Consider the following 55,477-nt stretch of genomic DNA (forward strand, 5'->3'; position numbering starts at 1 on the left):
GCTGCGGCGGACACGACAGGGGGAAAACTGTAACCCATGTATCCGGTTCAAAGTGTTACCCATCTATCAACTGGACAGATTGCCGCAACCTCGCCGCCCTTTTTGCACCGCCGACAATTGGCGAAATCATCGGTGATAGCGTCTTTCTCCCCGTCACTATACGGGGAGAAATGCCCGGCAGGGCAATGAGGGGCAGCGCAACCCTTTGAAAAGGAACCGTAGGCCCGGATATTCCTATTGCGGATAAAAATTATCCACGATAAGATATATCCATGAATTGGAATTCAGAAAAATGAAGCTGGGCGAGGGCGTTGAAGCGGCCATCCACTGCGCCGCCATGCTTGCCGGCGTGGAAGGCGCGTCGACCATGCCGGGTGCTGCCATGGCGGAAGCGTTCGGCCTGTCGCCAAGCTATCTGCTCAAGCATCTCAACGCGCTCACGGCGTCGGGCATCCTGGAATCGGTGCCCGGGCCATCGGGCGGTTTCCGGCTGGCGCGGCCGGCGGAGCGCATAACGCTGCTCGACATCGTGCTCGCCGTCGAAGGACGCGAACCGGCCTTCCGTTGCGGCGAAATCCGTCAGCGCGGGCCGGCCAGGCTCGATGCCTCGGCCTATGTCAAACCCTGCGGCATCAGCGTCGCGATGCTGAAGGCCGAGCGCGCCTATCGCGCCGCTCTTGCCGAGTCCCGGCTGTCCGACATCGTTGCGGAATACGTGAGCGATGCCGATCCCCGTTCAGTCGCCGCCAACTGCGCCTTTGTCGAGCGTCATCAACGACCGCAGAAATCCAGTTCAACCAAGCAAGCGTGAAGGGAAAGAGAATGAAGCAGAGGCTGCAATTCTTCGGCGCGGCGCCGGAAATCATGAAAGCGGTATCGGCGCTCAACAAGGCGGTCGACGAGTGCGGGCTCGAGGAAGGCCTGCTGCATCTGATCAAGCTGCGGGCGTCGCAGATCAATGGCTGTTCGTACTGCGTCGAGATGCACAGCCGCGAGGCGCGCCGAGATGGCGAGACCGAGCAGCGGCTCTATCTCGTCTCCGCCTGGAAGGAATCGCCGCTGTTTTCCGAGCGCGAACGTGCTGCCTTCGCCTGGACCGACGTGATGACGAAGATCGCCGACAGCGGCGTGCCGGACGATCTCTATGCTCGCACGCTTGAACACTTCTCGGAAGAGGAATTGGTCAAGCTGTCCGTCGCGATCGGCATGATCAACACCTGGAACCGGCTCTGCGTTCCCTTCCACGCCATTCATCCGGTAGCGGCGGCCAAGGCCGCCTGAGCAGACGAAACTGGATGCGCGGCCTTAACGCCCCGCGCGTCTCTTTTTGCTTTGGGATCAAGACCATGTTGTCGAATTTTGAGAATGAGATTCTGGTTGCCGCACGCCTGCTGCTTGGCGGCGCCTTTGTCTTTGCCGGCCTGCGCAACATCCAGAATGCAGGCTTCCTGACCCAGCTGATGACGACGCGAGGCGTGCCGCAGGCGCGGCTGATGCTGTGGTTGGGGATCGTCCTGCAAATCGTTTCCGGAGCGCTGGTGATATCAGGTGTCTGGACCGCTGCCGCGGCTCTGTGCCTGGTGCTGTTCCTGATGGTGGCCACGCCGATGTTCCACAATTTCTGGGATCATCAGGGCCCCGAGCGCGCGTCGCGCATCAACGGCTTTGTCGGCAACGTGGCGCTTACTGGAGGTTTCCTGGCGCTGGCGGCGCAGCCGCTTTGAAGGTTCGGTGGCCGCCTCGCGGAGGCAGCCGCCGCAGCCTCTGGCAAACGGTCTCAATCTGTCAAACCAATTGCTGAAGCTTCAGCTCTTCGGCTTCAGCCCGTCGATGAACAATTGTTCGAGAAAACTTGCAGCATCCTCGAAGCGGCCGTCGCCGCCGCGGTCGGGGCCGAGCACGGCGCGGACCTGAACGTCGAAATCGGCATAGTGCTGCGTCGTCGCCCAGATCGAGAAGATCAGGTGCCAGGGGTCGGTGGGCGCGATCTTGCCGGCGCGCATCCAGCCCTTGATGACGGCGGCCTTCTCGTCGACCAGCGTCTTCAGCTCGCCTTCCAGCATCGGCATGATGCGCGGCGCGCCCTGCAGGATCTCGTTGGCGAACAGGCGGCTTTCCTTGGGGAAATCGCGCGCCATTTCGAGCTTGCGCCTGATATAGCTGCGCAATTCGGTCAAGGGATCGCCGATGTCGTCGAGTTCGCGCAGCGGCGCCAGCCAGGTGTCGAGAAGCCGCTGCATCAGCGTCTCGTGGATGTCCTCCTTGCGGCGGAAATAGTAGAGCAGGTTCGGCTTCGACATGCCGGCGGCTTCGGCGATCTGGTCGATGGTCGAGCCGCGAAAGCCGCTGGTCGAGAACACCTCGAGCGCCGCCTCCAGGATCAGCTCGCGCTTTTCCTGCTGGATGCGGGTACGGCGAGGGGCCGGAATTTCCATGTCGGCCGTCACCGCGGCATACCATGGCTTGGAGAGCCATCTGGACCAATTCTCTGGACCAGTTTTTCTCCGGCCTGTGGAGCGCGCCTCAGCTGCCGCATTTCCGCTAGTAATCCCTTGACCGCCGACAGGGCGGTGCTAACGTTTGTCCAATCGGTCAAAATTTGCGTAGCACGAAAACGCAGCAGAGACCAAGTGTCGGGAAGACCAAGCGTTAGCCGCACCGAAACAGGTTACAAGGGGAAGTCTTGGTCATGTCCAACCGGCTGAAAGTCACGCCGAACGATCTCAGCGCATTCTGGATGCCGTTCACGGCAAACCGGCAGTTCAAGCAGGCGCCGCGCATGATGGTGTCCGCCAAGGACATGCATTACACGACGAGCGACGGCCGCACGGTTTTAGACGGCACCGCCGGCCTGTGGTGCGTCAATGCCGGCCACTGCCGGCCGAAGATCACCGAGGCGATCCAGAGCCAGGCCGCAGAGCTCGACTATGCGCCGGCGTTCCAGATGGGTCACCCGATCGTCTTCGAACTGGCGAACCGTTTGGTCGACCTGGCGCCGGAGGGCATGGACCACGTGTTCTTCACCAATTCCGGATCGGAATCGGTCGAGACCGCGCTGAAGATGGCGATCGCCTATCACCGCGCCAGAGGCGAGGGCTCGCGCACCCGCCTGATCGGCCGCGAGCGCGGCTATCACGGCGTCAATTTCGGCGGCATCTCGGTCGGCGGCATCGTCACCAACCGCAAGATGTTCGGCACGCTGCTCGGCGGCGTCGACCACATGCCGCACACCCACCTGCCGGAGAAGAATTCGTTCACCAAGGGCGTGCCCGAGCATGGCGCGGAACTGGCCAACGAGTTGGAGCGCATCGTCGCGCTGCACGACGCCTCGACCATCGCGGCCGTCATCGTCGAGCCGGTGGCGGGTTCCACCGGCGTCATCCTGCCGCCGAAGGGCTATCTCGAGAGGCTGCGCGAGATTTGCACCAAGCACGGAATCCTTTTGATCTTCGACGAGGTCATCACCGGCTTCGGCCGTCTCGGCACGCCGTTTGCCGCCGACTATTTCGGCGTCACGCCCGACATCATGACCACCGCCAAGGGCGTCTCCAACGGCGTCATCCCGATGGGCGCGGTGTTCGTCAAGAAGGAAATCCACGACGCCTTCATGACCGGCCCCGAGCATATGATCGAGTTCTTCCACGGCTACACCTATTCGGGCAATCCGATCGCCTGTGCGGCGGCGCTGGGCACGCTCGATACCTATAAGGAAGAGGGCCTGCTCACCCGCGGCCAGGAACTGGCGCCGTATTGGGAAGACGCGCTGCATTCGCTGAAGGGCGAGCCGAACGTCATCGACATCAGAAACATCGGCCTGATCGGTGCGATCGAGCTGGCGCCGATTCCCGGCAGTCCGACCAAGCGTGCCTTCTCGGCTTTTGTGAAAGCGTTCGAGCGCGGCGCGCTGATCCGCACCACCGGCGACATCATCGCGCTGTCGCCGCCGCTGATCATCACCAAGGGCCAGATCAACGAATTGATCGACCATGTGCGTGAAGTGCTGAGGGCGGTGGATTGAGAAACGCGGCGCAGCTTTCCCTCCCCCTTGAGGGGAGGGTGGCCGCGAAGCGGCCGGGTGGGGTCGGTGCGGCAGTGCGCCGACCTGATCTCTTGCTGTGAGGACGCTTCTGATGCCCCGTACCCGCGTGAGCTTCGAAATGCGTCAAAAGGCGCGCGCGCTTCGAGTTCATGCAACCAAGGGCGAATCTTTGCTTTGGAATGAACTGCGCGAGCTGAAATCGGCCGGCATCAAGTTCCGCCGTCAGTGCCCAATCGGGCCTTACATCGTCGACTTCGCTTGCCTCGCGGTAAAGCTGGTCGTGGAAGTCGATGGCGATCTGCACGAGCAGGAACGAGGCAAGCGGCACGATGCTGTCCGTGATGCCTATTTGCGATCGCTCGGGTTCGATGTCTTTCGCGTTGATGAGCCTGATGTCATAAACAGCGCATGGCATGTCGCGCAGGTGGTCAAGGAGAAGGTCGCGCGCATGTTCGGTGACCCCACCCGACCGCTTCGCGGCCACCCTCCCCTCAAGGGGGAGGGGACGCCGGCGTGCCGCAATCGATGAGGTTTTAGAAATGGCCGCTCCGGGCGAGAATCTGCGAATCAATTCAGACCGTTTGTGGGATTCGATAATGGAGATGGCGAAGATCGGCCCCGGCGTTGCCGGCGGCAACAATCGCCAGACGTTGACCGACGCGGACGGCGAGGGGCGGCAGCTGTTCAAGCGCTGGTGCGAGGCGACTGGACTTGAAATGGGCCTCGACGAGATGGGCACGATGTTTGCCCGCCGCGAGGGCACCGACCCCGATCTGCCGCCGGTCTATGTCGGCAGCCATCTCGACACCCAGCCGACCGGCGGCAAGTATGACGGCGTGCTCGGCGTTCTTGGCGGCCTTGAGATCGTACGCTCGCTCAACGAGCTCGGCATCAAGACAAAACATCCGATCGTCGTCACCAACTGGACCAACGAGGAAGGCGCGCGCTTTGCGCCGGCGATGATGGCATCCGGCGTGTTCGCCGGCGTCCTCGACCAAGCCGACGTCTACGAACATGTCGACAAGGACGGCAAGAAGTTCGGCGAGGAGCTCGAACGCATCGGCTGGAAAGGCAGCGAGAAAGTCGGTGAGCGCAAGATCCACGCCTTCTTCGAGCTGCATATCGAGCAGGGCCCGATCCTCGAGGACGAGGGCATCGACATCGGCGTAGTCACCCATGGCCAGGGATTGAAATGGCTGCAGGTGACGCTGACCGGCAAGGAGGCGCATACCGGCTCGACGCCGATGCCGAAGCGCCGCAATGCTGGGCTCGGCATGGCGCGGGTGATCGAACTGGTGCACGAGATCGCCATGGACTACCAGCCCGACGCCGTCGGCGCGGTCGGCCACATGGAGGTCTATCCGAACTCGCGCAACATCATCGCCGGCCGCACCATGTTCACCATCGACATCCGCTCACCGGAAAAGGAAGTGCTCGACGCCATGGACGGGCGCATCCGCGAAGGCATCGACACGATCTGCGAAGCGCTCGACATCAAATATCAAATCGACCAGGTCGGCCATTTCGATCCGGTGACTTTCGATCCGGGCTGCGTCAAGGCAGTGCGGGATGCGGCCGAGCGCTTGGGTTATACGCATCGCAGCATCGTCTCCGGCGCCGGCCACGACGCCTGCTGGATCAACCGCGTCGCGCCGACGGCAATGGTGATGTGCCCCTGCGTCGACGGGCTCAGCCACAACGAGGCCGAGGAAATCACCAAGGAATGGGCGGCGGCCGGCGCCGATGTGCTGTTCCACGCGGTGGTGGAGACAGCTGTCATCGTGGGGTGAGCTAGAAACCAAGATTCCGAACGTCGCTCACCAAGAAGCGCGAAGAGAACAAGGGAACAAAAAAATGTCCAAAGTCATCAAGAACGGCACCATCGTCACCGCCGATCGAAGCTGGAAGGCCGACGTGCTGTTCAAGCACGGCAAGATCATCGCCATCGGGCCGGACCTGCATGGCGATCACGAGTTCGACGCCACCGGCTGCTACGTGATGCCGGGCGGCATCGATCCGCACACCCATCTCGAAATGCCGTTCATGGGCACCTATTCGGCCGACGATTTCGAGAGCGGCACCCGCGCCGCGCTTGCCGGCGGCACCACCATGGTTGTCGATTTCTGTCTGCCGGCGCCGCAGCAGTCGCTGCTCGAGGCCTTGCAGATGTGGGACAACAAGACCTCGAAAGCCTCCTGCGACTATTCCTTCCACATGGCGATCACCTGGTGGGGCAAGCAGGTGTTCGACGAGATGGCCACCGTCGTCGACAAGGGCATCACCTCGTTCAAGCACTTCATGGCCTACAAGGGCGCGCTGATGGTCGACGACGACGAGATGTATTCGTCGTTCCAGCGCTGCGCCGACCTTGGCGCGCTGCCGCTGGTCCATGCCGAGAATGGCGACGTGGTGGCGGCGCTGTCGCAGAAGCTGCTGGCCGCCGGCAATAACGGCCCCGAAGGGCACGCTTATTCGCGGCCGCCGGAAGTGGAAGGCGAGGCGACCAACCGCGCCATCATGATCGCCGACATGGCCGGCGTGCCGCTCTATGTCGTGCATGTCTCCTGCGAGCAGGCGCACGAAGCCATTCGCCGGGCGCGGCAGAAGGGCATGCGGGTGTTCGGCGAGCCGCTGATCCAGCATCTGACGCTCGACGAGAGCGAATATTTCAACAAGGACTGGGACCATGCGGCGCGCCGCGTGATGAGCCCGCCGTTCCGCAACAAACTGCACCAGGATTCGCTGTGGGCCGGCCTGCAGGCCGGATCGCTGCAAGTGGTGGCGACCGACCATTGCGCCTTCACCACCAGCCAGAAGCGCAACGGTGTCGGCGATTTCACCAAGATCCCGAACGGCACCGGCGGGCTTGAGGACCGCTTGCCGGTGCTGTGGACGACGGGCGTCAACACCGGCCGGCTCACGATGAACGAATTCGTCGCGGTGACCTCGACCAACATCGCCAAAATCCTCAACATGTATCCGAAGAAGGGCGCCATCGTCGAAGGCGCCGACGCCGACATCCTCGTCTGGGACCCGAAGCGCAAGAAGCCGATCACCTCCAAGAAGCAGCAGTCGGTGATCGACTACAACGTCTTCGAAGGTTTCGAGGTGACCGGCCTGCCGCGCTTCGTCTTTTCGCGCGGCGAATTGTCGATCCAGGAGAACGAGGTCAAGGCGAAGCCCGGCCATGGCGAGTTCGTCGCTCGCGAGCCGAATGCCGCGGTCAACCGGGCGCTGTCGACCTGGAAGGAAATTTCCGCGCCGCGCAAGGTGGAACGATCAGGCATTCCGGCGACCGGGGTGTGAGCTTGCGCGGGTTTGTCGAAGTCGGCGCCGCCCCTCAGGGGCAGCGCAAACCTGAAGCGATTGCACTGAAGCCGGCCTCAGGCGACCAGCCCATCCAGTTGCGGCAGCAGCACGACGCTTTCCTGTTCGTTGGGATCGGTGCGGGCGATGACCGCCGAGGCCGGGCTGTCGCTCAGATTGGCCGGCAGATGCGGCACGCCGGCGGGAATGTAGAAGAGGTCGCCGGCCTTGGCCACGGTCTGCTGCTCGAGCCGATCGCCATACCAGGTATGGACCTCGCCGGAGAGCACATAGATCGCCGTCTCATGGCTTTCGTGCATATGCGCCTTGGCGCGGGCACCGGGCGGCATGGTGAGCAGGTGCATGCAGATGCCGGTAGAGCCGACCGTCTCGGCGGCGATGCCGGTGAAATAACTCAATCCCTGCTTGCCTTCATAAGAGCCTTCGGGGCGGATAAGATGGCAGGTGGGTTTGGACGACATCGGGCAAACTCTCGATCGAGTGGGACAAGATAAGTGGAAAGCAGCATTTTGGCAAAAGCAACGGGAGTGCGGCCGGCGCGGCGGCGGTGCGAAAAGCCAGGCTGCGGCCTATGACCGGACAGTCGCCAGCCGTCGTTTCGGCAAGCAAGCTCGGCCTGACCTTCCAGACCAGCGACGGTCCGGTGCAGGCGCTGTCGGATGTCGACCTGACCATCGGCAAGGGCGAATTCGTCTCCTTCATCGGGCCGTCCGGTTGCGGCAAGACGACCTTGCTGCGGGTCATCGCCGATCTCGAGAAACCGACATCGGGAAGCATCTCCGTCAATGGCGTGACGCCGGAGCAGGCGCGCGAAAACCGCGCCTATGGCTATGTCTTCCAGGCGGCCGCACTTTATCCGTGGCGCACGATCGAGCGCAATGTGGCGCTGCCGCTGGAGATCATGGGCCTGTCGAAGGCAGAGCAGGCGGCGCGCATCAAGCGCACGCTCGATCTCGTCAACCTGGCCGGCTTCGAGCAGAAATACCCGTGGCAGCTTTCCGGCGGCATGCAGCAGCGTGCCTCGATCGCGCGGGCGCTGGCGTTCGATGCCGATCTTCTGTTGATGGACGAGCCGTTCGGCGCGCTGGACGAGATCGTGCGCGACCACCTCAACGAACAGCTGCTGGAGCTTTGGGATCGGACCAACAAGACCATCTGCTTCGTCACCCATTCCATTCCCGAGGCGGTCTACCTGTCGACGCGGATCATAGTCATGTCGCCGCGCCCGGGCCGCGTCAGCGATGTCATCGAATCGACGCTGCCGAAAAAGCGGCCGCTCGACATTCGCGAGACGCCGGAGTTTTTGGCGATCGCGGCGCGGGTGCGTGACGGGCTCAGGGCAGGGCACAGCTATGAGGATTGAGCGGGATGGGCTCTCTCCTCTCCCCGACGGTGCCAGCGGGCCCACCCATGCCTTCGTCATCCTAGGGCGGAGCAAGGAGCGAAGCGACGCGGCGCAGGGCAGGGCACAGCTATGAGGATTGGGCGGGATGGGCTCCCTCCTCTCCCCGACGGGGAGAGGGTGGCCGGAGCGAAGCGGAGGTCGGGTGAGGGGGCGGCGCCGACAGATCCGACCAAAAGAAGTGCCGGGGCAACCGCTCGCGCTCGAAAGCTGCGGGTCGACGAAACCGAGGCTGAGTACCGACTTCGGGGGGATCTGAGAGGACGTCATCTCAACGGCTACAAATTTGTGAGGCAAGTGCCGCTTGGACCTTTCATCGCGGATTTCGTTTGTCGCGAGAAGGGTCTGATTGTCGAACTCGATGGCAGCCAGCATGCGGATTCACCAACCGACCCCGCCAGGACGGCCTGGCTGAATGGGCATGGTTATTCCGTTCTCCGGTTCTGGAACCATGAAGTTTTGGCCGAGCGCCGAGCGGTCCTTGATACGATCCTGGCTTGCCTCGACGGAAAGATTTCTACCCCCTCACCCGGCCTCCGCTTCGCTCCGGCCACCCTCTCCCCGTTGGGGAGAGGAGGGGAGCTTCGCTGATGGACTCCTTTCGCGACAAGATCGTTCCGGTGACCTCGATCCTCGCAGGCGTGGTGGTCGTCTGGTATGTTTTCGCCGTCATCCTCAACGCGCCGTTCCAGCGCGATCTCGACCGCCGTGCCGGCGAGACGCCGGGGATCGTGGAGTTCATCGGCAAGACGATGGCGCAGCCGAAGCCGACACTGCCGGCGCCGCATCAGGTGGCGGTGAATTTCTTCGAGAACACGTTTCTGCGCAAGGTCACCAGCAATCGCAGCCTTGTCTACAATGCCTGGGTGACGCTGTCCTCGACGCTGCTCGGCTTCGCTTTCGGCACGGCGCTCGGCATCCTGATTGCCGTCGGCATCGTCCATGTGGCGACGCTCGACCGCAGCCTGATGCCGTGGATCATCGCCTCGCAGACCATTCCGATCCTGGCGGTGGCGCCGATGATCATCGTCGTGCTGGCGGCGATCGGCGTTACCGGCCTGATCCCGAAGGCGCTGATCTCGACCTATCTGTCGTTCTTCCCGGTGGCGGTCGGCATGGTCAAGGGGCTGCGTTCGCCCGAACTCACCCATCTCGACCTGATGCACACCTACAATGCCAGCCCCTCGCAGACCTTCTGGAAGTTGCGGGTGCCGGCATCGGTGCCGTTCCTGTTCACCTCGATGAAGGTGGCGGTGGCCGCCAGCCTGGTCGGCGCCATCGTCGGTGAACTGCCGACCGGTGCCGTCGCCGGCATCGGCGCCAAGCTGCTCGCCGGCGCCTATTACAGCCAGACCATCGATATCTGGTCGGCGCTGGTGGCGGGCTCGGTGGTGGCGGCCCTTTTGGTGATGGTGGTCGGCATAGCCGGGCGCCTCGTCGACCGCGCCATGGGCGGGAGGCCGGCATGAGCGATCTCCTGAGCCTTTCGTCGATCACCCCCCGCTCGTGGCAAGGGTATGCCTCGCTTGTCCTTCTTGCCGGCGCGCTGCTTCTTTGGCCGCTTGTCGATGCGGCGCCCGGCTACGGTGTCGGTACTGCGGCTTTGATTTTCTTGTTGCTGCTCCTGGCAATTGGGGCCGATAATTTCCCGCCGGCAATTGGGGTGGTGTTGCTCTTCCTTGGCGCGCATGGCGCAGCGTGGCTGCTGCTCGCCGGCATAACCGGCAATGAGGGCACCGCCCCCGCGTCGTTCTATCTGCTGCTTGCCGCGGCATGGCTCCTGGCCTGGCGCTGCGTGACGGTGCTGTCCGCGCTTCGCCCGGCCTCGCGCTGGGCGGCGACCGCTTTGAGGCTGATCATTCCGGCGATCTTCGGCGCCTGGATCCTGATCATCTGGGAGGCGGTGACGCGCGGCGCCGGCATTCCCTTCATCCTGCTGCCGCCGCCAAGCGCCATCGGCGTGCGCATCGCCAATTCGCTGCCGGTGCTGGCGGCCGACGTGCGGCAGACCATCTTCAAGGCGGTGATCTTCGGCTACATCGTTGGCAGCGGTGCCGGCTTCCTTGCCGCCATCGCGGCCGACCGCGTGCCGTTCCTGCGCCGCGGGCTTTTGCCGATCGGCAATATGGTGTCGGCGCTGCCGATCATCGGCGTAGCGCCGATCATGGTCATGTGGTTCGGCTTCGACTGGCAGTCGAAGGCCGCCGTCGTCATCATCATGACCTTCTTCCCGATGCTGGTGAACACGGTCGCCGGGCTTGCTGCCTCCGGCCATATGGAACGCGACCTGATGCGCACCTATGCGTCGAGCTACTGGCAGACGCTGTTCAAGCTGCGGTTGCCGGCGGCAGCGCCCTTCATCTTCAACGCGCTGAAGATCAATTCGACGCTGGCGCTGATCGGCGCCATCGTCGCGGAGTTCTTCGGCACGCCGGTGGTCGGCATGGGATTCCGGATTTCGACCGAAGTCGGACGGATGAATATCGACATGGTCTGGGCCGAAATCGCAGTTGCAGCACTTGCGGGTTCGGTCTTTTATGGCGTGGTCGCTCTTTTCGAGAGAGCAGTCACGTTTTGGCATCCCTCCGTCCGTGGTGGATAGGGCGGTGGCGGGTTTGGAATCAGGGTTGGATTGAAGGTCCTGGTCCTAAAAGGGTGAACACTTAACTCCAGAGGGTAAAAGCATGAAAAGACTTGTTGTTTCGATGCTGGCCGGCGCGATGTCGCTTGCCGCGTTCCAGGCGATGGCCGCAGACAAGGTGACGCTGCAGCTGAAATGGGTCACACAGGCCCAGTTCGCCGGCTACTACGTCGCCAAGGACAAGGGTTTTTATGAGGCCGAGGGCCTCGACGTCGAGATCAAGCCGGGCGGTCCCGATATCGCGCCCGAGCAGGTGATCGCCGGTGGCGGCGCCGACGTCATCGTCGACTGGATGGGCGGCGCGCTGGCCGCACGCGAAAAGGGCGTGCCGCTGGTCAATATCGCCCAGCCGTTCAAGAAGGCCGGCATGCAGCTGGTCTGCCCGAAGGACGGCCCGGTCAAGACCGAGGCCGACTTCAAGGGCCATACGCTCGGCGTCTGGTTCTTCGGCAACGAGTATCCGTTCTACGCCTGGATGAACAAGCTCGGCCTGAAGACCGACGGCGGCCCGGATGGCGTCACCGTGCTGAAGCAGAGTTTCGACGTGCAGCCGCTGATCCAGAAGCAGGCGGATTGCATTTCGGTCATGACCTACAACGAATACTGGCAGCTCATCGATGCCGGCTACAAGCCGGAAGAGCTGATCGTGTTCAACTACTCGGCCATGGGCAACGACCTGCTTGAGGACGGGCTCTATGCCCTGGAGGACAAGCTCAAGGATCCGGCCTTCGAGGACAAGATGGTGCGTTTCGTGCGCGCCTCGATGAAGGGCTGGAAATACGCCGTCGACAATTCCGACGAGGCGGCCGGCATCGTCATGGACAATGGCGGCCAGGACGAGAACCACCAGAAGCGAATGATGGGCGAAGTCGCCAAGCTGATCGACAATGCCGACGGCAAGCTCGACCCGGCGACCTACGCGCGCACCGCCAAGGCGTTGCTCGACCAGAAGATCATCACCAAGGAGCCGACCGGCGCCTACACGACCGCTATCACCGACAAGGCCATCAAGTAAGGGCCATCAACCGGGGCCTCTGGGGCCCGCAATTCGAAAAAAAGGGGACGGGCGACCGCCCCTTTTTTTGGCATGTAAAATAGCCGTTACCGGTGGAAACATCCGCTCGCCACAACCGTTGTTCCAGTGCATCCTGCTTCAGCGGATGTCATCGCCACAACGGAGAATTCCATGCGCATGCAATCCTTCTCGCCGATGCTTTCGGCGCTGGCCGTTTCGGCTGCCTTCCTGTGCGGTTCACCGGCCTTGGCCGACATGATGAAGATGAAGGCGACGCTCGATGGCGCTCAGCAGAATCCACCTGTCACCACGGAGGGCAAAGGCGAGGCCACTCTCGGCTTCAACACCGACACGAAACAGCTAACCTGGAACGTGATGTATTCAGGTCTCAGTGGACCGGCGACGGCCGGACATATTCACGGTCCGGCAGCAAAGGGTGAAAATGCCGACGTCGTCGTCCCGTTCAAGGGCGCTGCGAAAAGCCCGTTCAAGGGGGCCGCGATCCTGACCGACGCGCAGGCTGCCGACCTGATGGCCGGCAAATACTACATCAACATCCATACGGCGGCCCACAAGGACGGCGAGATTCGCGGGCAGATCGAGAAGGCGGCGACGATGTAGCGCAGCGGCGCCCCGGCGGAGTGCTGCATTAGCCTGTCGAAGTTTGCGGGAAAGCGCTGCGAAGGAACTCGGCCTATGCCTCTGCGCTCACGACCTGTCCCGTATCTGGGTCATCGTCCGGGTCGGCGTGATCGCCTCGGGGTCGAGCCTGATCTCGACGATCGACGGCTTGCCGCTGGCGCGGGCGCGTTCGAAGGCCGGCGCGAAGTCGGCCGTCTTCTCGACGATTTCGCCATGGCCGCCATAGGCGCGGGCGAGCGCCGCGAAGTCGGGATTTTTCAGGTCGGTGGCGACGACGCGGCCGGGATATTCGCGCTCCTGGTGCATGCGGATGGTCCCGTAGATGCCATTGTTGACGACGACGACGATGATCGGCAGATCGTACTGCACGGCGGTGGCGAATTCCTGGCCGTTCATCAGGAAGCAGCCGTCGCCGGCAAAGGCGATCACATCGCGCTCGGGGAACAGTTCCTTGGCAGCGACCGCTGCCGGCGTGCCGTAGCCCATCGAGCCGGAGGTCGGTGCTGCCTGCGTGGCAAAGCGGCGGGAACGGTGGAAGCGGTGCACCCAGGTGGCGTAGTTGCCGGCGCCGTTGGTGAGGATGGCGTCGTCGGGCAGCATTTTTTCGAGATAGTTCATGATCGGCCCCATCTGGACGGCGCCGGGGCCGCTTTCGGGCGGTGTCGACCAGTCGAGATAGGCGGCGTGCAGCTTCGGTGTTTCATCCGCCCAGACTGGTGTGGCGGCCGGCTTGCGCCCAGCAAAGGCTTCGACGAAGGCGGACGGCGAGGCGTTGATCGCCAGCGTCGGCCGGTAGACACGGCCGAGCTCGCCGGCGTCGGCATGGACATGGACCAGCAACTGGTCGGGATAGGGGCTCTTGAGCAGCGTGTAGTCGGAGGACGGCATCTCGCCCATGCGGCCGCCGATCAGCAGCACGATGTCGGCCTGGTTGATGGCGGTCGCCAGCTTCGGGTTGATGCCGATGCCGACATCGCCGGCATAGTTCGGGTGGAGATGATCGAACAGCATCTGGCGGCGGAAGGAACAGCCGACCGGCAGGGACCAGGTTTCGGCGATCGTCCGCATCCGCGCGACGGCCTCCGCATCCCAGCGCGTGCCGCCGAGGATGACGAAGGGGCGCTTTGCCTTGTTGAGAAGCTTTTCCAGAGCATCGAGCTCGGCCTCGCCCGGCCGCGTTTCGACAGGCGTGTGGGGCAGGGCGGCCGGCGCTTCGGCCAGGCTGGTCAGCATGTCTTCCGGCAGCGAGATGACGACCGGGCCGGGACGGCCGGATGTCGCCACCGCGAAGGCGCGGGTGACGAATTCGGGAATGCGCGCGGCGTCGTCGATCTCGACGACCCATTTGGCGATGTCGCCGAAGAACCTGACGTAGTCGACCTCTTGAAAAGCCTCGCGCTGCTTGGCGTGGCTGGCGACCTGTCCGATGAACAGGATGACGGGCACCGAATCCTGCATGGCGATGTGGATGCCGGCCGAGGCGTTGGTGGCGCCGGGGCCGCGGGTGACGAAGCAGATGCCTGGCTTGCCGGTCAGGCGGCCATGGCAGTCGGCCATCATCGCAGCACCGCCCTCCTGGCGGCAGACGATGGTGCGGATCGGCGAGTCGTGCAGCGCGTCGAGCACCGCAAGGTAGGATTCGCCGGGCACGCAATAGATACGGTCCGTTCCGTTGGCTTCGAGCGCATCGACAATCAGTTGTCCGCCGGTCTTCATTTTCCTGACCTCTCCAGTTCGGCAAGCATTTCTTCGGTGTGTTCGCCGAGACGCGGCGAGGGCCGTTCATAGACCAGCGGCGTGCCCGACATGACCATCGGCGCGCGCACCGAGGGCAACAGATTGCCATGGCCGTCGTCGAGGTCGAGCCGCATGCCGCGCGCGATGGTCTGCGGGTCGGCGAACATCTCGCCGATCGTGTTGATCGGGCTGGCAGGCACGCCTGCCGCCTCCAGCCTGGCCAGCAGCGGATCGCGATCGAAGGTTTTCAGCGCCTCGATCATATGCTCGCGCAGCGCCGCCCGGTTGGAGACCCGGGCGGGATTGGTGGCGAAATTGGCGTTCGATGGCAGGTTGTCCAACCCGACGGCGGCGCAGAATTTGGCGAACTGGCCGTCATTGCCGATGGCCAGGATGATGTGGCCGTCCTTCACCGGCACCACTTCGTAGGGCGCGATATTCATATGCGCGTTGCCCATCTGCACCGGCGATTTTCCCGAGACCAGATAGTTGAGGTTCTGGTTGCCGAGCGCCGAGATCTGGCTGTCGTAGAGCGCCATGTCGATATGCTGGCCTTCGCCGGTCTTCTCGGCATGGCGAAGTGCGGCCTGGATGGCGATCACCGAATAGAGGCCGGTGAAAATGTCCGAAATGGCGACACCCGCCTTTTGCGGCTCGCGGCCAGCCTCGCCGGTGATCGACATCATGCCGGCCATGCCCTGGATGATGAAGTCATAGCCGGCGCGTGGCGCATAGGGTCCGTCCTGGCCGAAGCCGGTGATCGAGCAATAGATCAGCCGGGGGTTGATATTGCGCAAGCTGTCATGATCGAGCCCGTATTTCTTCAGCCCGCCGAGCTTGAAGTTCTCGATCAGCACGTCCGATGTCGCGGCCAGTCGGCGCACTGTCTCGGCGCCCTCGGGCGTCGAGAAATCGATGGCGATGGAGCGCTTGCCGCGATTGCAGGAATGGTAGTAGGCGGCCGAAAGGTTTTCGCCGTCATGGCTCATGACGAAGGGCGGACCCCATTTGCGGGTATCGTCGCCGCCATCAGGGCTCTCGACCTTGATCACGTCGGCGCCGAGATCGGCAAGCAATTGCCCTGCCCACGGCCCGGCCAGGATGCGGGCGAGTTCGATTACGCGGATGCCTTTCAGCGGAGGCTCGGTCATGGATCACCGTGATTGATCGAAAGCGCAGGCTCTGGTTTTCTTTTTATGCATGTCCTTATCCCAAAACCGCTGCGCACTTTTGGGCAACATGCACTATCAATCCCGCGTGCCGAAGTCACGGCTCTTGCAATGGGCCAACCGGACCGTGCCAATCTCGATCAGGCTTGTTTCAGCACGCTGTCGGCCCATGCGGCGAAATCGTCCATGATGATATTTCGATTCACCTCGTTCAGGCTTTCGTGGCGGGTCTCGGCGTAAACCTTTGAAACGAGATTCGAAAAGCCCATCCTGTGCAGGCGCCCAGCGAGATGGCTGACCGCCTTGCCACGGTCGGTAGCAGGATCCTTTTCGCCGCCGACCAGGCAGATCGGCAGGGTCTTGCGGATGCCGGAAAAATTAGCGTCGTCGGCGCCGTCGAAGACAAAGCCGAACAGGTCGCGCCACATCGACACCGACGCATCCCAGCCGCACAGCGGATCGGCGATGTATTTGTCGACTTCCGCCGCGTCGTGCGACAGCCAGTCGAACGGAGTGCGGTGACCGGGGACGGCCTTGCCCCAGGCCTGGAAGGTCAGTCTCGGCAGCATGCGCGACGGCACGTCGGAGCCGAGCCGGAATTTTTCCCAGGCCAGGATGACTTGCGCTGCACGGCCGGCGAGCCCGGCGGATAAATTGGCGTTCCAGATGGCGGCGGCGTGCAGCCGGTTCGAATGATGAAGCATGAAATTCAGCGCGACGAGGCCGCCCATGGAATGGCCGAAGATGATGACGGGCAGGCCGGGATGGTCGCCGGCGATCAGGTCGTGCACGGCAGCGACATCGGCGATGACCTTGGCGCCGCCATCCACTTTGGCGAATGTGCCGAGCGGAGCGTCTGGCGCCTTGGTGGCGCCATGGCCGCGATGGTCATGGGCATAGACGTGGAAGCCGCACTCGCCCAGAAAGGTAGCGAAGCGGACATAGCGCGCGGCATGTTCGGCCAGTCCGTGATTGATCTGGACGACCGCACGCGGGCGGCCCTCGGCGCGTTTCACGTAAAGGTTGAGCTCGGCGCCGGTCGGCGATCGCAGCACGCGCTGCTGGCTGAATGACATTGTCGCTTCGTCTCCAACGCGTCTTTAGCGCCTGCGAACGTTTGTGTGCGCCGACGCCGGTTTTGCGTCAATCCGTTCGCGGTGTTTTGCAGCGCTGTTCTTGCGTCGCAACGCGGGTATCGCAATTCTGACATGGAGAATTTGCTACCCAGAGAGGGCGGCAGTCTGTTGCCCAGCATTATTCAACCGGAGAGTACCCATGCGTACGCTGACAGGTCTTGTTTTCGGATTGGCGCTTGTCGCCGCGTCGCTGACGGGTGCTGCGCGGGCCGAGGTCAAGATGAGCGGCTCTTTCGTCGCCGACGCCACCTGTCCGGCGACGCAGGCCATCAGGAGCGGCAAGAATGCCGGTGATGTTTCGACCGATGCGGGACAGAGCTACGAGCTGCTGGCTGGCAACAAGGATGTTCCCACGCACTATCTGATCCGCGTGCCCGGGGCTGATCCGGAGCGTCGCTGGGTGAAGGTCGATTGCGGCCATGTTTCGGGTGGCAGCGCGTCTACGGAACCGGCAGCACCTGTGCCGGCCGATCGGAAGAAGCCTGCTGCGCCGGCTTCGCGAAAGCCCGAATATGTCCTCGCGCTGAGCTGGCAGCCGGCGTTTTGCGAGACCAAGCCCGGCAAGACCGAATGCAAGGCGCAGACCGCGGCCGGTTTTGAGGCGACGCATTTCACCTTGCACGGGCTGTGGCCGCAGCCTAACGGGAATTTCTATTGCCAGGTGGCAGCGGCCGACAAGGCGAACGACAATTCGGCGCACTGGCAGGACCTGCCGCCGGTCGAGCTCGAGCCGAACACCCGGTCGGAGCTCGATCAGGTGATGCCAGGGACCGCATCCGCTCTCGACAGGCATGAGTGGATCAAGCATGGCACCTGTTACGGCAAGAGCCAGCAGGCGTATTTTTCCGATGCGCTGAACCTGACGCGCGCGGCGAATGCTTCACCGGTGCGTGATCTTTTCAAGCAAAACATTGGCCGGGATCTGACCTCCGACCAGATCCGCGCCGCCTTCGACAGTGCCTTTGGTCCCGGTGCCGGCGAGCGGGTTCGCGTCTCCTGCGTGAACGATCCTTCGAGCGGCAGGCGGCTGATCGGCGAACTGACGCTCGGCCTGACCGGCCCGATCGGTCCGAACTCTTCGCTCAGTGAGCTGTTGCTGGCATCAGTGCCGACGAACAATGCTGGTTGTCCGAAAGGCACTGTCGATCCGATCGAGTTCCAGTGACACGCCGAGCCCGTCTTAGCCCGAAGGCCGGTTCGAAATGCCAAAACAGTTTGCCGTTCGGCGCGGCATCGCCTACATAGCGCGCAACTTCCATTCAATCCGACATCCAGTCGACTTTTCAGGGAAAGCGCGCGTGGCACGCCAGTTCATCTATCACATGGCCGGCCTCAACAAGGCCTATGGCACCAAGAAGGTGCTCGAGAATATCCACCTCTCCTTCTACCCGGACGCCAAGATCGGCATCCTCGGGCCGAACGGCGCCGGCAAGTCGACCATCCTCAAGATCATGGCCGGCATCGACAAGGAGTGGAGCGGCGAGGCGTGGCTGGCCGAAGGCGCCACCGTCGGTTACCTGGCGCAGGAGCCGGCGCTCGATGCGAGCAAGACCGTGTTCGAGAACGTCATGGAAGGCGTCGCCGCCAAGACCGCGATCATCGAACGCTACAACGAATTGATGATGAACTATTCCGACGAGACGGCCGACGAGTCGGCCAAGCTCCAGGACGAGATGGACCGGCTCAACCTGTGGGATCTCGAACAGCAGGTCGAGATGGCGATGGAAGCGCTGGGCTGCCCGCCCAAGGAAGCCGACGTCACCAAGCTGTCGGGCGGCGAGCGCCGCCGCGTGGCACTGTGCCAACTGCTGCTGCGTCAGCCCGACCTTCTGCTGCTCGACGAGCCGACCAACCATCTCGACGCCGAGACGACGGCGTGGCTGGAAAAGCATCTGCGCGCCTATCCCGGCGCGGTGATGATCATCACCCACGATCGCTACTTCCTCGACAATGTCACCGGCTGGATCCTCGAGCTCGACCGCGGCCGCGGCATTCCCTATGAGGGCAACTACACCAAATATCTCGAAGCCAAGGCCAAGCGGCTCAAGCAGGAGGGCCGCGAGGACGATGCGCGCCAGCGGGCGATCGGCCGCGAGCGCGAGTGGATCCAGTCCAGCCCGAAGGCACGGCAGACCAAGTCGAAAGCGCGCATCCAGGCCTTCCAGGATCTGCTGGATGCGGCCGACAAGCGGCGTCCGAGCGACACCCAGATCGTCATTCCGCATGGCGAGCGGCTCGGCAATGTGGTAATCGAGGTCGAGGACCTGTCGAAGGGCTTTGGCGACACGCTGCTGATCGACGACCTCGAATTCAAGCTGCCGCCCGGCGGCATCGTCGGCGTCATCGGCCCGAACGGCGCCGGCAAGACGACGCTGTTCCGCATGATCACCGGCCAGGAAAAGCCGGATGCCGGCACGATCCGCGTCGGCGAGACGGTCAAGCTCGGTTACGTCGACCAGAGCCGCGATGCGCTCGACCCGACCAAGACCGTCTGGGAAGAAATCTCGGGCGGCGCCGAAGTGGTCAAGCTCGGCAAATTCGAGGCCAACACCCGAGCCTATTGCGCCTCGTTCAATTTCCGCGGCGGCGATCAGCAGCAGAAGGTCGGCAATCTGTCCGGCGGCCAGCGCAACCGCGTCCATCTGGCCAAGATGCTGAAGACCGGCGGCAATGTGCTGCTGCTCGACGAACCGACCAACGATCTCGATACCGAAACGCTGGCGGCGCTCGAAGACGCGCTGGAAAACTTCGCCGGCTGCGCCGTTATCATCTCGCACGACCGCATGTTCCTCGACCGGCTGGCGACGCACATCCTTGCGTTCGAAGGCGACAGCCATGTCGAGTGGTTCGAGGGCAATTTCGAGGATTACGAGCAGGACAAGATCCGCCGGCTCGGCCCCGACGCCGTCAACCCGCACCGCATGACGTACAAGCGGCTGACAAGGTAGCAACGGATTGGTTGCAAGCCTCCCAGGCTGCTCGTAGAATCACCGGAAGGAGACAACATGCTTAATGTGGAGCTTCCTACCGCGCTGCAAAAACGCCTTGAGATCGTGGCAAGGAAAACTGGCCGGACAAAACACGACGTGGTCGTTGCCGCCATTGTCGAGCAAATTCAGGATTTGGAGGACGGACTGATCGCCCTCGAACGCCTTAACGACGATCAGGTGACTGGCTTTCTCTGGCCGAAGTCAAGGAACGACTGGGATTGGACGATGCAAGCAACCGCAGTGACGGTTGAACGTGTGAATAATTCGAGAAGCGTGCGCTGAAGGATATCTCCAGATTGCAAAGGTCCGATCAGCGTCGGAATGTAGACTTCCTGGAAAACAGGCTCGCGCGGCGCGATAATCCACGTGAACTTGGCGAAGCGCTAACAGGACCGCTTGCAGGTCTCTGGAAATGCCGTGTGGGTTCATTCCGAATTCTGACAAGGATCGACGATAGCGCGCTCGCAATTTGGGTGGTTCAAGTCGGCGACCGTCGCGAGGTCTATCGGTGAATACAGTCGCAAAAGCAAAACCCGACTGGTCCGCCGCCCAATATCTCAAATTCGAGGACGAGCGCACGCGGCCGGCGCGCGATCTCGTCGCGCGGGTGCCGGTGGCGGCGCCGCGCCGGGTGGTCGACATCGGCTGCGGGCCGGGCAATTCCACCGAATTGCTGGTCGAACGCTGGCCGAGCGCGCAGGTCAGCGGTTTGGACAGCTCGCCCGACATGATCGAGAAGGCGAGGGCACGTCTGCCGGAAGTGGCCTTCGAACTGACGGATGCGGCGGCGTGGCAGCCCGAAGAGCCGGTCGACGTGATCTTCGCCAATGCGGTATTCCAGTGGCTGCCCGAGCATCCGGCGATCTTCCAGCGGCTGATGGGATTTTTGGCGCCCGGCGGCGCGCTTGCCGTGCAGATGCCCGACAATATGGGCGAGCCGTCGCACCGGCTGATGCGCGAGACGGCGGCCGAAATGCCGTTTGCCGAAAAGCTTGAGGGTGCTGCGCGCGGACCGCTGCCGCCGGTGTCGTTCTATTACGATCTTTTGTCGCCGTTCTCCGACCGGCTCGACATCTGGCACACCGCCTACAATCATCCGCTGGCCGATGCCGGGGCAATCGTCGAGTGGCTGAAGTCGACGGGGCTGAAGCCGTTCCTCGATCCGCTCGACGCGGACGAGCGACGGTTTTTTCTCACGCGCTACACCGCTGGGATAACCGAAGCCTATCCGAAGACGGCGAACGGCAAGGTGCTGCTGCGTTTCCCGCGCCTTTTCATCGTCGCGCGGCGCGCTGCATAGAAACGATTGGCCACACCGAGACGCACTGCCTGGCTGCGCTTGATTCGCCACAACGCGTATTTCAGCCACGCAAGGTTGTGGTCTTGTGCCTCAGGCCCTTGATTTAAGCCGGCTTAAACTAGCTTGATGCGAATAATGTTGCGCCGAACTCTCGCGGCGCCCACATCAAGCCGTAGCGCCTGCGCATGGGGACGAACTGAAAATGCATCGCGTCATCATCAGCGGCATCGGCGTTGAAATCCCCGAGCCTTCGATCACCAATGAGGAATTGGTCGACAGCTTCAATGCCTGGGTCGAGATGGAGAATGTCCGCCGCCAGGCTTCGGGCGAGACGCTGCTGCAGAAGTCGGACAGCGCCTTCATCGTCCATGCTTCGGGCGTGCAGACGCGCCATGTGATCGAGCGGGAAGGCATTCTCGACCCGAGCCGCATGGCGCCGCGCATTCCGGCGCGGCCAGACGATGCGCTGTCGCTGGAAGCCGAGTTCGGCATCGCATCGGCCAGGAAAGCGCTCGACCATGCCGGGCTGGAGCCATCAGATATCGACCTGGTGATCTGCTCGGCCTCGCATCACCAGCGGCCCTATCCGGCGATCGCTATCGAGATGCAGCAGGCGATGGGCACGAAGGGCGCCGGCTTCGACATGGGCCTTGGCTGCTCGTCGGCGGCGGCGGCGTTGCATATCGCGGTCAATCTGGTGCGGGCGGGCGCACACAGGCGCGTGCTGGTGACGACTCCCGAGATCATCACCGGCCATCTCAATTTCCGCGACAGGCAGACGCATTTCATCTTCGGCGATGCTTCGGTCTCGATGGTCGTCGAGGGGCTTGCCCAGGGCGACAAGCGGCCGGGACGCTTCGAGGTGCTCGACACCCGGACCTGGACGCAGATGTCCAACAACATCCGCACCAATCTCGGCTACTACACGCGCACCGCCCAGGACGATCCGTATATGATCAACCTGGAAGGCAACCTGATCAAGCAGGTCGGCAACAAGGTGTTCAAGGAAGTCACCGTCGCCGGACATAAATTCATCGTCGAGTTCCTGGCCGAGCATGGGCTGACGCCGCAAGCGATCCGGCGCTTCTGGCTGCATCAGGCCAATGCACGTATGAACGCCATGATCCTGAAGCTGTCGTTCGGCCACGAGGTCGACCATGACCGCGCGCCGATGGTGCTGGAGCGCCTCGGCAACACCGCCGGCGCCGGTGCGGTCGTCGCCTTGTCGGAAAACCACGCCGACATGAACGCCGGCGACTATGGCCTGCTCTGCGCCTTCGGCGCCGGCTATTCGATCGGCGGGGCGCTGTTGCGCATGCTCTGATTGGCGCGAACGGCACCGGCATTGGAAGGCGCCGGTGTAATCGCATCAGCCTGCTTGACTGGAGCATCAGTGCTTTAGGCTGGACCTGATGAACTCACTGCGGCTAATTGCTTGGCATCACGCACGGAGCGAAGCCTATGCTGGACCTCTTCCCCGAGACGGTAAACCCGGTCGAAATCATCCCGGCGCGGAAACTTGTCGCGCGGGTGGCCGCGCTTTACGTCGCGCCATCGGATCATTTCGAGACACGCGCGGTGGATGAATTGCGGCTTGGCTTCGACGGCATCGACGGCGATTTCCACGCCGGCGCGACGCGGCGCTCCGGCGGGCGCGAGCCCTGGTATCCGCGCGGCACCGAGATGCGCAACGAGCGGCAGCTGTCGATCGTGGCCGCGGACGAGCTGGCGATCGTGGCAGGGCGGATGGCCATCGCCGAGATCAAGCCGGAGTGGATCGGCGCCAATCTGTTGATCGAAGGCCTGCCGCATCTCTCGATGCTGCCGTCCGGCACGCTGCTGTTCTTTAAAGGAGGCGTCACCGTCAAGGTCGACGCGCAGAACGGACCTTGCCGCATCGCCGGGCGATCGGTCGCCGAAAATGCCGGAATGGCCGACCGTGAAGCCGGCGCGCTGTTGTTCCCGAAGGCGGCAAAGCGGTTGCGCGGCCTTGTCGCCTGGGTGGAAAAACCAGGCCGCATCACGGCCGGCGAGGAGATTTCGGTGCGTGTGCCCGAGCAGTGGATTTACCGGGCCTGAGGCCAGGGATGGTCAGGGATAGTGCACCGGGCTGCACCAGGCCGGATCTCCGTGCTTTTGCCAATAGATCGCCATGAGGCGCCTGGTAATCGCACCGACCTTGCGGTCCGCGACCGGAACACCGTCGATCATCGTTACCGGCATGATGCCGCCGGCGGTCGAGGTGATGAAGACCTCATCGGACTGACGCAGCGCAGCGACGCTGACATCGGCCGCGGCAACGGCAAGCCCTGCCTCCGCGCAGAGATCGAAGACGGTGCGGCGGGTGATACCTGGCAGCACGCCGACAGCCGGCGTCGACAGTTTGCCGTCATCCACGCAAAAGACGTTGAAGCCGGGGCCTTCCGCGACATTGCCGTTGAAATCGAGGAGCAGTGCGGTCTCGGCGCCGCGGTCATAGGCGTCGTAGAGGCCTCGCACCAGGTCGAGCCAGTGGTAGTTCTTGATTGTCGGGTCGATCGAGGCTGGTGGGATGCGCACCTTGTCGCTGATCGCCACATGCAGGCCGCGCTGCAATTGCTCGGCGTTGGCGACCGAGCCGAAGGGAACGGCGAACGCCATGAAGCGGTTGACGGCGTCGCGCGGGTCGCGGCTGAAGGTCGGCGAGGCGCCGCGCGTGCACAGCATCTCGACATAAGCGTCGCGATGACCCGACAGCGCCACGCAATTGTGGAGGATTTCGGCGACTCCATCGCGGTCGAACGGGATCGTCATGCGCAGCTTTTCCAGCCCGCCGAAGAAGCGATCGAGATGCAGGTCGAGGCGGAAGAAACGACCGTCCCAGACATGCACCGTGTCGTAGGTGGCGTCGGAATGCAGGAAGCCCCAATCCAGCACCGAGATCTTGGCTTGCGACATCGGCAGATACTGCCCGTCCAGGAAGGCAACACCATCGGGGTAGGAGTGCGGGTCTATGTGACGGTCGGAGAGCGAGGGCAGTGGTTTGGCGTGCGGATCGATCAAGTTGCTCATCACGTCCTCCGTCAGGTCGTCTTCGTCCAGACGCGATAGAGCGCTGCGGCGGGTGGTACAAGACACAGGCCGGGGTTGCGGATGAGCCATCGGGGTATCTGGCTATTCCTCACCGTCGTCCTCGAGCAGACGTGTCGCGCGCCAGCGGGTCAGCACCATGTTGGTCTGTTCCATGACGAAGAAACGCGCCGAGTCGCGGTCATAGCCTTCGGCCAGCAGTTTCTCGTAGTCGGTGTGCGCATGACGGATGTGGGCTATTGTCGCCAGCCATACGGCAATGCTCGGCGGCAAGCTCTTCATATGCACCGCGCCGGCGTCGGCGCGGATCTTTTCCATGTCGGCATAGGGCGCCAGCGGCAAAAGCGCTGTCAGCGCCTTGGCGATGGCGCGGCGGCGACCGGTCGGCGCGCTCATCGCATGACCTGTCCGGGTATGACCTGTCCGGGCTCGTCCCGTCCGGCAATGGTCGCGTCGGCAAAGGCATCGGTCGAAGCGAAATAAGGCTTGATGTCGATCACCGGCGTGCCGTCGAGCAGGTCGATGGCATCGACATCGATACGACCCGTTTCGATGTCGAGGGCGACGAGCCTGGCGATATGCAACCCGACCGGGTTCGGCCGGGCCGGGGAGCGCAGCGAAAAAACGCCCGTCGGTTCAGCCGCATGGCGGGGTTTCTGAACAATCAGGGTCCGCGGGGCGTGGTGCAGCCAGGACAGGATGATGACGTGACTGGCGCGTGCAAGCCCAATCAGACCCTCGCGATAGGGCAGGTCGATCGTGAGAACCGCCGGCTGTCCGGTTTCGCGCGCGGCTCTCATGTTCTTGGGGCAAGTGTCCCGCGTGGTCCAGGGCGAGGCGATGCGGCCGATGAAGACGACATGGCCGTCCGGCGGCATATCGGCGGGATCAGTTTCCAGAAGCTTTTCGCCGCTGCGCGTTTCGAACATGGTTTTCGCCCCGATCCTGCTTCCGGCTGTGCGCGATCCGCCACGCATGCGTCATTTTCTTGTCCGGGAGCGACATAGCGCTTGCAAGGCTATCAACATCGACATAAACATATGTTTATATCTTTTCAAAGAGAATGCTCGCATGCACGTCGCGCTCGACACCATGGTAGATACATTGAAGGCGGCGGCCGAATCCAGCCGGTTGCGAATCCTGGCGTTGCTGTCGCGCGGCGATCTCACCGTTTCCGATCTCACCGAAATCCTCGGCCAGTCGCAGCCGCGCGTCTCGCGCCACCTGAAGCTGTTGCTGGAGGCGGGGCTGATCGGCCGCTATCAGGAGGGCTCATGGGCCTTCTTCCGGCTGTCGGATTCGGATGCGGCGCGGGACTTCGTGCTCAGGCTGGTCTCCGGCATCCGGGGCGCCGATCCGCAGGTCGAACGTGACCTCGAGCGCTTGGCGGCGGTCAAGCGCAAGCGGCAGGATCGCGCCGCCGAATATTTCTCCGTGAATGCCGCAAGCTGGGACCACATCCGCTCGCTGCATGTGCCGGACCGCGCCGTGGAGGCGGCGCTGCTCAAGCTCGTCGGCAAGCGGCCGTTCCAGTCGATGCTCGACCTTGGCACCGGCACCGGGCGGCTGCTCGAGATCTTTTCGCCGCTCTACCGGCGCGGCATCGGCATCGACATGTCGCGCGAGATGCTGACGGTGGCGCGCGCCAATCTCGACAAGGCCGGCATCTCGAATGCGCAGGTGCGCCAGGGCGACATTTTTGCGCCGCCGGTCGAGCGCGACGCCTTCGATCTCGTCACCATCCACCAGGTGCTGCACTATCTTGACGATCCTGCCCGCGCCATCCGCGAGGCAGCAAGGCTGCTGCGTCCGGCAGGCCGGCTGGTGATCGTGGATTTCGCTCCGCATTCGCTGGAATTCCTGCGCGACGCCCACGCGCATGTGCGGCTCGGCTTTGCCGACCGGCAGATCACCGAGTGGTTTTCCGAGGCTGGGCTCGACCTCGAGGAGAGCCAGGAATTCGAGCCGCGCGCCGGCAACGAGCCCAGGCTCACCGTAAAACTGTGGCTCGGCCGTGACCAGCGCATGCTGATCGCCGATCCTTCCAACCACGCACAACCGGCCAATGCCTTTCCGATAGGGGAAACCGCTTGATGAACCAGTTCCGCTTTTCCCGCCGCCCTGACATTGGCGACAAGATCAGGGTTTCGTTCGAGTTCTTCCCGCCGAAGAGCGACGAGATGGAAGCAAGGCTGTGGGACACCGTCACCCGGCTGCAGCCGCTCAAGCCGAAATTCGTCTCCGTCACCTATGGCGCCGGCGGCTCGACCCGCGAGCGCACGGCGCGCACGGTCAAGCGCATCCTCAACGAAACGACGCTGACGCCGGCGGCGCACATGACGTGCGTCGATGCGGCGCGTCACGAGGTCGATGAAGTCATCCAGGAATTCGCCGACATGGGTGTCACCCGCTTCGTCGCCCTGCGCGGCGATCCGGCCGAGGGCGTCGGCGCCGCCTACCGTCCGCATCCGGACGGCTATGCCAACGGCGCCGAACTGGTGGGGGCGCTGAAAGGTGTCGGCGATTTCGACATCTCGGTCTCCGCCTATCCGGAAAAGCATCCGGAGAGCCCGGATTTCGCCACCGATATCGATATGCTGAAGCGCAAGGTCGACAATGGCGCGACGCGGGCGATCACCCAGTTCTTCTTCGACAACGACCTCTACGAGCGCTATGTCGAGCGGGCGCGGCGGGCGGGCATCTACATACCGATCGTGCCGGGCATATTGCCAGTCCACAATTTTACCCAGGTCGCCAATTTCTCGGCGCGCTGCGGCGCGCTGGTGCCGGCGTGGATGGCCGAGCGCTTCGACGGGCTGCAGACGGACCCGCAGACACATGCGCTGGTGGCGGCCGCGGTGGCGGCCGAGCAGGTGCTGGACCTTGTCGAGCGCGGCGTCGGCGATTTTCATTTCTACACCATGAACCGCGCCGATCTGGTCTTCGCCATCTGCCACATGATCGGCATCCGCTCGCACGAGGCTGAAGCCGCGGGATCCGCCGCGGCGTAACTCCCCCGTCAAATCCGGGAATGCAAAAAGGCCGGGTAAAAAACCCGGCCTTTTCAATGACTTGGACTATTTTGTGCTGCTTCCGTTGCTTGGCGGGTCTACGGAAGAAAGCCCATAATCAGCGCCCCGATGAATGCAAATGCAGCACAAATCATCAATGCGTTGATTGGCCTGGTAAGCCCCATGTCATAGCCTCCTCTTAAAGAGCTATGGCCAGAGTCTAGGGGCATTTCTGCCACAGGCAAGCGGAAACTATGCTGCAATGCGACGACAATGTGGAATTTGGGACAGGCCATTTGCCGTTAGGCATTGAAACTCTTCGGCAAAATCCCGCTTCGGCCCTGTGTACAAAATGTGACGGAGCTGGGGCAAGAATGGGTATGGCAGCGCTACCGCCGCTGAAAGTCGGAATCGATTTTCGCGTCGGTACGAAGATTCGACAAGTTGAGTTGGAGCGTCGTTTGGGCGTCCGATTGGACCCTCAAGCGTGTCAGGCCTGGGAAGCGACCCGCTTCAGCTTGTTGGTCATGCATGTCGTTATCGCAAACCGCTACGTACCCTCGGTTCAAGCCCGAGGGCGTGCTTTTGGGCGACATGCATCAGCGTCGGCCGAACAGGCGGCCGTCGATGGTGACGAGGCCGATCGCGATCAGCGCCATGCCGCCGAGCTCGAACAATTCGAGCCGTTCGCCCAGGAACAGAAAGCCGAGCAGGATCGCGCTGGCCGGCACGATGAGCGTGACCAGCGAGGCGTTGGTGGCGCCGGCCGAGGCGACGAGGTTGAAATAGAGGATGTAGGCGAAGGCGGTGGACAGCAGGGCCAGCGCCAACACCGCCGCCCAGACCGGCGGCGAGGCCGAAAACAGGTTGGCAGTGCCGTGGCCAAGCAGCACGATCGGGATCATGATGATGGTCGAAGCGGTCAATTGTCCAGTGGCGATGACCGGTGACGGCACACCCTTGAAGCGGCGGGCGATCATCAGGGCCACCGCATAGGACAGCGAGGCGCCGACCAGCGCAAATTTCGCCCAGACCGGACCGCCCAGCCCGGCAAGCAGGCCGGGACCGATCATCACCGCCGTGCCGACGATGCCGAGCGCGATCCCGGCAAGCTTGTTCCAGGAGAGCTTTTCGTCTGATGTCAGCGCGTTGGCGAGGATCAACGTCCAGAACGGCGTCGTCGAATTGAGCACCGAGGCGACACCGGCGCCAAGCTCGGTCTGGCCGGCGAAGATCAGCGAGAACGGTATGACGTTGTTGACGAGCGCCAGCAGAAAGAACAGGGCGGCATGCGGCAAGGCGATGCGGAAGGACGGACCGCGCAGGCCGAGATAGAGATGCAGCGCAAGCGCCGCGATGGCGACGCGAAACAGCACCAGCACCAGCGGCGGAATCTCGGCAACCGCAATGCGGGCAAAGAAGAACGAGCCACCCCAGATCGCACCGAGCAGCAGAAGCTGCGCCCAGTCTTTCAAGACCATGGGGCCGCGCATTGCCGTCGTGGTTGTGATCGCCATGGAGAATCCTCCCGGATGGTTCTGAATGCCAAGTCAATCAGGCGTCTGTTCAGGCCATATCCTGTTTGATGGCAAGGGCCACCCGAAACCAGATCAGTGGACTAGCATTGCATCATCTGCCGTAGCGCCGCAGCGTCAGGGGTGCGAGACACAGAATTGTTTTCATTCCCGCATAGGTTGGATTAATTGTGCGCAGTCCAAGCCAAAGGGATTCGTCCATGCAGCAATTCGAAAATGCGCGCGAAGCGGCGCTGGCGCTTCGCCCGGACGATCCGATCTATTGCTTCCGCCCGCAGGTGCTGAAGGCGGACGCCAGGCAGTTCATGGGCATGTTTCCCGGCAAGACCGCCTATGCGGTCAAGACCAACGGCGAGCAGATCGTGCTGAAGGCGCTGGTCGAGGCCGGCGTCGGCGCTTTCGACGTGGCCTCGCCCGGCGAATTCGCCGCCGTGCGCGCGGTCTCGCCCGACGCCGAGATGCTCTACATGCATCCGGTCAAGGCACAGTCGGACATCAAGCTGGCGCTGGAGAAATATGGCATCCGGGTCATCTCGCTCGACCACGAGGACGAGATCACCAAGCTGACCCGCGTGGTGCGGGCGCTCGACATCGATCCGGGTGCGATCACCGTGTTCGTGCGCATCCAGACGAAAGGATCGGCCGCCTACGAACTGTCGAAGAAGTTCGGCGCCGGACCGGCCAATGCGGTCGAACTGGCCGAACGGCTGAACCGGACCGGCTACAAGGTCGGCTTGTGCTTTCATGTCGGCAGCCAGATCGAGGATCCCGACACTTATGAGCGCGCGCTGGCCTCGGCCGACTGGGTGCGCAACCGCGTCAGCTTCGACATTGCCGGGCTCGACGTCGGCGGCGGTTTTCCCGCCGAATACGGCCATGATCCCAACCGCAAGCAGGTCGAGATGCCGTCGCTCGGCCAGATCATGTCGCGGCTGTCGGGCGACCTCAAGGAATACCAGTTCGACCAGATGCCGCTGGTGGCGGAGCCGGGCCGGGTGATCGTGGCGCGCTGCCTGTCGCTGATCGTGCGCGTGCTGCTGCGCAAGGGCAAGCGGCTCTACATCAATGACGGCATCTGGGCGTCGCTGTCGGATTCATGGACCGGCAAGATCACGCTGCCGGCGCGCTTCATTCCAGACCCGGCGATCCGCTCGCGCAACGGCGAGGAGAAGACCATCGTGCCGTTCAAAGTGTGCGGCGCGACCTGCGATTCCGTCGACATCCTGTCGCGGCCGTTCTGGCTGCCGGAAACGGTCGATACCGGCGACTGGATCGAGATCGGCCATATCGGCGCCTATTCGCTGTCGCTGAGGACACGGTTCAACGGCTTTTATCCCGACACCTTCGTCGAGGTGACGACGCCGTTCGACGAAGGCGATGCGCCGCAAGGGTTCGCCAGCCTCGAGACGATGGCGGATTAGTGAATAGTGAATAGTGAATAGTGAATAGTGAATAGTCAGTAGTCAGTAATCAGCGGTGACTGCCTAATTCCACTGCCACTACCATTCACTATTCACTACCCACTAAGCAACGCCGCCGCCGGCCTGGATGTTCTCGCCTGTCAGCCAGCGGGCCTCGTCGGAGGCGAGGAAAACCGCGACATCGGCAACGTCGCGCGGCGCTCCGATCCTGCCGAAGGGCGACATCCCGGCGGCGATCGCGCGATCCCGCTGCGGAAGCAGGTCGGTGTCGGTAAAGCCCGGCGAAAGCGCATTCACGGTGACGGAGCGCGGTCCGAGTTCGCGAGAGAGGACGCGGACGAACTGCTCGACGGCTCCTTTGCTGCCGAGATAAAGGGCGGTCTGGGTGAAGAACATCTTGGTTCCACCGGTGGAAACCGCGATGATGCGGCCACCGTCGCGCACGCGGCGCGCCGCTTCCTGAAGCGTGAAGAAGGTGCCTTTGGCATTGGCGCCGAAGACTTGGTCGAAGTCGGCTTCGGTGGCCTCGACGAACGGCTTTATGACGGCGACGCCGACATTGGCGACGACGATGTCAATCGCGCCCATCTGCTTCTCGGTTTCATCGAACAGCCGGCGAATGTCGGAAGCGCTGAAGATATCGGCCTGAATGGCGACGGCTTTGCCGCCATTGTCGCGTATGGCAGCAACGGCTTCCTGAGCGGCTTTCTCGTTGCCGACATAATTGACGACCACGGCCGCGCCGTTTGCCGCGAGCCCCTCGGCGATGGCGCGGCCGATGCCGCGCGAACTGCCGGTCACGAGCGCGATTTTGCCTTCAAGCGAATGATACATAGCTGTCCCTTTCTCGTCTGGCTACGGCCGTTCCAAATCGAGCGGCGGCGTTCCATGTGGAAGTTAGGGGCATGCTATTGATCAGATAATAGCCTATGATCGAACAGGTGTGTTAAGTCTGGGGTACATAATGCGAGGGACCGAGTTTTCCGAGCTGAGGGCGTTCGCGACGATCGTCGAGGAAGGCAGCTTTGTCCGCGCCGCGGCCAGGCTCAGGATTTCGCCGCCGGCGCTTAGCCAGACGATACGCGGGCTGGAGGAGCGTGTCGGTGTCCGGCTGCTCAACCGCACGACCCGCAGCGTGTCGCCGACCGCTGCAGGCGAAACGCTGTTTGCCCGCCTCGCTCCGGCATTCAGCGAACCCGACGCGCATGCATCACGCGATCGACCGGCAGGGTCGCTGCGTATCAATGTTCCACGCATCGCCGCCATGCGTTTCATCGTGCCCATCCTCGGCGATTTCCGCCGCGCCTATCCCGATATTGCCCTCACCATCATCGTCGACGACATGCTGACCGATATTGTCGAGGGACGATTCGATGCCGGAATCAGGCTTGGTGAGCGGCTGCATAAGGACATGGTGGCGGTGAAACTCAGCGGGGAGCTGGAGATGGCCGCAGTGGCGGCGCCCAGCTATCTCGAGGATCACCCCATGCCCCATCATCCCGCCGACCTGCACCATCACCAATGCATCAATTTCCAGTGGCCCGGTGGCGGCAACGTCTATCGATGGGAGTTCGCGCGAGGCCAACACGCTTTGGAAATAGCCGTGAACGGCGGTCTGACGGTCAACGACACGGAACTGATGATCAGGGCGGCCCTGGATGGGATCGGCGTGGCTTACATGCTGGATTACCAGGTTCGACCGTGGATCGAAACCGGCAAGCTCATCCGTTTTCTCAAAGCCTGGTCGCCGAGATTTCCGGGCTTTTACCTATATCATACAAGCTCCCGGCAGGTTCCGCCGGCCTTGCGAGTCTTCATCGACTTCCTGCTTGCCAGGCGATGATGGATTAGTGAATAGTGAAGTCAGTAGTCAGTAGTCAGTAGTCAGTAGTGAATATCTAATTCCATTCACCATTCACCATTCATCATTCACTAGTTACTACTCCCTACCCACTACTCACTGAGCTTCCCCAACAGTTCCGGCGTCGGCCAGCCGTCGACCGGCAGGCCTAGCCGCATCTGCTCCTTGCGGATCGCCTCGCGGGTGTTGGTGCCCAGGATGCCGTCGACTGTTCCCACGTCATGGCCTCTGGCCTCGAGCTTTGTCTGCAATGCCCTCATCTGGTCGCCGTTGAGGCCGGGTTCGGGATTGCGCGGGTCGAATTGCGGCGCACCCGCCAGCCGCGCGGCGAGATTTGCCGCGGTCAGCGCATAGGTGAAGGACTGGTTCCATTCGAGATAGACGTCGAAATTGTCGTAGACCAGGAAGGCTGGCCCGTTGCGGCCCATAGGCAGCACGAGGCCTGCCTTCAGGCCGTTGTCGGCAAGCGGCGTGCCGTTCGGGTTGGTGACGCCCCACTGAGCCCATTGCGTCAGCGGCAGCTTGTTGGTGCGGCCGGTCTGGTCCCATGGCAAGTCGTCCGGCACGCGGACTTCCTCGATCCAGGGCTGGTCTCGTTTCCAGCCGCGCGACGTGATCTTGTTGGCCGTGGTCATGATCACATCAGGCGCGCTGCCGCGCAGGTCGATCACTTCGTCGCCGTCGCCGTCGACGCCTCGGCCGAGATAGTCGGAAGGCAGCATCTGCGTCTGGCCGATTTCGCCCGCCCAGGCGCCGGTGACGTCGGCCGGGACCACGCCGCGATCGATCAGCGTCAACAATGGCACGATCTGGGGCCGGAAGAGCTGCGGGCGACGACAGTCGTGAGAGAGCGTGACCAACGCGTTCAGCGTTTGGAAATCGCCCTGCACGGCGCCGAAATCGGTTTCCAGCGCCCAGAAGGCGGCAATGACCGGGGCCTGAACGCCGAATTCGCGATCGGCGCGGGCAAACACGTCGGCATGTTTCTTCAAGATGGCCGCGCCCTGCTTCAGCCGATAGGCCGATATCATGCGGTTCGAAAACTCGATGAAGGTCTGGGTAAAGACGCCTTGGGCGCGATCGCGCGCCAGCACCTTTCCATCGAGAGCGGCGGTTTCCAGCGCCTCAAGTCCGGCAGTGCCGACGCCGGCGTTCTTCGCCTCGGCCACAACGCCCTGCTTCCATGCCTGGAAATCGCCGCCGCATTGCTGTGCCACCGCCGGCGCCGTGGCGGCCAGAAACAGCGCCGCGAGAATTTCCAAGCGCAATCGCATCGCCATCCTCCCGAGAAGATTACCGGCGGTTGCAGGCGTCCTTCATTGGCTGTGTCGAAAAGCAGGCTGCAGGCCCGCTGTCAACGGGTGTTCTGCCGCAGCCATTTGTTCCAGGTGGCTTCCGAGCCGTTGAACACGTTGATATCGGCCTTGCCTGAGATGCCCGGCACAATACCGGTTCCGGTGTACTGCCAGAAGGTGAACGGGTGGCTGCCGTATCTTTTGCGCGGATGGCCGGCCACCGAACGCAGCCAGTATGGATAGCCGCGGAAGGCCGACAGGCCGTTGTCGTCGAAGAAATCGATCGAGGTGTAGATGATCGGCTTCTTGCCATAGTGCTTTTCGACGATTTCGAGGAAAGTGCTCATCTCGCTGCGCACCGTGGCCGCATTGGGGCGCAGCTTGCAGGTCGGCGATTGCGGGTTCCATTCCATGTCGAGAACCGGCGGCATTGCCGACCGGTCTCTGGGCACGTTCTGGATGAACCAGCGCGCCTGCGTCGCGGCCGGCGTGCAAAAATAGTAGAAATGATAGGCGGCGCGCGGGATTCCGGCGGCTTTCGTGCGGCTCCAATGCTCGTTGAAATACGAATCGAAGCGATCGCCGCCTTCCGTCGCCTTGATGAAAACGAAGGAAATGCCGCTGGCCCTGGCCGCCGGCCAATCGACCGAGGTCTGGTACTTGGAGACGTCGGTGCCATGAACGGCATAGCTCCACGGCGCGCCGCTGTCCCACTCATGCGGGTCGGAGTCGTCGAAACGGGGTGCGCGCACCGCAACGCTCGGGGCGCCCGATGAGGGAGGCGCAAGATCGTCGACGGTCGAGCAGGCGCCCAGCAGCGTCAGCAAGATGAAAGCCGCGAAACGGCGCATCGCTACTCCTGAACCGGTTTCAGCCGGCCGCTGATGGGTTGTTGCTGCAGGTGGTCCCTCGACCGTGCCCCCAAGCGATCGCCCCACAGGACCGCTCTCCTATCCCCAGAGCGCGCCGCTTCGGCGCGCCTTAATCTTTGTTTTTATGCATGTCGTTGTCCCAAAACCGCTGCGCACTTTTGGGCGACATGCATCAGTCATCGCTGATCATGGTTGATATTCCGTTGACAGCGCTCGACCAGAACCGCGATTTTGCCGAAGCAATGACGGCAAATCGATGGCATAGATGAGCGTCCGGGGGAATCGGAAAATGCAGATTGCTCTGAGGCTGGTGAAGTGGCTCACCGGGCTGGCCGTATTGGCGGTCGCAGCACTCGCCGCCTGGCTTTACATCGCGCCGCCGGAACTGATCCGAGTCGGCTCGGGTTATACGGCCAAGATCGTCTGCTCGAATGTCTTTCTCGCCGGACGCGATGCCGATGAGGTGCTCGCAGTCGACGTGCAGGCGCCGGGCCATCCACTGCTGCGGCTGATGAGGGTGTCCGTCGACAAGGAACAGGGCACGGTTTCGGCCGGGCTATTCGGCGTGTTCGGCAAGAGCGTCGCCGTCGTTCGAGACGGGCTTGGCTGCACCGCGGTTCCGGGCGGCGACATCGCCCGGGCCAAAGCAGTCGCCGGGCCGGCGCTGACACCGGCGCCGCCGCTCGACGCGCTCTGGCCGGAGGGCGACAAGGTCGACGCATCGCAAAACCCCGAGATCGCGAAAATCCTCGACGATCCTGCGATTACCGGCGCCGGTATGCGGGCGGTGGTGGTGGTCAAAAACGGCCGCGTCATCGCCGAGCGTTATGGCGCAGGTTTTACGGAAAAGACGCCGTTGCTTGGCTGGTCGATGACCAAGACGGTCAATGCCGCGATCGTCGGCACGGTGGTGAAGGACGGCAAGATGGTGATGACGAACCAGGGCCTGTTCGGACCCTGGAAAGCGGACGGCCGCGCCGCCATCAGCCTCGCCGACATGATGGCGATGTCGAGCGGGCTCGAGTTCAACGAGGATTATGGCGACGTCACCGACGTGACGCGGATGCTCTACCTCGAGCCTGATATGGCGGGCTTTGCCGGATCCAAGCCGCTGACCGGCGAGGTGGGCAAGGTATTTTCCTATTCAAGCGGCACGGCAGCGATGCTGTCGCGGCTTTGGCAGGATGCGGTCGGCGACAAGGACAAGGCGCTGGCGTGGCCAAGGATTGCGCTGTTCGACCCGCTCGGCATGCAGAGCGCGGTGCTGGAGACCGACGAGCACGGCACCTTCGTCGGCTCGTCCTATCTCTACGCCACCGCCCGCGACTGGGCGCGCTTCGGCCAGTTCCTGCTGCAGGATGGTGTCTGGAACGGCCAGGAGGTCCTGCCTGCGGGCTTCGTCGCCTGGATGCGGGAAGCCGCAACCGCCTCGAAAGTCTACGGCAGGGGCCAGGTGTGGATCGAGGGTCCGGGCGACGAGGAGAGCCCCGGCGCCGGCATCGCTGCGGGCCTGCCAAGGGATAGCTATTGGATGGAAGGCCATGACGGGCAGACGGTCGCCATAATCCCCTCGGCGCAGCTTGTGGTGGTGCGGCTCGGCCTGACGCCGGCCAAGCTCGGCTACCGGCCGCAGATCATGCTGGCAGCACTGGTGAAGGCGCTGCATTAGAGGAATGCGGCGATCGCTCGCCGCAGGGTCTATGCAGCTGTCGCCAAAGGCCTTCCACGATCAACACGCGCCCGCCCGTCTGGCGAGGAGCGAAGCGACGCGACCGATCTTGGGATTCCGTGACCTTGGAGCGCTGCTGCGGTGCAGAACCTTCGATCGCGGAGCGAGGCGCCCCCCTCTGTCCTGCCGGACATCTCCCCCACAAGGAGGGAGATTGGCAGCTCGCGCGCCTCACCCTTCTTTCAACGTTGAAGATTGGGGAAGCCGGACGCGACATCTGATCTCCCCCCAAGTGGGGGAGATGTCCGGCAGGACAGAGGGGGGCGCGACGGATCACTGCTGTTTTGGTTCTGAGCCGCTGCATTCTTCGGCTGATGTCACGGAATGGATCCCAGGTTCTGCGCCGTGTCGCTTCGCTCCTTGCTTGACCTAGGATGACGAAGGCGCGGGGGCTTATGGCTAATCGCAGACGTTGGAGATTGGCGGTTGCAGGCCGGTCGGCAGCGACCCTCCACAGGGCTCAGTCAAAGAGCAAATCCTCTGGGCTGCGGAACTAGCTGGCGATCTTGATCACGGCCAGCCAAGTGTAATCGCGGTAAAGCGTTCTAAACCGAAGGGTTGCGCCGCGTCTTGCAGATTCCGATTCCAGGACGTCCCGCAGGGCCTCACGCGGCTCGACGTGGAATTTTCTCAGCCAGCCGCGCAGCAGCGTGCGGAACCAGCGGGGCAGGGCCTCCTGCTGGCCGAAATCGACGACGTGCAGCGAACCGCCGGGTGACAGGGCTGCAAGTGCCGCGGAAATCGTCTTCTCCCAGCCGGGGATCATCGACAGCGAATAGGAGACAAAAATGCGGTCGAAGCTTTCGATGGAAAATAGCGCCTTCGCGTCGAAATCGGTGGCGTCGCCGCGCGCCAGCTTGACGCGGCCGGAAAGACCTTCGCGGGCAATGGCAGCAGTGGCCGTTTCCAGCATTTCGGCTGAAATATCGAGACCGAAGAAGCGGGCGTCGGGATAAAGGCGGGCGGCGAGGACGATGTTGCGGCCGGTGCCGCAGCCAAGCTCGAGCACGGTGCCGCCGGCCGGCACATCCAGCCCTGATATCAGCCGGTCGCGGCCGAGCAGGTAATATTTGCGGGTCAGGTCGTAGACGTGGCGCTGCCAGCGGTAGACGTCGTCCATCAGTTCGGCGTGCCCGGCCGGCGGTTCGCCGCGCCTGGCCGGCAGATCGGTCGCGCTCATGCGGCTTGCTTCACATAGAGGTGGAAGCCGCCATAGATGGCCGAACGGTCGCGGGCCGAGAATTGGCGCGAGGCCTCGTCCGCATAGCTCCACTGGTCGAGCAGCGAATTGGAGACCCGGCCGGGCAACAGGCTGGGCTCGGCCGCAGTGCGGAAGATGACGCGGGCATCGGTCGACGCGGTGCGGGTGATCTCGGCCCACAGCGCATTGAGCTGGTCGTCGGTCATCCAGTCCTGCGCATCGAGCAGGACGAAGCGGTCGACCGAACCGGCATCCTTGCCGGCAAGGAACTCGATCAGATTGGCATGGTGGATGGCGACGCGGTCGACATTGTTGCGGATCGCCTGGTAGTTGCGTTTTTCGAGATAGGCGGGCAGCGCCGCCTCGCCGGGATTGGGATAGCGGCGGGCAAAAGCCTGCCAGGCGAAATAGTTGTTCTCCAGCGGAAAGTCGCAGGCGAGCTTTTCCAGCCGGGCCTTCAGCACGCTGGCCATGGTGCCGTCGCCCGAGGTGATCAGCGAATCGTACTGCGCCGGCGGAATGCCGAGGCCGAACAGCGAGGCTTTTCGCGATGTTGCCCATTTCAGCAGCGGTTTTTCGAAGACCGGCGCCAGTTCCTCGTCGAAGAAGCGGCGCTGGTCGGCCATGCTTTTGGCTTCCATGATGCCGGCCGGATCGACGCCGAAGAATTTGGCGGTGCGGTGGCCCATGGCGATGAACAGGCCGAGCAGGCCGGTCTGGTAGAAATTGCGGTCGAAGACGGCGATGCGGCGACGCCGGCGCCAGTTGCGATGTTCCCAGTAGTGGCGGCTGACCGGGTCGAGATGCGGCGCGATGAAACGGTCGTAGGCTTGTGAATTGTGACGGGTCTCGGCAGCGCCGAAGAAACGGAACAGGTCGCCCTGCGACGGCAGATGGCGCACCGCTTCGAGCTTCATGCGGTTCAGCGCGATATGGGCGGCGTTGAGATCGACGGCGTCGACCCTTTCGGGTGACCGGGTGAGATAGGCAAGTATGTTGCAGCCGCCCGAAGCGATGGTGACGACGCGGTGGCCCTGGCCAAGCTGCATCGCCTCCATGTCGACGTCGGGGTCTTCCCAGATCTGCGGATAGACGAGGCCGGAAAACAGCAAGGCGAAGAGCCGCTCGGAGAGGCCTGCCTTCGACAGCGGGCGGTTCTGGTAGACGGCTTTGCCAACTTGCTTGCCGCGGCGAAAAACCAGTTCTCCGGAAACATCCGTCATGACAAGGCGATTCCCCGTTTGCTCTGGCGCAAGCGGGTAGCGCAGGTGGATGACAGGCCGGTGACAGTCGGAGGCATCGATAATTCTACTCCGGCGGTCATCTGGGGCGGCTTTCTGCGCTTCCGATGCTCACGGACCCAAATGTCCGCTCCGCTTCGGTTCTCGAAAACCACCCCACCTGACTCGCCGGAGCGAATTCTGGATGCCTCCTTAGAGGCGGCCGAATCCGCCCGGCGTAGGCGTCGTCACGATGACGGCTTCGCCGGCCTCGAGCACCGTCTGGTCGCAAGCCTTCAGGACTTCGATACGGCCATCCTTGCGGCGAACCTTGGTCGAGCCGACCTCGCCATCGCCGCCGCCGTCCAGGCCTTGCGGCGGGCGATTGCGATGTGAGGACAGGATGGCGCATTCCATCTTTTCGAGGAAACGGATGGTGCGCTCGGTGCCGTCGCCGGCACTCCATTTGCCTTTGCCGCCGGAGCCTTTGCGGATGTGGAAATCCTCGAGCAGGACGGGGAACCGCAACTCCAGCACTTCCGGGTCGGTCAGGCGCGAATTGGTCATGTGGGTGTGGACGCCGGAGGTGCCGGCAAAGCCGCGGCCGTTGTTCATCCGGCCTGCCGGCGAGCCGGAGCAGATCGTCTCGTAATACTGGTACTGCTTGTTGCCGAAGGTGAGGTTGTTCATCGTGCCTTGCGCATTGGCCATCGCGCCCATGGCGCCGAACAGCGCATTGGTGACATGCTGCGAGGTCTCGACATTGCCGGCGACGACCGCGGCCGGGTAGGTCGGCTTCAGCATGCAACCTTCGGGAATGATGATGTTGATCGGTCTCAGACACCCGGCATTCATCGGGATCATGTCCTCGACCATGACGCGGAACGCATAGAGCACGGCTGCGCGGGCGACCGGCTCGGGGGCGTTGAAGTTGTTCTTCATGACCGGCGATGTGCCGGTGAAGTCGACGGTTGCCTCGCGTTTTTGCCGGTCGACCGATATCTTCACCTTGATGATTTGGCCGGTGTCGGTCGGATACTCGTATACGGAGCTGTCGGGCAGCCGCTCCAGCACGCGGCGCACGCTTTCGGCGGCATTGTCCTGGACATGGCCCATATAGGCCTCGACCACGCCAAGGCCGAAATGCGCGACCATCTCGCGCAACTCGGCCACGCCCTTTTCATTGGCGGCAATCTGCGCCTTCAGGTCTGCGATGTTCTGGTGCGGATTGCGTGCCGGGTAGGGGTGGTCGGTGAGCAGCGTCTCCAGTTCCTTCTCGCGGAAGCGGCCGCGATCGACGATGCGGAAATTGTCGAACAGCACGCCTTCCTCGTCGACGGTGGTGGCGAGCGGCGTCATCGAGCCGGGCGCGGTGCCGCCGATATCGGCATGATGGCCGCGTGAGGCGACGTAGAAGAGGATCTCCTCCCCCCTTGAGGGGGAGGTGCCGCCGAAGGCGGCGGAGGGGGTCTCCCCAGAAGGCACCGCCGGAACGTCGAACCCAGTCGAGCCGATCCCACCCGGCGGCTTCGCCGCCACCCTCCCCTCGAGGGGGAGGGAAAAGACCGGCGTCACCACCGTAATGTCTGGCAGATGCGTGCCGCCATTATAAGGCGCATTCAGTGCAAAGACGTCGCCGGGGTGGATGTCGCCGGAGTTGAGCCGGATGATGGTTTCCACCGAACGGTCCATGGAGCCGAGATGCACCGGCATGTGCGGCGCATTGGCGACCAGCGCGCCATTGCGGTCAAAGACGGCACACGAGAAATCCAGCCGTTCCTTGATGTTGACCGAATAGGCGGTGTTTTGCAGCGTCACGCCCATCTGTTCGGCGATCGACATGAACAGGTTGTTGAACACCTCCAGCATGACCGGATCGGCCTCGGTGCCGAGCGCCGCCAGCCGGCGCTTTTTCTCGATGCGACGCAGGAGCACGTGGTTCCTGGCGGTGATTTCGGCCTGCCAGCCCGGCTCGACGACGATGGTCTGGTTCGGTTCGATGACCAGGGCAGGGCCGCCAAGCTTGTGCCCCGGTTTGAGCGCCTCGCGGCGGAAAATGCCGGCGTCTCGCCAAGTGCCGTCGATGAAGATTTGCCGATTCTCCGAAGGGCTTGCGGCGATGTCCTCAAGGATTGAAGCACTTTCCTCGCGGCCGGCGTCGCCGCTGTCGATACCTTCGACGCCGACCGATTCCACGATCATCGGCTTGTCGTCATAGACGAAGCCGAACTGCGCCTTGTGGGCAGCTTCGAAATCCGCCTTGGCGCGTGCGATCGAACCGTGCTCGAAATTCACCGGCAGCGCGGTGTCGGTGCCGTCGTAGCGGATCTGCAGCACCGGTTTCGAGGCGACGGCGTCCTCGGCAATGCCTTGCGCGGCAAGTTCGTCGATGACGGCTTTGCGCAGCGTCGCGATGAGGTCGTCGATTGCCGGCCTGGACACTTCCGCCAGCGGTTTCAGCAGCGCCTGCTGGCGCGACGAAAAAATCGAGGACAATCCAATGCCATAGGCCGACAGCAGGCCGGAGAAGGGATGGATCAGCACCGCCTCCATGCCGAGTGCGTCGGCAACGAGGCAGGCGTGCTGGCCGCCGGCGCCGCCAAAACAGTTCAGGAGATATTCGGTGACGTCGTAGCCGCGCTGCACGGAAATCTTCTTGATGGCGTTGGCCATGTTTTCGACGGCGATGGTGACGAACCCTTCGGCGACCGCCTCCGGCGTGCGGCCGTCGCCGATTTCGGCGGCGAGTGCGGCGAATTTCTCGCGCACGGTTTGCACATCGAGCGGCTCGTCCTGGCCGGGTCCAAAAATGGCCGGGAAGAAGTCGGGCTGCAGCTTGCCCAGCATGACATTGGCGTCGGTGACGGCCAGCGGGCCGCCGCGCCGGTAGGCGGCCGGGCCGGGATTGGCGCCGGCCGAATCCGGCCCGGCGCGAAAACGGCCGGCCTCGTAGTGCAGGATGGAGCCGCCGCCGGCGGCGACGGTGTGAATGCGCATCATCGGCGCGCGGATGCGCACGCCGGCAACCTCGGTGTCGAAGGCGCGCTCATAGTCGCCGTCATAATGGGCGACGTCGGTTGAGGTGCCGCCCATGTCGAAGCCGATGACCTTGTCGAAACCGGCGAGCTTTGCTGTCTCGACCATGCCGACGACGCCGCCGGCCGGACCGGACAGCAATGCGTCCTTGCCCTGGAACATATCGGCGGCGGTAAGGCCGCCGGACGACATCATGAACATCAGGCGAGGGGATTCCCTCCCCCTTGAGGGGAGTGTGGCGGCGAAGCCGCCGGGTGGGGTCGGCTCGACTGGGTTCGACTCGTTGGCGGTGCCTTCTGAGATGACCCCCTCTGTCGGCTTCGCCGACATCTCCCCCTCGAGGGGGGAGAGGACGCCCAGCTCTTGCGCCACCTTCTGCACATACCTTGCCAGAATCGGCGACAGATAGGCGTCGACCACGGTGGTGTCGCCGCGGCCGACCAGCTTGATGAGCGGCGAGACCTCATGACTGACCGAGATCTGCGAAAACCCCAGTTTCCTGCAGACTTTTGCAACCGCTTTTTCGTGGTCGGGATATTTCCAGGCATGCATGAACACGATCGCCACCGCGTCGATGCCGTCGGCCCTGGCTTGTTCGATGGCCGGGCGCATGGCGGCGATGTCGAGCAGCCTTTCGACGCGGCCGTCGGCGCGCACGCGCTCATCGACCTCGATGACGCGCTCGTTGAGCTGTTCGGGAAGGATGATCTGCTTGGCGAAGATATCGGGCCGCGCCTGATAAGCGATCCTCAGCGCGTCGCGAAATCCCCTGGTGATGAGCAGCAGCACACGGTCGCCCTTGCGCTCCAGAAGCGCGTTGGTGGCAACGGTGGTGCCCATCTTGATGTCGCCGATCAGGCCGGATGGGATCGGCGCGCCGGATTTTAGCCCGAGCAGATCGCGAATGCCCTGGATGGCGGCGTCGGCATAGGCTTCGGGATTGTCGGATAGCAGCTTGCGCGGGTGCAGCCCGCCTTGTGGGTCCCGGCCGATGACATCGGTGAAGGTGCCGCCGCGGTCGATCCAGAAATCCCATTTGGCGGTCACGGCAGCTCTCCCGGGCATTTTATTGATTCAAATGTGCTAATTCGCCATGGTCTGGTGTTAATTCGCCATGGCTTCGCCGGCAACGCAAAAGCAGATGATGTTACATACGGAAATGCAACGTTATGAAACCCATGGGGCATTTGGTGCATTCTGCCCTCGATCGTCACCGGTAGCGGGGGCGTGATTAGAGGAGAGATGTCATGAAGAAACTCATTCTTGCGTCGGTTTCGGCGCTTGCCCTGCTTGGCGTTGCGGCTTGCAGCGACAGCGGCACGGGCGGGGACGCCACCACCACGCAGAGCACCAATCCGCCGGCGAACGAACAGCCGATGCAGCCGGCTCCCGACGCGACCAAGCCGGCCGAGCCGGCTCCGGCACAGCCATCTGCGCCTGCGCAGTAATTCTTATGTGAATGAACAGAAGGCCGGCATCCTGCCGGCCTTCTGACTCCAGGACAGTCTTCTTGCGGCCGCCGCCGCAAGCGCGGTTTTGCCTGTCACTTTTTGGCCCAGCAGAAGGGGCCGAAATGGCGAGGTGACGAAGGCTTGCAGTTTCGCGCGCCATGGCCGCTGCTGCCTGCTAATTTCCATGATCGACGGTTGCGCCAGCGGCTCAGGGAGGCCGCCTGCTCAGGCGGCCGCGAAATCGGCTGGGCCGGCCCTGCGGCATTGTCTTCCAGCTTGATAGCGGTGGGCTTGATAGCGGCGGCCAGTTAGCCCTAATAGGTGCCCATGTCGATTTGGGATCGCCTCGGCGACTTCATCACCCGCGTTTCGTCCTCAACCTCGTCCGGCGTCGCCGACGTGGTCGAGGCTGTGCGCACGGTTTTCTCCGGCGACCCTGACCTGCGCCGGCGCGTCGCTTTCTCGGTGGCGATGATCGCGCTGTCGGCCAAGATGGCCAAGGCCGACGGCATCGTCACCCAGGACGAGGTGCGCGCCTTCCAGCAGATATTCGAAGTGCCGAAGGAGCAGACGCGCAATGTGGCGCGGCTCTACGATCTGGCCAAGCGCGACATCGCCGGCTTCGAGACCTATGCCGCGCGCATGGCGCAGCTTTGCGGCTCCGGCCATTCGAACTGCGCGATGCTGGAGGACATTCTCGACGGGCTGTTCCATATCGCCAAGGCCGACGGGCTGGTCCACGAGCGCGAAGGTCAGTTCCTGCATCGCATCGCCGAGATCTTCCGGATCGAGGAGGCGCATTACCAGAGCATTCTGGCTCGGCACGTCGATCTGGGTGCGGCCGATCCCTATGTCGTGCTCGGCATCGAGCGGGGAAAAACCTTCGAGGAGGTCAGGAAGCGTTACCGCAAGCTGGTTTCGGACAACCATCCCGACCGGCTGATCGCACGCGGCCTGCCGCAGGAATTCATCAAGATCGCAACCAGCAGGATAGCGGCGATCAACGCGGCCTATGAGATGATCGAACGGGGCCTGCGGCACGCATGAGCGGCTTCCTGCCCGACGAGCCGAGCGCCGAGGTCAGGGTATCGCCGAATTTCGGTCCACGACGCGAGACGGTCGACATGATCGTGCTGCACTACACCGGCATGGAGACCGGCGCCGGCGCCGAAGCATGGCTGTGCGATCCGGCCAGCGAGGTTTCGTCGCACTACCTCGTCCATGAGGACGGCCGCATCGTACAGATGGTCAGGGAAAGCGACCGTGCCTGGCATGCCGGCAAGAGTTCCTGGTTCGGACGAAGCGACATCAACTCCTGTTCGGTCGGCATCGAGATCGTCAATCCGGGGCATTCGCTGGGCTACCGGAATTTTCCGAAACGGCAGATCGATGCCCTGATCGGCCTGTGCAAGGGGATTGTTCAGCGCCATTCCATCCCGGCTCAACGGGTGCTCGCCCATTCCGACGTGGCGCCGGGACGCAAGATCGACCCGGGCGAGAGATTCCCCTGGAAGGCCCTGTTCGAGGTCGGTGTCGGCCATCTTGTCGAAGCGGCACCCGTCAGGCGCGGCGCGGTGCTGAAGGCCGGCGACGCGTCTGCCGAGGTCGAGGCGTTGCAGTCGATGCTGGCGCTCTACGGTTATGGCGTGGAGATATCAGGCGCTTTCGATCGGCAAACCGAAATCGTGGTCGAGGCTTTCCAGAGGCATTTCCGGCAACGCAAAGTGGATGGCGTGGCCGACGGATCGACAATTCGCACGCTGGAACGGCTGCTTGGCTCGGTGAGGGCAGTTCCGTCCAAGTAGTCTTTTCCTGGCTGTAAGTTACAGCCTGTCATTTAAAGTGACTTGCCCCGCCTTTTTTGCCGCCAATTCGACCGTCAAAGGCGATCCGTGCAAGTTGTCGGACCTACAGCCTCCCAAATGTTCCGACGTTGATTGGCGTAGCTGCGTGAAGTTCTTCGCGCGGTTCAAACAGAACAGGATCCCATGCAGAAATTGACCGTTTTAACGGCAGCTATTGCTGCCGGCGTAATGACTTTTGCCATCGGTGCGGCCAATGGCGCGCCTTTGAGCCAGCGGGCCGACCAGGGTTTCATGACCGCGTCCGATAAGACTGCCACGCCGAAAGCCGGGCAAGATGCCGGAGAAAAAAGGACAGCCTCCGCAAAGGCGAAAAAAGTTGCTGCGGTGAAAGCGAAAAAGCCAGCATCCGCAAAGGCGGAAAAGGTCTCTGCAAAGAAGGCAGTCGTTGCAAAGAAGGCAGTCGTTGCAAAGAAGGCAGTCGTTGCAAAGAAGCCAGTCCTTGCAAAGAAGGCAGTCTCCAAGCGGCATGTGAAGCGCAACAGGACCCGCATCGACCAGGCGACGACGGCGTCGATCGGCCGGCAAAGCCGGGCGGCGGCGCCGAAGCCGGCGGCCGCTGGCGATAGCGGCCAGTATTCGACGATCATCGAGCGTCATGCGGCCAGCAATGGTGTGCCGGTCTCGCTCGCCAAGGCCGTCATCATGATCGAGAGCAGGTTTCAGCCGAACCAGGTCGGCCGCGCCGGTGAGATCGGCCTGATGCAGATCAAGCCGTCGACGGCGCGGATGATGGGTTACAGCGGCTCGATCAAGGGTCTCCACGATCCCGAGACCAACATCAAATACGGCATGAAATACCTCGCCATGGCGCGCAACCTCGGCGACGGCACGACCTGCGGCACGATCCTGAAGTACAATGCCGGCCATGGCGCCAAGCGGATGAACCCGATTTCAGCGGCCTATTGCGGCAAGGTCAAAGTGCAACTGGCCGCGCTTGGAGCGCCGGCGTAATAAACCGGGCCCTGCTTTTTTGTTTGCGTTTTCGAATGTGAATCCCTTTATACGCCTTGCCAGCTGGCCGGGCGGCCGCACCCGCGAAGCCGAAAGGCTGCGGGTGAGGAAAGTCCGGGCTCCATGGAGACACGGTGCCGGTTAATGGCCGGCGGGGGCGACCCTAGGGAAAGTGCCACAGAAAGCAAACCGCCACGATCCGTCGTGGTAAGGGTGAAAGGGTGGGGTAAGAGCCCACCGCGCGACTGGCAACAGGAGCGGCACGGTAAACCCCACCGGGAGCAAGACCGAATAGGGGCGGTGCGAGGGGAAACTCTCGAGGGCTGTTTCCGGCTCACCGCCCGGGTAGGTTGCGTGAGGCGCATGGCAACATGCGCCCAAGATGAATGGCCGCCACGTTCTCGCGCCGCAAGGGGCGAGTGCCATACAGAACCCGGCTTACAGGCCAGCTGGCAATTTTCGTCCAGACTCTACAAGGAAACTCTCTGATATCAGCAGGTTGCGTCTTCGGGCGCGCTTGCTGGTTCAGGCGCTTCCTGTGCATGAAGCAGGCGTTTCTTGAAAACGGTGCGATTAAATCGTACCTTCCCGGGTGCGGGCGGTATCAGGAGCGCACCATGGGTCAGGTCGACAAACGCAGCATCACGCTTTCGCCGGAATTGGCGGCGGCGGTCGACGATGTGGTCGCCGCCGGCGAATATGCTTCGGCGAGTGAGGTGATCCGCGACGCACTCAGGCAATGGAAGGACCGCCGTGACTTGCACGGCTACACGGTCGAGGAGTTGCGCAAGCTGGTGCAGGAGGGGATCGACAGCGGTCCGGCGCTGGACGGGCCGCCAATCATGGAACGACTGCGCGCCAAATATCTGAAAATGGCCGAGGCCAAAGGCCTTGAGGAGTGAAATACCGCCTGCTTCCCCAGGCAGTAATCGACCTCGAACGTATCGGCGACTACATTGCCGAACACAATCCTGATGCGGCGATCCGCCTCGTGAATATCCTGGAGAGGCGTTGGGATTTGTTGACCCTGCATCCTTTCTCGGGCGCGCCGCGCGAAGACATTGCGCCCGGCATTCGCCATCTGGTCGTCGGCGAATACCGTGTCGGCGAGGATGCAGTCGAGATCCTGCGTGTGCTGCATGGCCGGCGCAATATCGAAGCCAACGATCTGGCTTCGTGATCGGTTCGCTCAACCGTCGACGCCGTCCAGTGACGCCTCGATCGCCTGCCAAAGCGCTTCCACCGGCTCGCAGCCGACCGACAGGCGAACAAAGCCGGGCGGCACCGCATCACCCCAACGGGCGCGCCGCTCGGCCGAAGAGTGGACGCCGCCGAAGGAGGTCGCCGGCTGGATCAGGGCGCAGGCGCCGATGAACGCTTCGGCCCTGGCTTCACTCCCCAGGTCGAGGCCGACAAGGAAGCCGAAACGCTCCATCTGGGTGGTCGCCAGATTGTGTGAAGGGTCATCCTCCAGTCCAGGAAAGCGGACAGATTTCACGGCCCGATGATTTGTCAGGCGTCGGGCGATCAGTTCGGCCGATGTGCACATGCGGTCGAAGCGGACTTCCAGCGTCTCGAGGCCTCGATGGACCAGCCAGGCTTCGAATGGTCCGGGGATCGAGCCCGACAGTTTGCGCCACTCGCGGATGGCGGTGATGATGCCGGCGTCACGGCTGGCGACATGGCCGAACAGCGCGTCGGAATGGCCATTGGGCGCCTTGGTGTCAGCGGCAACGACGATATCGGCGCCAAGGTCGAGCGGGCGCTGACCGTAAGGCGTCATCGTGGTGTTGTCGGCGACGACCAGCGCGCCGGCCTCGTGCGCAAGGCGCGCCACGCCGGCCAGGTCGCAAATGTCCAGCCCAGGATTGGATGGGGTCTCGACGAACACCAGCCGGTAGCCGGAAAAACCGCCGTCCACAAAGGACTTGGTCGGTCGTGTGTCGAACGGGAGGTCGAAAGGTTTGAGGAAGCGCTCGGCAAGCAGGCGCGGCGTGTAGTAACCATCGGACGGCAACAGGATGCGATCGCCCGCCTTGAGCAGCGCGAAGAAGACCGCCGCGATCGCCGCCATGCCCGACGGGAACGCTACGGACGGCGCGTCCTCGAGGTGGCCGAGCATGTCTTCCACCGCCTCCCATGTCGGATTGTCGTAGCGCCCGTACTGGCTGACGCCGGCCGGATTGCCGGGCAGATGGAAAGTGGTCGTCATTGTCAGCGGCAGCGAGACCGGATCGCCCTTGGCGAGCTTGACGCCACGCAAATGGGCGAGGGTGGCGGCGCGCGACTTCGCTGTTTCGGACATCGTTTTTCGAACCCTGACTTTGAGGAGAAGGATGCGCAGACGCTATGCCGGGTGACACCGGCAGGCAAGCGCCGAACCGCGCCGGAAAACCGCTCTAAACGGTTCGTTAGGCTTAATGGAGCATAAACACGGAAGTGCCGTCAAAGCTGCCCTCATCGGTTGTGGCGCGCGTTTTGTGAAGCCTGTTCCCGTTGACGCCCATAGTGCCCCATGATATCCCATTCAGATATTCAAGCCTTCGTTCCGCGTCAGGGTGAAGCGTACGCCAATCGGGCAGCCGCGGCGGCTGCGCGTTCGCCTGTTTTTGCCATCTGGAAGGAAGTGAGTTTTGGGCAGGGACCGCGCTGCGGCGGCGCGGGCGGGAAGATGCAGAGGGGTGCGGCGGCGCAAGCGGCCGTAACGCGTAATGGACCGGTTTCTGTCAAGCGCGGTGAACAGGATCGATGCGAAGGGGCGGGTGTCCGTTCCAGCGCATTTCCGTGCGGTTGTGCAGAAGCGCGGTTATTCGGAACTCTATGCGCTGCGCTGCCTGGACCGTCCGGCGATGGATGTCGGCGGGCTCGACCTGCTCGACCGCTACGAGCAGCGCATCGCGCAGGAAGACCCCTTCCTGCAGACCTCGGACGACATGTCGTTCTTCTGCCATGGCGATGGAACCTTTCTCAAGCTCGATCAGGACGGCCGCATCTCGATGACCGATTTCATCCGCGAGCATACCGGCATTTCCGCGGAAGTGGCTTTTGTCGGCCGCGGCAATTTCTTTCAGATCTGGGAACCTGGACGGCTCACCGCCTATGGGGCGGAAGCACGCGCCCGGCTTTTGCAGCTTCGGCAGGGGACGAAGCCTGGGGAGCGGCCGGAATGATGGCGGGCTACGGCGATGACCCTCACGCCGTTGGCGGACCGGCCCGTCACATTCCGGTCCTCCTTGCCGAAGTGCTGGAGGCGCTTTCGCCCAAGACGGGCGAGGTGGTCGTCGACGGCACATTCGGCGCCGGCGGCTACACCAAAGCCATTCTGGCGAGGGGCGCCTCGGTTGTCGCGATCGACCGCGATCCGGATGCGATTGCTGCCGGTCGTGTTCTCGAGCAACAATCGGGCGGCAGGCTCCGGCTCGTCCAGGCGCCGTTCTCGACATTGGACGAGCATGTCGAAAGCGCTGACGGCGTCGTGCTCGACATCGGCATCTCCTCCATGCAGATCGATGAGGCGGAGCGCGGTTTTTCGTTCCGTGCCGACGGACCGCTCGATATGCGCATGGCGCAGGCTGGCCTCAGCGCCGCCGATGTCGTCAACTCTTTCAAGGTGGGCGATCTTGCCCGCATCTTCGGGTTTCTTGGCGAAGAGCGCCATGCCGGCCGCATCGCCCGCATGATTGAAAGCCGTCGCGAAAAACATCCGTTCGAGCGCACGCTCGACCTTGCAGACGCCATTGAGACGCATATCGGCCGCGCGCCGAAGGACAAGATCCATCCAGCGACCCGCGTCTTCCAGGCGCTGCGCATTTTCGTCAATGACGAACTCGGCGAACTGGCCAAAGCGCTGTTTGCGGCTGAACGCGTGCTGAAACCGGGCGGACGGCTGGCCGTGGTGACGTTCCATTCCCTGGAAGACCGCATCGTCAAGCGCTTCATCGCCGATCGCGCCGATGCGGCGACCGGATCGCGGCACCTGCCCGAGGCGCAGGCGCGCAGCGCCACCTTCAAAAAGGTGGGCAGCGGCGTGACGCCCGGTGAGGCCGAGATATCGGCCAATCCGCGGGCACGCTCGGCAAGGCTGCGCGCTGCGATCCGCACCGACGCGCCGCCGCGCGCCGGCGATTTTTCGATTTTCGGTCTTCCAAAACTTCCTGACCCAAAACTTCCCGGTGCCGAGCGGCCGGGAGAGAGGTGAGCACGTGTTTCGTACCAGCGACATAGTCCTTATCGCCGTCATGGTTTCGGCCGCGGCCTTGACCTTCAAGACCAAGCGCGAGGCCGAGGAACAATTGGCGGCGGTGCACAAGATCCAGGCGCAGATCCGCTACGAGGAGGATACGATCGATCTCCTCAAGGCGGACTGGAGCCTGCTTACCCAACCGTCGCGCCTGCAAAAGCTGGCCGAGACCTATAAATCGCAACTCGAGCTCGAGCCGGTCAGCGCCCGCCAGATCATCGGGCTGGACGATCTGCCGGCAAAACCCCTCACCATCGAGGACCTTTCGTCCGAGCGGCTGGGCGGCATGGCCGACAGTTCCAGCAAGGAACCGATGGGCAACGACCCCGTGGTCACCGGAGGCATCGTCCAATGATCGCCAGACTTCCAGTGATCACCAGTCTGCTGACGCGCCGCGCCAAGTCCGGTGACGACGGATCGATTGTGGTCGAAGGCGCCCGCAAGGCGACCGGAGGCAAGGGCAGGACCCGCGTCGTGATGACGATGGCGGTGTTTTTCGGCATCTATCTGACCATCACCGGGCGGCTGGTCTATCTCGGTTTCCAGAACCCCGACCTGTCCGGCGGTCCGCAGAGCCGGGTGACGGCGTCGCGGCCCGACATCGTCGACCGCAACGGCGAAGTTCTGGCGACCGACATCAAGACGGCGTCGCTGTTTGCCGAGCCGCGCCGCATTGTCGACGCCGACGAGGCGATCGAAAAACTGGCGACGGTGCTTCCCGAAATCGACTACGAGCAGACCTATCACAAGCTGAAGAGCGGCGCCGGCTTCGTCTGGCTGCAGCGGCAACTGACGCCCAAGCAACAATCTGAGATTCTGCAGCTCGGTATTCCCGGCATTGGCTTCCGCACCGAAAAGCGCCGCTTCTACCCGGCCGGCGAAACCTCGTCCTACATTGTCGGCCTCACCAACATCGACAACCAGGGCATCTCCGGCATGGAGAAATACATCGACGAACAGGGGCTGAGCGATCTTCAGGCGTCCGGCCTGGCGGTGGCCAAGGATCTGAAGCCGGTGCAGCTCTCGATCGACCTGCGCGTCCAGCATATCGTGCGTGATGAGGTCGCCACCGGCATGGAAAAATACCGCGCAATCGCGGCGGGCGCCGTCGTTCTCAACGTCAAGACCGGCGAAGTGGTCGCGATGGCCTCGGTTCCGGATTTCGATCCGAACAACCCCTATAATGCGCACGACAAGGACCGCTTGAACCGCATGTCGGCCGGGCTCTACGAGATGGGCTCGACCTTGAAGAGCTTTACCACCGCCATGGCGCTCGATTCCGGCAAAGTGACGCTGGAAAGCCGTTTCGACGCTACGCGCCCGATCAGGATCGGCCGCCAGACCATCCATGATTTTCATGGCAAGTCCCGGGTGCTGTCGGTGCCCGAAGTGTTCATCTATTCGTCCAACATCGGTTCGGCCAAGGAAGCTGAAGCGGTCGGCATCGAGGGGCACCGCGAATTCCTGCATCGCCTGGGCATCCTCGAGAGAATGCAGACGGAACTGCCTGAGGTCGCCCGCCCGACCGAGCCAAAAGTCTGGAAACAGGTCCATTCGATCACCATCGCCTTTGGTCACGGTGTGTCGACGACGCCGCTGCAGACGGCGGTCGGCTGTGCCGCGCTGATGAACGGCGGCTATCTGATCCAGCCGACATTCCTGAGACGGGCGCAGGAACAGGCGATGTCGGTGGCCAAGAAAGTCGTCAGCGACAAGACATCCGAGAACATGCGCTATCTCTATGCACTCAATGCCGAGAAAGGCTCAGGCAGGAACGCCAGGGTCCCAGGTTATCGCGTCGGCGGCAAGACGGGAACGGCCGAGAAGGTTGTCAACGGTCGCTACTCAAAGGACAAGAACTTCAACGCCTTCGTCGCGGCTTTCCCGATGGACGATCCGCAATACATCGTGCTTACCATCGCCGACGAACCGAAGCCGGAAAAACCCGGCATGGGTGCGACGGCCGCCTCGAATGCAGGCGCCATGGCTGCAAACATTATCCGACGTTCGGCTTCCATGCTTGGCGTGAAGCCAGATTTCAGCCATGAAAATGGCGCAACGCTGGTTTCCTATCAGTGATTCTGAGGGCGCGCCGGCAACTGCGCGCTATTTTGTTGCTATGAACGGGGTTCGATGAAGCTGAAAGACCTAGCCGGTATCCTGCCTGTCGAGGGGACAGCTTCCTTCGATACGGAGGTTACCGGGATTTCTTCGGATTCCCGCCAGGTAGGACCGGGCGTGGTCTTCTTCGCGCTCGCTGGCACCAAGACCGATGGCGCGGCCTATTCCGCCGATGCCGCCAAGCGCGGCGCCGCAGCGATCGTGACCGGCAAGGGCAGCGGCGCCGTCACCGGACTGCCGGTGCCGGTTTTCGCCGTCGACGATCCGCGCCTGGCGCTGGCGCTGAGTGCGGCCCGCTACTTCGGCAGGCAGCCGCAAACCATGGTCGCGGTGACCGGCACCAGCGGCAAGACATCGGTTGCGGCTTTCACCAGGCAGATCTGGGAGCAGTCAGGCCTTGCCGCTGCTTCGATCGGCACGACCGGCGTGGTGGCGCCGGGCCGCAACGAGTACGGCTCGCTGACCACCCCCGACCCGGTCGACCTGCACAGGCTACTGCGCGAACTGGCGGATGCCGGCGTCACCCACGCATCGATGGAGGCCTCCAGCCATGGTCTCGATCAGCGCCGGCTTGACGGCGTGAAGCTCGCAGCCGGCGGGTTCACCAATCTCGGCCGCGACCACATGGATTATCATCCGACAGTCGAGGACTATCATCGCGCCAAGCTGCGCCTGTTCGACGCGCTGCTGCCGAAGTGCGCGCCGGCCGTCATCTTTGCCGACGATCCGTGGTCGGAGCCGACGATACGGGCGGCGAGGGCGGCGGGACTGGATGTGCTGACGGTCGGCCGCCACGGCGAGTTCCTGACACTGAAGCGGGTCGAGCACGAGCGCCACCGCCAGCGTGCCGAGGTGGAAGTCGATGGCGTTCTCCACGAGATCGACCTGCCGCTGGCCGGCGATTTCCAGATCGCCAATGCCCTGGTTTCGGCGGGCCTCGCCATTTCTACTGGAACACCTGCCGCCAAAGCCCTGATGGCGTTGGAGAAATTGAAGGGCGCCCCGGGCCGGCTGGACCTTGTTGGCACCGCTGCCAACGGTGCGCCGGTCTATGTCGATTACGCGCACAAGCCGGACGCGCTGGAAAACGTGTTGGCTTCGGTGCGGCCGTTCACCACCGGCCGCGTCATCGTCGTGTTCGGCTGCGGCGGCGACCGCGACCGTGGCAAGCGTCCGATCATGGGCGAGATCGCCACGCGGCTCGCCGATGTCGTCATCGTCACCGACGACAATCCGCGCTCGGAAGTGCCCGAAACGATCCGTGCCGCGATTCTTGCCGCTGCACCCGGCGCCATCGAGATCGGTGACCGGCGCAAGGCGATCCACGAGGCAGTCGCCATGCTCCATGCCGGCGATACGCTGATCGTGGCCGGCAAGGGGCATGAGGAAGGCCAGACCGTCGGCGCCGAGACGCTGCATTTTTCCGACCATGAGGAAGTCCGCGCCGCGCTCCAGGAGCACGCCGCATGAGCTTGCTGTGGACGTCAGAGGATCTCGTCGCCGCCATGGGCGGACGACCGCTCGGTGCGATGCCGGAGGGTATCGGCGGCATCTCGATCGACAGCCGCAGCCTTGAGCCGGGTGATGCTTTCTTCGCGATCAAGGGCGAGGCGATGGACGGCCATGATTTCGCGACCGCCGCCATCAAGGCCGGCGCCGGCGTGCTGGTCGTCGCTGAGGGCAAGTTGCCGTCGCTCGGGCGGCTGACGGCGCCGATGATCGTCGTGCAGGACGTCTTGGCCGCGCTGGAAAAGCTGGGGCTGGCCGCGCGCGCGCGCTCGAATGCCAAGATCATCGCGGTGACCGGTTCGGCGGGCAAGACCACCACCAAGGAAGCGCTGCGCCATGTGCTGTCCGTAGTCGGCAAGGTGCACGCATCGGCGCAGTCTTTCAACAACCACTGGGGCGTGCCGCTGACGCTGGCGCGGCTGCCTGTGGATTGCGACTATGCCGTGTTCGAGATCGGCATGAACCATCCTGACGAGGTCCGGCCACTGGCCAGGATGGTCCGGCCGCATGTCGCCATCGTCACGCTGATCGCCGCGGCACATCTCGGCTTCTTCCGCAACCTGGACGAGATCGCCAGGGCCAAGGCCGAGATTTTCGAAGGACTGGAACCGGACGGCGCCGTCCTTCTCAACCGCGACGACCCGCGCTGGAAGCTTCTGGACAAGATGGCGAGAGCCGCCGGCGTCGAGCACATCTACGGCTTTGGCGAGAATGCCCGTGCGACCTTCAAGCTGCTGACATGCGCGCTGCATGCCGATCATTCCGTCATCACTGCCAAGATCGGCGGTCAGGAGATCACCGCCAGGGTCGGCGCGCCGGGCCGACACATGGTGCAGAATGTGCTGGCCGTGCTGGGCGCCGCGCACCTGGTCGGCGCCGACATCGCCAGGGTGGCGCCGGCGCTGGCCGATCTTTCGGCCGAACGCGGACGCGGCAAGCGCCATGTGCTGCGCCACCCGAAAGGTCCGATCACGCTGATCGACGAGAGCTACAACGCCAATCCGGCGTCGATGAGCGCAGCAATGGCGCTGCTCAACGCGACGCCGGTGTCGGGCGAAGGCAGGCGCATCGCGGTGCTCGGCGACATGCTCGAGCTCGGCGACCATTCGGCGAAGCTGCACGCCGCCCTTGCCGATCTCATCGTCGGCACCGACACGCGCACGGTCTTTCTCGCCGGCCCGCAAATGCGGGCGCTGGCCGATATCCTGCCTGATGAGATCGAGACAGAATATCGCGCCGGCGCAGAGGATCTGAAACTGGTGCTTCTGTCGGCACTGAAGCCGGGCGACGTGGTGATGATCAAATCGTCGAAAGGCATCGGGTTTTCCAAATTGGTCGACGCACTGCTCAGCAAATTTCCGGCGGCAGCCGCAACCGCCAAACAGACCTAGAGCCAGGTCCGGGGACCGAATCGCATGTTCACACTGCTCGTCGAATTCGCGGACAAGATCTCGGTCTTCAACGTCTTCCGCTACATAACCTTCCGCACCGGCGGCGCGCTGATCACCGCGGCGCTGATCGTCTTCATCTTCGGCCCGGCCATTATCAATTCGCTGAGGCTGCGGCAGGGCAAGGGCCAGCCGATCCGCGCCGACGGGCCACAGACGCATTTCAAGAAAGCCGGCACGCCGACCATGGGCGGGCTGATGATCCTGTGCGGCATCACCGGCTCGTCGCTGTTGTGGGCGAACC

The 55,477-nt window shown here is 63.2% G+C and carries 54 protein-coding genes and 1 other RNA gene (1 of these 55 cut by a window edge); 39 read left to right on the top strand and 16 right to left on the bottom strand.

Annotation, left to right across the window (positions count from 1 at the left end):
• Positions 1-292 precede the first annotated feature (292 nt).
• From AC0L15_RS10570 to AC0L15_RS10580, 3 genes are all read left to right on the top strand, one after another.
• The gene (locus AC0L15_RS10570; RefSeq protein WP_287249484.1) at positions 293-811 is read left to right on the top strand and encodes an RrF2 family transcriptional regulator; all 519 of its coding nucleotides are present in this window, start codon (positions 293-295) and stop codon (positions 809-811) included.
• An 11-nt stretch (positions 812-822) separates the two neighbouring features.
• The gene (locus AC0L15_RS10575) at positions 823-1,281 is read left to right on the top strand and encodes a carboxymuconolactone decarboxylase family protein (protein WP_287249486.1); all 459 of its coding nucleotides are present in this window, start codon (positions 823-825) and stop codon (positions 1,279-1,281) included.
• A 65-nt stretch (positions 1,282-1,346) separates the two neighbouring features.
• On the top strand, positions 1,347-1,724 hold the full coding sequence (locus AC0L15_RS10580) for a DoxX family protein (RefSeq protein ID WP_287228200.1): 378 nt from the start codon (positions 1,347-1,349) through the stop codon (positions 1,722-1,724).
• A gap of 81 nt (positions 1,725-1,805) precedes the next feature.
• On the opposite strand, the gene AC0L15_RS10585 is transcribed toward AC0L15_RS10580, so the two are convergent.
• Positions 1,806-2,435 (bottom strand): TetR family transcriptional regulator C-terminal domain-containing protein, encoded by a 630-nt coding sequence (locus AC0L15_RS10585; RefSeq protein ID WP_287249488.1) that lies wholly within the window; start codon positions 2,433-2,435, stop codon positions 1,806-1,808.
• Positions 2,436-2,689: 254 nt separating this feature from the next.
• Here AC0L15_RS10585 and aptA point away from each other — a divergent pair, with 254 nt between their 5' ends.
• The 4 genes from aptA to hydA all read left to right on the top strand — a co-directional run bounded on the left by aptA (position 2,690) and on the right by hydA (position 7,345).
• Positions 2,690-4,018 (top strand): omega-aminotransferase AptA, encoded by a 1,329-nt coding sequence (gene aptA, locus AC0L15_RS10590; protein ID WP_023798690.1) that lies wholly within the window; start codon positions 2,690-2,692, stop codon positions 4,016-4,018.
• 112 nt (positions 4,019-4,130) lie between these two features.
• Positions 4,131-4,568, top strand: coding sequence for an endonuclease domain-containing protein (locus tag AC0L15_RS10595; protein ID WP_473496303.1), 438 nt, complete (start codon positions 4,131-4,133; stop codon positions 4,566-4,568).
• 10 nt (positions 4,569-4,578) lie between these two features.
• On the top strand, positions 4,579-5,829 hold the full coding sequence (locus tag AC0L15_RS10600) for a Zn-dependent hydrolase (RefSeq protein ID WP_287249493.1): 1,251 nt from the start codon (positions 4,579-4,581) through the stop codon (positions 5,827-5,829).
• Positions 5,830-5,893: 64 nt separating this feature from the next.
• Positions 5,894-7,345 carry a dihydropyrimidinase gene (gene hydA, locus AC0L15_RS10605; RefSeq protein WP_287249494.1) on the top strand — a complete coding sequence of 484 codons (1,452 nt, stop codon included), beginning with the start codon at positions 5,894-5,896 and terminating at the stop codon, positions 7,343-7,345.
• 77 nt (positions 7,346-7,422) lie between these two features.
• Here hydA and AC0L15_RS10610 read toward each other — a convergent pair whose 3' ends face one another.
• Positions 7,423-7,827 (bottom strand): cupin domain-containing protein, encoded by a 405-nt coding sequence (locus tag AC0L15_RS10610; protein ID WP_027153830.1) that lies wholly within the window; start codon positions 7,825-7,827, stop codon positions 7,423-7,425.
• Between the two features lie 110 nt (positions 7,828-7,937).
• Between AC0L15_RS10610 and AC0L15_RS10615 the strand changes: the two genes are divergently transcribed.
• The 6 genes from AC0L15_RS10615 to AC0L15_RS10640 all read left to right on the top strand — a co-directional run bounded on the left by AC0L15_RS10615 (position 7,938) and on the right by AC0L15_RS10640 (position 13,045).
• Positions 7,938-8,729 (top strand): ABC transporter ATP-binding protein, encoded by a 792-nt coding sequence (locus AC0L15_RS10615; RefSeq protein ID WP_287237206.1) that lies wholly within the window; start codon positions 7,938-7,940, stop codon positions 8,727-8,729.
• A 111-nt stretch (positions 8,730-8,840) separates the two neighbouring features.
• Positions 8,841-9,359: an endonuclease domain-containing protein gene (locus AC0L15_RS10620; protein ID WP_473496304.1), complete on the top strand. Its 519-nt coding sequence runs from the start codon at positions 8,841-8,843 to the stop codon at positions 9,357-9,359.
• The gene (locus tag AC0L15_RS10625; protein WP_023798697.1) at positions 9,359-10,237 is read left to right on the top strand and encodes an ABC transporter permease; all 879 of its coding nucleotides are present in this window, start codon (positions 9,359-9,361) and stop codon (positions 10,235-10,237) included. The genes AC0L15_RS10620 and AC0L15_RS10625 overlap by 1 nt, the downstream gene beginning before the upstream one ends.
• Complete coding sequence (locus AC0L15_RS10630) at positions 10,234-11,370, top strand: ABC transporter permease (protein ID WP_287249498.1); 1,137 nt, start codon at positions 10,234-10,236, stop codon at positions 11,368-11,370. The genes AC0L15_RS10625 and AC0L15_RS10630 overlap by 4 nt, the downstream gene beginning before the upstream one ends.
• Positions 11,371-11,452: 82 nt before the next feature.
• Positions 11,453-12,424 carry an ABC transporter substrate-binding protein gene (locus tag AC0L15_RS10635; RefSeq protein WP_023798699.1) on the top strand — a complete coding sequence of 324 codons (972 nt, stop codon included), beginning with the start codon at positions 11,453-11,455 and terminating at the stop codon, positions 12,422-12,424.
• Between the two features lie 171 nt (positions 12,425-12,595).
• Positions 12,596-13,045 (top strand): CHRD domain-containing protein, encoded by a 450-nt coding sequence (locus AC0L15_RS10640; protein ID WP_287249500.1) that lies wholly within the window; start codon positions 12,596-12,598, stop codon positions 13,043-13,045.
• A gap of 87 nt (positions 13,046-13,132) precedes the next feature.
• Here the strand turns inward: AC0L15_RS10640 and AC0L15_RS10645 are convergent, their stop codons facing one another.
• The 3 genes from AC0L15_RS10645 to AC0L15_RS10655 all read right to left on the bottom strand — a co-directional run bounded on the left by AC0L15_RS10645 (position 13,133) and on the right by AC0L15_RS10655 (position 17,048).
• Positions 13,133-14,782 (bottom strand): thiamine pyrophosphate-binding protein, encoded by a 1,650-nt coding sequence (locus AC0L15_RS10645; RefSeq protein ID WP_287249502.1) that lies wholly within the window; start codon positions 14,780-14,782, stop codon positions 13,133-13,135.
• Positions 14,779-15,954, bottom strand: coding sequence for a CaiB/BaiF CoA transferase family protein (locus AC0L15_RS10650; protein ID WP_287249504.1), 1,176 nt, complete (start codon positions 15,952-15,954; stop codon positions 14,779-14,781). The genes AC0L15_RS10645 and AC0L15_RS10650 overlap by 4 nt, the downstream gene beginning before the upstream one ends.
• Positions 15,955-16,112: 158 nt before the next feature.
• Positions 16,113-17,048 carry an alpha/beta fold hydrolase gene (locus AC0L15_RS10655; protein WP_287249505.1) on the bottom strand — a complete coding sequence of 312 codons (936 nt, stop codon included), beginning with the start codon at positions 17,046-17,048 and terminating at the stop codon, positions 16,113-16,115.
• A gap of 199 nt (positions 17,049-17,247) precedes the next feature.
• On the opposite strand from AC0L15_RS10655, the gene AC0L15_RS10660 reads away from it, so the two are divergent.
• The 7 genes from AC0L15_RS10660 (at position 17,248) to AC0L15_RS10690 (ending at position 23,477) form a co-directional block, all read left to right on the top strand.
• Positions 17,248-18,273 (top strand): ribonuclease T2 family protein, encoded by a 1,026-nt coding sequence (locus tag AC0L15_RS10660; protein ID WP_473496305.1) that lies wholly within the window; start codon positions 17,248-17,250, stop codon positions 18,271-18,273.
• 133 nt (positions 18,274-18,406) lie between these two features.
• Positions 18,407-20,056 (top strand): energy-dependent translational throttle protein EttA, encoded by a 1,650-nt coding sequence (ettA, locus tag AC0L15_RS10665; RefSeq protein WP_027153822.1) that lies wholly within the window; start codon positions 18,407-18,409, stop codon positions 20,054-20,056.
• A gap of 57 nt (positions 20,057-20,113) precedes the next feature.
• Positions 20,114-20,380 carry a hypothetical protein gene (locus tag AC0L15_RS10670; protein WP_473496306.1) on the top strand — a complete coding sequence of 89 codons (267 nt, stop codon included), beginning with the start codon at positions 20,114-20,116 and terminating at the stop codon, positions 20,378-20,380.
• Between the two features lie 14 nt (positions 20,381-20,394).
• Positions 20,395-20,610, top strand: a complete 216-nt coding sequence (locus AC0L15_RS10675; protein WP_473496307.1) for a type II toxin-antitoxin system RelE family toxin — start codon at positions 20,395-20,397, stop codon at positions 20,608-20,610.
• Positions 20,607-21,398 (top strand): trans-aconitate 2-methyltransferase, encoded by a 792-nt coding sequence (tam, locus tag AC0L15_RS10680; protein WP_473496308.1) that lies wholly within the window; start codon positions 20,607-20,609, stop codon positions 21,396-21,398. The genes AC0L15_RS10675 and tam overlap by 4 nt, the downstream gene beginning before the upstream one ends.
• Positions 21,399-21,600: 202 nt before the next feature.
• Positions 21,601-22,722 (top strand): beta-ketoacyl-ACP synthase III, encoded by a 1,122-nt coding sequence (locus AC0L15_RS10685; RefSeq protein WP_287249510.1) that lies wholly within the window; start codon positions 21,601-21,603, stop codon positions 22,720-22,722.
• 137 nt (positions 22,723-22,859) lie between these two features.
• Entirely contained in the window at positions 22,860-23,477 is a 618-nt protein-coding gene (locus AC0L15_RS10690) for an MOSC domain-containing protein (protein ID WP_091594098.1), read from the top strand.
• Between the two features lie 12 nt (positions 23,478-23,489).
• On the opposite strand, the gene AC0L15_RS10695 is transcribed toward AC0L15_RS10690, so the two are convergent.
• From AC0L15_RS10695 to tsaA, 3 genes are all read right to left on the bottom strand, one after another.
• Positions 23,490-24,449, bottom strand: coding sequence for an aminotransferase class IV (locus AC0L15_RS10695; protein WP_287249513.1), 960 nt, complete (start codon positions 24,447-24,449; stop codon positions 23,490-23,492).
• A gap of 102 nt (positions 24,450-24,551) precedes the next feature.
• A complete protein-coding gene (locus tag AC0L15_RS10700) occupies positions 24,552-24,863 on the bottom strand; it encodes a DUF2293 domain-containing protein (RefSeq protein WP_287249514.1) in 312 nt (103 codons plus the stop codon).
• Entirely contained in the window at positions 24,860-25,396 is a 537-nt protein-coding gene (tsaA, locus tag AC0L15_RS10705) for a tRNA (N6-threonylcarbamoyladenosine(37)-N6)-methyltransferase TrmO (protein WP_287249515.1), read from the bottom strand. Before tsaA ends, AC0L15_RS10700 begins: the two co-directional genes overlap by 4 nt.
• Positions 25,397-25,538: 142 nt before the next feature.
• On the opposite strand from tsaA, the gene AC0L15_RS10710 reads away from it, so the two are divergent.
• Positions 25,539-26,561: an ArsR/SmtB family transcription factor gene (locus AC0L15_RS10710; RefSeq protein ID WP_128174215.1), complete on the top strand. Its 1,023-nt coding sequence runs from the start codon at positions 25,539-25,541 to the stop codon at positions 26,559-26,561.
• Positions 26,561-27,478, top strand: coding sequence for a methylenetetrahydrofolate reductase [NAD(P)H] (metF, locus tag AC0L15_RS10715; RefSeq protein WP_128174212.1), 918 nt, complete (start codon positions 26,561-26,563; stop codon positions 27,476-27,478). The genes AC0L15_RS10710 and metF overlap by 1 nt, the downstream gene beginning before the upstream one ends.
• 599 nt (positions 27,479-28,077) lie before the next feature.
• Here the strand turns inward: metF and AC0L15_RS10720 are convergent.
• A complete protein-coding gene (locus tag AC0L15_RS10720) occupies positions 28,078-28,995 on the bottom strand; it encodes a DMT family transporter (RefSeq protein ID WP_287249517.1) in 918 nt (305 codons plus the stop codon).
• A gap of 218 nt (positions 28,996-29,213) precedes the next feature.
• Between AC0L15_RS10720 and AC0L15_RS10725 the strand changes: the two genes are divergently transcribed.
• Positions 29,214-30,434: an alanine racemase gene (locus AC0L15_RS10725; protein ID WP_287065047.1), complete on the top strand. Its 1,221-nt coding sequence runs from the start codon at positions 29,214-29,216 to the stop codon at positions 30,432-30,434.
• Between the two features lie 102 nt (positions 30,435-30,536).
• Here AC0L15_RS10725 and AC0L15_RS10730 read toward each other — a convergent pair whose 3' ends face one another.
• Entirely contained in the window at positions 30,537-31,268 is a 732-nt protein-coding gene (locus AC0L15_RS10730; protein WP_473496309.1) for an SDR family oxidoreductase, read from the bottom strand.
• A gap of 130 nt (positions 31,269-31,398) precedes the next feature.
• Here AC0L15_RS10730 and AC0L15_RS10735 point away from each other — a divergent pair, with 130 nt between their 5' ends.
• Positions 31,399-32,277, top strand: a complete 879-nt coding sequence (locus AC0L15_RS10735) for a LysR family transcriptional regulator (RefSeq protein WP_473496310.1) — start codon at positions 31,399-31,401, stop codon at positions 32,275-32,277.
• A 110-nt stretch (positions 32,278-32,387) separates the two neighbouring features.
• Here AC0L15_RS10735 and AC0L15_RS10740 read toward each other — a convergent pair whose 3' ends face one another.
• Together AC0L15_RS10740 and AC0L15_RS10745 are read right to left on the bottom strand one after the other, a co-directional pair.
• The gene (locus AC0L15_RS10740) at positions 32,388-33,569 is read right to left on the bottom strand and encodes a lytic murein transglycosylase (protein WP_473496311.1); all 1,182 of its coding nucleotides are present in this window, start codon (positions 33,567-33,569) and stop codon (positions 32,388-32,390) included.
• Positions 33,570-33,649: 80 nt separating this feature from the next.
• Complete coding sequence (locus AC0L15_RS10745; protein WP_287320601.1) at positions 33,650-34,441, bottom strand: glycoside hydrolase family 25 protein; 792 nt, start codon at positions 34,439-34,441, stop codon at positions 33,650-33,652.
• A 310-nt stretch (positions 34,442-34,751) separates the two neighbouring features.
• Between AC0L15_RS10745 and AC0L15_RS10750 the strand changes: the two genes are divergently transcribed.
• Positions 34,752-36,131, top strand: coding sequence for a serine hydrolase domain-containing protein (locus AC0L15_RS10750; protein ID WP_473496312.1), 1,380 nt, complete (start codon positions 34,752-34,754; stop codon positions 36,129-36,131).
• Positions 36,132-36,684: 553 nt separating this feature from the next.
• Here AC0L15_RS10750 and AC0L15_RS10755 read toward each other — a convergent pair.
• The 3 genes from AC0L15_RS10755 to AC0L15_RS10765 all read right to left on the bottom strand — a co-directional run bounded on the left by AC0L15_RS10755 (position 36,685) and on the right by AC0L15_RS10765 (position 42,695).
• Entirely contained in the window at positions 36,685-37,371 is a 687-nt protein-coding gene (locus AC0L15_RS10755; RefSeq protein ID WP_287249525.1) for a class I SAM-dependent methyltransferase, read from the bottom strand.
• Positions 37,368-38,615 carry a BtaA family protein gene (locus AC0L15_RS10760; RefSeq protein WP_473496313.1) on the bottom strand — a complete coding sequence of 416 codons (1,248 nt, stop codon included), beginning with the start codon at positions 38,613-38,615 and terminating at the stop codon, positions 37,368-37,370. The genes AC0L15_RS10755 and AC0L15_RS10760 overlap by 4 nt, the downstream gene beginning before the upstream one ends.
• A gap of 210 nt (positions 38,616-38,825) precedes the next feature.
• Positions 38,826-42,695 carry a hydantoinase B/oxoprolinase family protein gene (locus AC0L15_RS10765; RefSeq protein ID WP_473496314.1) on the bottom strand — a complete coding sequence of 1,290 codons (3,870 nt, stop codon included), beginning with the start codon at positions 42,693-42,695 and terminating at the stop codon, positions 38,826-38,828.
• A 200-nt stretch (positions 42,696-42,895) separates the two neighbouring features.
• On the opposite strand from AC0L15_RS10765, the gene AC0L15_RS10770 reads away from it, so the two are divergent.
• From AC0L15_RS10770 to AC0L15_RS10800, 7 genes are all read left to right on the top strand, one after another.
• On the top strand, positions 42,896-43,096 hold the full coding sequence (locus AC0L15_RS10770; RefSeq protein ID WP_023798723.1) for a hypothetical protein: 201 nt from the start codon (positions 42,896-42,898) through the stop codon (positions 43,094-43,096).
• A gap of 330 nt (positions 43,097-43,426) precedes the next feature.
• On the top strand, positions 43,427-44,146 hold the full coding sequence (locus tag AC0L15_RS10775; protein ID WP_023798724.1) for a J domain-containing protein: 720 nt from the start codon (positions 43,427-43,429) through the stop codon (positions 44,144-44,146).
• Positions 44,143-44,904 (top strand): N-acetylmuramoyl-L-alanine amidase, encoded by a 762-nt coding sequence (locus AC0L15_RS10780; protein WP_287249531.1) that lies wholly within the window; start codon positions 44,143-44,145, stop codon positions 44,902-44,904. Before AC0L15_RS10775 ends, AC0L15_RS10780 begins: the two co-directional genes overlap by 4 nt.
• Before the next feature lie 183 nt (positions 44,905-45,087).
• Positions 45,088-45,915, top strand: coding sequence for a lytic transglycosylase domain-containing protein (locus tag AC0L15_RS10785; RefSeq protein ID WP_473496315.1), 828 nt, complete (start codon positions 45,088-45,090; stop codon positions 45,913-45,915).
• Between the two features lie 59 nt (positions 45,916-45,974).
• Positions 45,975-46,372, top strand: an RNA gene (gene rnpB / locus AC0L15_RS10790) — RNase P RNA component class A.
• A gap of 160 nt (positions 46,373-46,532) precedes the next feature.
• A complete protein-coding gene (locus AC0L15_RS10795) occupies positions 46,533-46,817 on the top strand; it encodes a type II toxin-antitoxin system ParD family antitoxin (RefSeq protein WP_027153799.1) in 285 nt (94 codons plus the stop codon).
• Positions 46,814-47,095, top strand: a complete 282-nt coding sequence (locus tag AC0L15_RS10800; protein ID WP_287249534.1) for a type II toxin-antitoxin system RelE/ParE family toxin — start codon at positions 46,814-46,816, stop codon at positions 47,093-47,095. Before AC0L15_RS10795 ends, AC0L15_RS10800 begins: the two co-directional genes overlap by 4 nt.
• A gap of 9 nt (positions 47,096-47,104) precedes the next feature.
• On the opposite strand, the gene AC0L15_RS10805 is transcribed toward AC0L15_RS10800, so the two are convergent.
• Positions 47,105-48,220, bottom strand: coding sequence for a cystathionine gamma-lyase (locus AC0L15_RS10805; RefSeq protein ID WP_287249535.1), 1,116 nt, complete (start codon positions 48,218-48,220; stop codon positions 47,105-47,107).
• A gap of 406 nt (positions 48,221-48,626) precedes the next feature.
• Between AC0L15_RS10805 and mraZ the strand changes: the two genes are divergently transcribed.
• The 7 genes in view from mraZ to mraY are tightly spaced (at most 54 nt apart) and all read left to right on the top strand, a layout consistent with a single transcriptional unit that may run on beyond the window.
• Positions 48,627-49,085: a division/cell wall cluster transcriptional repressor MraZ gene (mraZ, locus tag AC0L15_RS10810; protein ID WP_023798730.1), complete on the top strand. Its 459-nt coding sequence runs from the start codon at positions 48,627-48,629 to the stop codon at positions 49,083-49,085.
• Complete coding sequence (gene rsmH, locus AC0L15_RS10815) at positions 49,082-50,113, top strand: 16S rRNA (cytosine(1402)-N(4))-methyltransferase RsmH (protein WP_287249537.1); 1,032 nt, start codon at positions 49,082-49,084, stop codon at positions 50,111-50,113. Before mraZ ends, rsmH begins: the two co-directional genes overlap by 4 nt.
• Positions 50,114-50,117: 4 nt before the next feature.
• Positions 50,118-50,510, top strand: coding sequence for a cell division protein FtsL (gene ftsL / locus AC0L15_RS10820; protein ID WP_023798732.1), 393 nt, complete (start codon positions 50,118-50,120; stop codon positions 50,508-50,510).
• A complete protein-coding gene (locus AC0L15_RS10825; RefSeq protein WP_287173517.1) occupies positions 50,507-52,234 on the top strand; it encodes a peptidoglycan D,D-transpeptidase FtsI family protein in 1,728 nt (575 codons plus the stop codon). Before ftsL ends, AC0L15_RS10825 begins: the two co-directional genes overlap by 4 nt.
• 54 nt (positions 52,235-52,288) lie before the next feature.
• Positions 52,289-53,746, top strand: coding sequence for a UDP-N-acetylmuramoyl-L-alanyl-D-glutamate--2,6-diaminopimelate ligase (locus AC0L15_RS10830; RefSeq protein ID WP_473496316.1), 1,458 nt, complete (start codon positions 52,289-52,291; stop codon positions 53,744-53,746).
• A complete protein-coding gene (locus AC0L15_RS10835; protein ID WP_023798735.1) occupies positions 53,743-55,176 on the top strand; it encodes a UDP-N-acetylmuramoylalanyl-D-glutamyl-2,6-diaminopimelate--D-alanyl-D-alanine ligase in 1,434 nt (477 codons plus the stop codon). The genes AC0L15_RS10830 and AC0L15_RS10835 overlap by 4 nt, the downstream gene beginning before the upstream one ends.
• Positions 55,177-55,200: 24 nt before the next feature.
• Positions 55,201-55,477: the 5' end (the start) of a phospho-N-acetylmuramoyl-pentapeptide-transferase gene (gene mraY / locus AC0L15_RS10840; RefSeq protein WP_287235579.1), read on the top strand. The gene runs 806 nt beyond the window's last position; only the first 277 of its 1,083 coding nucleotides appear in the window; the start codon lies at positions 55,201-55,203; the stop codon falls past the right edge of the window.

The organism is Mesorhizobium sp. WSM4846, assembly GCF_055811415.1.

What these genes read in the sequence shown, in the direction of transcription:
- AC0L15_RS10570 (WP_287249484.1), top strand. Translation starts at nt 293, where the DNA reads ATGAAGCTGGGCGAGGGCGTTGAAGCGGCCATCCACTGCGCCGCCATG.
- AC0L15_RS10575 (WP_287249486.1), top strand. Translation starts at nt 823, where the DNA reads ATGAAGCAGAGGCTGCAATTCTTCGGCGCGGCGCCGGAAATCATGAAA.
- AC0L15_RS10580 (WP_287228200.1), top strand. Translation starts at nt 1,347, where the DNA reads ATGTTGTCGAATTTTGAGAATGAGATTCTGGTTGCCGCACGCCTGCTG.
- AC0L15_RS10585 (WP_287249488.1), bottom strand. Translation starts at nt 2,435, where the DNA reads ATGGAAATTCCGGCCCCTCGCCGTACCCGCATCCAGCAGGAAAAGCGC.
- aptA (WP_023798690.1), top strand. Translation starts at nt 2,690, where the DNA reads ATGTCCAACCGGCTGAAAGTCACGCCGAACGATCTCAGCGCATTCTGG.
- AC0L15_RS10595 (WP_473496303.1), top strand. Translation starts at nt 4,131, where the DNA reads ATGCCCCGTACCCGCGTGAGCTTCGAAATGCGTCAAAAGGCGCGCGCG.
- AC0L15_RS10600 (WP_287249493.1), top strand. Translation starts at nt 4,579, where the DNA reads ATGGCCGCTCCGGGCGAGAATCTGCGAATCAATTCAGACCGTTTGTGG.
- hydA (WP_287249494.1), top strand. Translation starts at nt 5,894, where the DNA reads ATGTCCAAAGTCATCAAGAACGGCACCATCGTCACCGCCGATCGAAGC.
- AC0L15_RS10610 (WP_027153830.1), bottom strand. Translation starts at nt 7,827, where the DNA reads ATGTCGTCCAAACCCACCTGCCATCTTATCCGCCCCGAAGGCTCTTAT.
- AC0L15_RS10615 (WP_287237206.1), top strand. Translation starts at nt 7,938, where the DNA reads ATGACCGGACAGTCGCCAGCCGTCGTTTCGGCAAGCAAGCTCGGCCTG.
- AC0L15_RS10620 (WP_473496304.1), top strand. Translation starts at nt 8,841, where the DNA reads ATGAGGATTGGGCGGGATGGGCTCCCTCCTCTCCCCGACGGGGAGAGG.
- AC0L15_RS10625 (WP_023798697.1), top strand. Translation starts at nt 9,359, where the DNA reads ATGGACTCCTTTCGCGACAAGATCGTTCCGGTGACCTCGATCCTCGCA.
- AC0L15_RS10630 (WP_287249498.1), top strand. Translation starts at nt 10,234, where the DNA reads ATGAGCGATCTCCTGAGCCTTTCGTCGATCACCCCCCGCTCGTGGCAA.
- AC0L15_RS10635 (WP_023798699.1), top strand. Translation starts at nt 11,453, where the DNA reads ATGAAAAGACTTGTTGTTTCGATGCTGGCCGGCGCGATGTCGCTTGCC.
- AC0L15_RS10640 (WP_287249500.1), top strand. Translation starts at nt 12,596, where the DNA reads ATGCGCATGCAATCCTTCTCGCCGATGCTTTCGGCGCTGGCCGTTTCG.
- AC0L15_RS10645 (WP_287249502.1), bottom strand. Translation starts at nt 14,782, where the DNA reads ATGAAGACCGGCGGACAACTGATTGTCGATGCGCTCGAAGCCAACGGA.
- AC0L15_RS10650 (WP_287249504.1), bottom strand. Translation starts at nt 15,954, where the DNA reads ATGACCGAGCCTCCGCTGAAAGGCATCCGCGTAATCGAACTCGCCCGC.
- AC0L15_RS10655 (WP_287249505.1), bottom strand. Translation starts at nt 17,048, where the DNA reads ATGTCATTCAGCCAGCAGCGCGTGCTGCGATCGCCGACCGGCGCCGAG.
- AC0L15_RS10660 (WP_473496305.1), top strand. Translation starts at nt 17,248, where the DNA reads ATGCGTACGCTGACAGGTCTTGTTTTCGGATTGGCGCTTGTCGCCGCG.
- AC0L15_RS10670 (WP_473496306.1), top strand. Translation starts at nt 20,114, where the DNA reads ATGCTTAATGTGGAGCTTCCTACCGCGCTGCAAAAACGCCTTGAGATC.
- AC0L15_RS10685 (WP_287249510.1), top strand. Translation starts at nt 21,601, where the DNA reads ATGCATCGCGTCATCATCAGCGGCATCGGCGTTGAAATCCCCGAGCCT.
- AC0L15_RS10690 (WP_091594098.1), top strand. Translation starts at nt 22,860, where the DNA reads ATGCTGGACCTCTTCCCCGAGACGGTAAACCCGGTCGAAATCATCCCG.
- AC0L15_RS10695 (WP_287249513.1), bottom strand. Translation starts at nt 24,449, where the DNA reads ATGAGCAACTTGATCGATCCGCACGCCAAACCACTGCCCTCGCTCTCC.
- AC0L15_RS10700 (WP_287249514.1), bottom strand. Translation starts at nt 24,863, where the DNA reads ATGAGCGCGCCGACCGGTCGCCGCCGCGCCATCGCCAAGGCGCTGACA.
- tsaA (WP_287249515.1), bottom strand. Translation starts at nt 25,396, where the DNA reads ATGTTCGAAACGCGCAGCGGCGAAAAGCTTCTGGAAACTGATCCCGCC.
- AC0L15_RS10710 (WP_128174215.1), top strand. Translation starts at nt 25,539, where the DNA reads ATGCACGTCGCGCTCGACACCATGGTAGATACATTGAAGGCGGCGGCC.
- metF (WP_128174212.1), top strand. Translation starts at nt 26,561, where the DNA reads ATGAACCAGTTCCGCTTTTCCCGCCGCCCTGACATTGGCGACAAGATC.
- AC0L15_RS10720 (WP_287249517.1), bottom strand. Translation starts at nt 28,995, where the DNA reads ATGGCGATCACAACCACGACGGCAATGCGCGGCCCCATGGTCTTGAAA.
- AC0L15_RS10725 (WP_287065047.1), top strand. Translation starts at nt 29,214, where the DNA reads ATGCAGCAATTCGAAAATGCGCGCGAAGCGGCGCTGGCGCTTCGCCCG.
- AC0L15_RS10730 (WP_473496309.1), bottom strand. Translation starts at nt 31,268, where the DNA reads ATGTATCATTCGCTTGAAGGCAAAATCGCGCTCGTGACCGGCAGTTCG.
- AC0L15_RS10735 (WP_473496310.1), top strand. Translation starts at nt 31,399, where the DNA reads ATGCGAGGGACCGAGTTTTCCGAGCTGAGGGCGTTCGCGACGATCGTC.
- AC0L15_RS10740 (WP_473496311.1), bottom strand. Translation starts at nt 33,569, where the DNA reads ATGCGATTGCGCTTGGAAATTCTCGCGGCGCTGTTTCTGGCCGCCACG.
- AC0L15_RS10745 (WP_287320601.1), bottom strand. Translation starts at nt 34,441, where the DNA reads ATGCGCCGTTTCGCGGCTTTCATCTTGCTGACGCTGCTGGGCGCCTGC.
- AC0L15_RS10750 (WP_473496312.1), top strand. Translation starts at nt 34,752, where the DNA reads ATGCAGATTGCTCTGAGGCTGGTGAAGTGGCTCACCGGGCTGGCCGTA.
- AC0L15_RS10755 (WP_287249525.1), bottom strand. Translation starts at nt 37,371, where the DNA reads ATGAGCGCGACCGATCTGCCGGCCAGGCGCGGCGAACCGCCGGCCGGG.
- AC0L15_RS10760 (WP_473496313.1), bottom strand. Translation starts at nt 38,615, where the DNA reads ATGACGGATGTTTCCGGAGAACTGGTTTTTCGCCGCGGCAAGCAAGTT.
- AC0L15_RS10770 (WP_023798723.1), top strand. Translation starts at nt 42,896, where the DNA reads ATGAAGAAACTCATTCTTGCGTCGGTTTCGGCGCTTGCCCTGCTTGGC.
- AC0L15_RS10775 (WP_023798724.1), top strand. Translation starts at nt 43,427, where the DNA reads ATGTCGATTTGGGATCGCCTCGGCGACTTCATCACCCGCGTTTCGTCC.
- AC0L15_RS10780 (WP_287249531.1), top strand. Translation starts at nt 44,143, where the DNA reads ATGAGCGGCTTCCTGCCCGACGAGCCGAGCGCCGAGGTCAGGGTATCG.
- AC0L15_RS10785 (WP_473496315.1), top strand. Translation starts at nt 45,088, where the DNA reads ATGCAGAAATTGACCGTTTTAACGGCAGCTATTGCTGCCGGCGTAATG.
- AC0L15_RS10795 (WP_027153799.1), top strand. Translation starts at nt 46,533, where the DNA reads ATGGGTCAGGTCGACAAACGCAGCATCACGCTTTCGCCGGAATTGGCG.
- AC0L15_RS10805 (WP_287249535.1), bottom strand. Translation starts at nt 48,220, where the DNA reads ATGTCCGAAACAGCGAAGTCGCGCGCCGCCACCCTCGCCCATTTGCGT.
- mraZ (WP_023798730.1), top strand. Translation starts at nt 48,627, where the DNA reads ATGGACCGGTTTCTGTCAAGCGCGGTGAACAGGATCGATGCGAAGGGG.
- rsmH (WP_287249537.1), top strand. Translation starts at nt 49,082, where the DNA reads ATGATGGCGGGCTACGGCGATGACCCTCACGCCGTTGGCGGACCGGCC.
- AC0L15_RS10825 (WP_287173517.1), top strand. Translation starts at nt 50,507, where the DNA reads ATGATCGCCAGACTTCCAGTGATCACCAGTCTGCTGACGCGCCGCGCC.
- AC0L15_RS10830 (WP_473496316.1), top strand. Translation starts at nt 52,289, where the DNA reads ATGAAGCTGAAAGACCTAGCCGGTATCCTGCCTGTCGAGGGGACAGCT.
- AC0L15_RS10835 (WP_023798735.1), top strand. Translation starts at nt 53,743, where the DNA reads ATGAGCTTGCTGTGGACGTCAGAGGATCTCGTCGCCGCCATGGGCGGA.